The 57671-nt window shown below is 46.1% G+C and carries 55 protein-coding genes (2 of these 55 running past the window's edge); all 55 read left to right on the plus strand.

Annotated features, from left to right (window positions below):
* Positions 1-619, plus strand: partial view of a flagellar biosynthesis protein FlhA gene (flhA, locus tag AADZ70_RS04150; protein WP_016936108.1) — the 3' end only. The gene continues 1415 nt to the left of window position 1, outside the view; the window shows 619 of its 2034 coding nt (coding positions 1416-2034); its start codon lies off the left edge, out of view; the stop codon is at positions 617-619.
* The gene (locus AADZ70_RS04155; protein ID WP_342007761.1) at positions 619-1710 is read left to right on the plus strand and encodes a flagellar biosynthesis protein FlhF; all 1092 of its coding nucleotides are present in this window, start codon (positions 619-621) and stop codon (positions 1708-1710) included. The genes flhA and AADZ70_RS04155 overlap by 1 nt, the downstream gene beginning before the upstream one ends.
* Complete coding sequence (locus AADZ70_RS04160) at positions 1707-2600, plus strand: MinD/ParA family protein (protein ID WP_342007762.1); 894 nt, start codon at positions 1707-1709, stop codon at positions 2598-2600. The genes AADZ70_RS04155 and AADZ70_RS04160 overlap by 4 nt, the downstream gene beginning before the upstream one ends.
* Positions 2597-3664: a chemotaxis response regulator protein-glutamate methylesterase gene (locus AADZ70_RS04165; RefSeq protein WP_342007763.1), complete on the plus strand. Its 1068-nt coding sequence runs from the start codon at positions 2597-2599 to the stop codon at positions 3662-3664. The genes AADZ70_RS04160 and AADZ70_RS04165 overlap by 4 nt, the downstream gene beginning before the upstream one ends.
* A gap of 5 nt (positions 3665-3669) precedes the next feature.
* On the plus strand, positions 3670-5688 hold the full coding sequence (gene cheA / locus AADZ70_RS04170) for a chemotaxis protein CheA (RefSeq protein ID WP_342007764.1): 2019 nt from the start codon (positions 3670-3672) through the stop codon (positions 5686-5688).
* A 22-nt stretch (positions 5689-5710) separates the two neighbouring features.
* Positions 5711-6184: a chemotaxis protein CheW gene (cheW, locus tag AADZ70_RS04175; RefSeq protein ID WP_016936103.1), complete on the plus strand. Its 474-nt coding sequence runs from the start codon at positions 5711-5713 to the stop codon at positions 6182-6184.
* A 15-nt stretch (positions 6185-6199) separates the two neighbouring features.
* Positions 6200-6829, plus strand: a complete 630-nt coding sequence (gene cheC, locus AADZ70_RS04180) for a CheY-P phosphatase CheC (protein ID WP_342007765.1) — start codon at positions 6200-6202, stop codon at positions 6827-6829.
* Positions 6826-7326, plus strand: coding sequence for a chemoreceptor glutamine deamidase CheD (cheD, locus tag AADZ70_RS04185; protein ID WP_016936101.1), 501 nt, complete (start codon positions 6826-6828; stop codon positions 7324-7326). Before cheC ends, cheD begins: the two co-directional genes overlap by 4 nt.
* Before the next feature lie 26 nt (positions 7327-7352).
* Positions 7353-8117 (plus strand): RNA polymerase sigma-28 factor SigD, encoded by a 765-nt coding sequence (gene sigD / locus AADZ70_RS04190; protein WP_342007766.1) that lies wholly within the window; start codon positions 7353-7355, stop codon positions 8115-8117.
* A gap of 27 nt (positions 8118-8144) precedes the next feature.
* A complete protein-coding gene (locus AADZ70_RS04195; RefSeq protein WP_049628478.1) occupies positions 8145-8621 on the plus strand; it encodes a hypothetical protein in 477 nt (158 codons plus the stop codon).
* Between the two features lie 144 nt (positions 8622-8765).
* Positions 8766-9506 carry a 30S ribosomal protein S2 gene (gene rpsB / locus AADZ70_RS04200; protein ID WP_342007767.1) on the plus strand — a complete coding sequence of 247 codons (741 nt, stop codon included), beginning with the start codon at positions 8766-8768 and terminating at the stop codon, positions 9504-9506.
* A 99-nt stretch (positions 9507-9605) separates the two neighbouring features.
* On the plus strand, positions 9606-10487 hold the full coding sequence (gene tsf, locus AADZ70_RS04205; RefSeq protein ID WP_047474979.1) for a translation elongation factor Ts: 882 nt from the start codon (positions 9606-9608) through the stop codon (positions 10485-10487).
* A 145-nt stretch (positions 10488-10632) separates the two neighbouring features.
* Entirely contained in the window at positions 10633-11355 is a 723-nt protein-coding gene (pyrH, locus tag AADZ70_RS04210; protein WP_016936098.1) for a UMP kinase, read from the plus strand.
* Positions 11356-11357: 2 nt separating this feature from the next.
* A complete protein-coding gene (frr, locus tag AADZ70_RS04215) occupies positions 11358-11915 on the plus strand; it encodes a ribosome recycling factor (protein ID WP_016936097.1) in 558 nt (185 codons plus the stop codon).
* Positions 11916-12040: 125 nt separating this feature from the next.
* The gene (locus tag AADZ70_RS04220; RefSeq protein WP_016936096.1) at positions 12041-12823 is read left to right on the plus strand and encodes an isoprenyl transferase; all 783 of its coding nucleotides are present in this window, start codon (positions 12041-12043) and stop codon (positions 12821-12823) included.
* A 3-nt stretch (positions 12824-12826) separates the two neighbouring features.
* Positions 12827-13624 carry a phosphatidate cytidylyltransferase gene (locus AADZ70_RS04225; protein WP_016936095.1) on the plus strand — a complete coding sequence of 266 codons (798 nt, stop codon included), beginning with the start codon at positions 12827-12829 and terminating at the stop codon, positions 13622-13624.
* A gap of 55 nt (positions 13625-13679) precedes the next feature.
* Positions 13680-14831, plus strand: a complete 1152-nt coding sequence (gene dxr, locus AADZ70_RS04230) for a 1-deoxy-D-xylulose-5-phosphate reductoisomerase (RefSeq protein WP_049628479.1) — start codon at positions 13680-13682, stop codon at positions 14829-14831.
* A gap of 6 nt (positions 14832-14837) precedes the next feature.
* On the plus strand, positions 14838-16106 hold the full coding sequence (rseP, locus tag AADZ70_RS04235; RefSeq protein ID WP_342007768.1) for an RIP metalloprotease RseP: 1269 nt from the start codon (positions 14838-14840) through the stop codon (positions 16104-16106).
* 31 nt (positions 16107-16137) lie between these two features.
* On the plus strand, positions 16138-17832 hold the full coding sequence (gene proS, locus AADZ70_RS04240) for a proline--tRNA ligase (RefSeq protein WP_016936092.1): 1695 nt from the start codon (positions 16138-16140) through the stop codon (positions 17830-17832).
* A 111-nt stretch (positions 17833-17943) separates the two neighbouring features.
* Positions 17944-22257, plus strand: coding sequence for a PolC-type DNA polymerase III (locus AADZ70_RS04245; protein ID WP_342007769.1), 4314 nt, complete (start codon positions 17944-17946; stop codon positions 22255-22257).
* Positions 22258-22497: 240 nt separating this feature from the next.
* Positions 22498-22968 (plus strand): ribosome maturation factor RimP, encoded by a 471-nt coding sequence (rimP, locus tag AADZ70_RS04250; protein WP_016936090.1) that lies wholly within the window; start codon positions 22498-22500, stop codon positions 22966-22968.
* Between the two features lie 39 nt (positions 22969-23007).
* Positions 23008-24129: a transcription termination factor NusA gene (gene nusA / locus AADZ70_RS04255; protein WP_016936089.1), complete on the plus strand. Its 1122-nt coding sequence runs from the start codon at positions 23008-23010 to the stop codon at positions 24127-24129.
* A 13-nt stretch (positions 24130-24142) separates the two neighbouring features.
* Positions 24143-24418, plus strand: coding sequence for a glucose-induced regulator RulR (rulR, locus tag AADZ70_RS04260; RefSeq protein ID WP_003154193.1), 276 nt, complete (start codon positions 24143-24145; stop codon positions 24416-24418).
* Position 24419: 1 nt separating this feature from the next.
* Positions 24420-24722 carry a YlxQ family RNA-binding protein gene (locus tag AADZ70_RS04265; RefSeq protein WP_003154192.1) on the plus strand — a complete coding sequence of 101 codons (303 nt, stop codon included), beginning with the start codon at positions 24420-24422 and terminating at the stop codon, positions 24720-24722.
* A gap of 19 nt (positions 24723-24741) precedes the next feature.
* Positions 24742-26895 (plus strand): translation initiation factor IF-2, encoded by a 2154-nt coding sequence (gene infB, locus AADZ70_RS04270; RefSeq protein WP_064778918.1) that lies wholly within the window; start codon positions 24742-24744, stop codon positions 26893-26895.
* Positions 26892-27170 carry a DUF503 domain-containing protein gene (locus AADZ70_RS04275; protein WP_016936087.1) on the plus strand — a complete coding sequence of 93 codons (279 nt, stop codon included), beginning with the start codon at positions 26892-26894 and terminating at the stop codon, positions 27168-27170. The genes infB and AADZ70_RS04275 overlap by 4 nt, the downstream gene beginning before the upstream one ends.
* Positions 27171-27186: 16 nt before the next feature.
* Complete coding sequence (gene rbfA / locus AADZ70_RS04280; protein ID WP_003154185.1) at positions 27187-27540, plus strand: 30S ribosome-binding factor RbfA; 354 nt, start codon at positions 27187-27189, stop codon at positions 27538-27540.
* A gap of 83 nt (positions 27541-27623) precedes the next feature.
* Positions 27624-28553, plus strand: a complete 930-nt coding sequence (gene truB, locus AADZ70_RS04285; RefSeq protein WP_060962774.1) for a tRNA pseudouridine(55) synthase TruB — start codon at positions 27624-27626, stop codon at positions 28551-28553.
* A gap of 19 nt (positions 28554-28572) precedes the next feature.
* Positions 28573-29514 (plus strand): bifunctional riboflavin kinase/FAD synthetase, encoded by a 942-nt coding sequence (gene ribF, locus AADZ70_RS04290; RefSeq protein ID WP_016936085.1) that lies wholly within the window; start codon positions 28573-28575, stop codon positions 29512-29514.
* Positions 29515-29679: 165 nt separating this feature from the next.
* Complete coding sequence (gene rpsO, locus AADZ70_RS04295) at positions 29680-29949, plus strand: 30S ribosomal protein S15 (protein ID WP_003154182.1); 270 nt, start codon at positions 29680-29682, stop codon at positions 29947-29949.
* Between the two features lie 174 nt (positions 29950-30123).
* Positions 30124-32247, plus strand: a complete 2124-nt coding sequence (pnp, locus tag AADZ70_RS04300) for a polyribonucleotide nucleotidyltransferase (RefSeq protein ID WP_342007770.1) — start codon at positions 30124-30126, stop codon at positions 32245-32247.
* 111 nt (positions 32248-32358) lie between these two features.
* Positions 32359-33318, plus strand: a complete 960-nt coding sequence (locus AADZ70_RS04305; protein ID WP_016936083.1) for a polysaccharide deacetylase family protein — start codon at positions 32359-32361, stop codon at positions 33316-33318.
* Between the two features lie 40 nt (positions 33319-33358).
* Positions 33359-34594, plus strand: coding sequence for a pitrilysin family protein (locus AADZ70_RS04310; RefSeq protein ID WP_016936082.1), 1236 nt, complete (start codon positions 33359-33361; stop codon positions 34592-34594).
* A 74-nt stretch (positions 34595-34668) separates the two neighbouring features.
* Positions 34669-34926 carry a YlmC/YmxH family sporulation protein gene (locus AADZ70_RS04315; protein WP_003154176.1) on the plus strand — a complete coding sequence of 86 codons (258 nt, stop codon included), beginning with the start codon at positions 34669-34671 and terminating at the stop codon, positions 34924-34926.
* A 156-nt stretch (positions 34927-35082) separates the two neighbouring features.
* Entirely contained in the window at positions 35083-35973 is an 891-nt protein-coding gene (dpaA, locus tag AADZ70_RS04320) for a dipicolinic acid synthetase subunit A (protein WP_342007771.1), read from the plus strand.
* Between the two features lie 2 nt (positions 35974-35975).
* The gene (gene dpaB / locus AADZ70_RS04325; RefSeq protein WP_342007772.1) at positions 35976-36566 is read left to right on the plus strand and encodes a dipicolinate synthase subunit B; all 591 of its coding nucleotides are present in this window, start codon (positions 35976-35978) and stop codon (positions 36564-36566) included.
* A 133-nt stretch (positions 36567-36699) separates the two neighbouring features.
* Positions 36700-37740 (plus strand): aspartate-semialdehyde dehydrogenase, encoded by a 1041-nt coding sequence (gene asd / locus AADZ70_RS04330; protein WP_016936079.1) that lies wholly within the window; start codon positions 36700-36702, stop codon positions 37738-37740.
* A gap of 88 nt (positions 37741-37828) precedes the next feature.
* Entirely contained in the window at positions 37829-39043 is a 1215-nt protein-coding gene (dapG, locus tag AADZ70_RS04335; RefSeq protein WP_342007773.1) for an aspartate kinase, read from the plus strand.
* Between the two features lie 30 nt (positions 39044-39073).
* Positions 39074-39943 (plus strand): 4-hydroxy-tetrahydrodipicolinate synthase, encoded by an 870-nt coding sequence (gene dapA, locus AADZ70_RS04340; protein WP_003154166.1) that lies wholly within the window; start codon positions 39074-39076, stop codon positions 39941-39943.
* A gap of 178 nt (positions 39944-40121) precedes the next feature.
* Positions 40122-41789, plus strand: a complete 1668-nt coding sequence (gene rnjB, locus AADZ70_RS04345; RefSeq protein WP_016936077.1) for a ribonuclease J2 — start codon at positions 40122-40124, stop codon at positions 41787-41789.
* A 115-nt stretch (positions 41790-41904) separates the two neighbouring features.
* Positions 41905-42642 (plus strand): ClpP family protease, encoded by a 738-nt coding sequence (locus tag AADZ70_RS04350; protein WP_016936076.1) that lies wholly within the window; start codon positions 41905-41907, stop codon positions 42640-42642.
* The gene (locus AADZ70_RS04355) at positions 42639-42848 is read left to right on the plus strand and encodes a YlzJ-like family protein (RefSeq protein ID WP_016936075.1); all 210 of its coding nucleotides are present in this window, start codon (positions 42639-42641) and stop codon (positions 42846-42848) included. The genes AADZ70_RS04350 and AADZ70_RS04355 overlap by 4 nt, the downstream gene beginning before the upstream one ends.
* Before the next feature lie 134 nt (positions 42849-42982).
* Positions 42983-45346, plus strand: coding sequence for a DNA translocase FtsK (locus tag AADZ70_RS04360; protein WP_141228456.1), 2364 nt, complete (start codon positions 42983-42985; stop codon positions 45344-45346).
* Between the two features lie 124 nt (positions 45347-45470).
* Positions 45471-46196 carry a GntR family transcriptional regulator gene (locus AADZ70_RS04365; RefSeq protein WP_016936073.1) on the plus strand — a complete coding sequence of 242 codons (726 nt, stop codon included), beginning with the start codon at positions 45471-45473 and terminating at the stop codon, positions 46194-46196.
* 171 nt (positions 46197-46367) lie between these two features.
* Positions 46368-47540, plus strand: a complete 1173-nt coding sequence (locus AADZ70_RS04370; RefSeq protein WP_342008040.1) for an MFS transporter — start codon at positions 46368-46370, stop codon at positions 47538-47540.
* Between the two features lie 103 nt (positions 47541-47643).
* Positions 47644-48099, plus strand: coding sequence for a MarR family transcriptional regulator (locus AADZ70_RS04375; protein ID WP_342007774.1), 456 nt, complete (start codon positions 47644-47646; stop codon positions 48097-48099).
* On the plus strand, positions 48099-51218 hold the full coding sequence (locus AADZ70_RS04380; protein WP_342007775.1) for an MMPL family transporter: 3120 nt from the start codon (positions 48099-48101) through the stop codon (positions 51216-51218). Before AADZ70_RS04375 ends, AADZ70_RS04380 begins: the two co-directional genes overlap by 1 nt.
* Positions 51219-51369: 151 nt before the next feature.
* Entirely contained in the window at positions 51370-52650 is a 1281-nt protein-coding gene (locus AADZ70_RS04385; protein WP_047474934.1) for a pitrilysin family protein, read from the plus strand.
* Positions 52647-53933: a pitrilysin family protein gene (locus tag AADZ70_RS04390; protein WP_016936068.1), complete on the plus strand. Its 1287-nt coding sequence runs from the start codon at positions 52647-52649 to the stop codon at positions 53931-53933. The genes AADZ70_RS04385 and AADZ70_RS04390 overlap by 4 nt, the downstream gene beginning before the upstream one ends.
* 58 nt (positions 53934-53991) lie before the next feature.
* The gene (locus AADZ70_RS04395) at positions 53992-54720 is read left to right on the plus strand and encodes an SDR family oxidoreductase (protein ID WP_095240826.1); all 729 of its coding nucleotides are present in this window, start codon (positions 53992-53994) and stop codon (positions 54718-54720) included.
* 75 nt (positions 54721-54795) lie between these two features.
* Complete coding sequence (locus AADZ70_RS04400; protein ID WP_003154150.1) at positions 54796-55053, plus strand: DUF3243 domain-containing protein; 258 nt, start codon at positions 54796-54798, stop codon at positions 55051-55053.
* Between the two features lie 128 nt (positions 55054-55181).
* The gene (locus tag AADZ70_RS04405; RefSeq protein WP_007409819.1) at positions 55182-55973 is read left to right on the plus strand and encodes a YmfK family protein; all 792 of its coding nucleotides are present in this window, start codon (positions 55182-55184) and stop codon (positions 55971-55973) included.
* Between the two features lie 18 nt (positions 55974-55991).
* Entirely contained in the window at positions 55992-56879 is an 888-nt protein-coding gene (locus AADZ70_RS04410) for a RodZ domain-containing protein (protein ID WP_016936066.1), read from the plus strand.
* Positions 56880-56952: 73 nt separating this feature from the next.
* Positions 56953-57534: a CDP-diacylglycerol--glycerol-3-phosphate 3-phosphatidyltransferase gene (gene pgsA / locus AADZ70_RS04415; protein WP_016936065.1), complete on the plus strand. Its 582-nt coding sequence runs from the start codon at positions 56953-56955 to the stop codon at positions 57532-57534.
* A gap of 17 nt (positions 57535-57551) precedes the next feature.
* Positions 57552-57671, plus strand: the 5' end (the start) of a protein-coding gene (locus tag AADZ70_RS04420; RefSeq protein WP_342007776.1) for a competence/damage-inducible protein A. 1131 nt of this gene lie beyond the right edge of the window; only the first 120 of its 1251 coding nucleotides appear in the window; its start codon is at positions 57552-57554; the stop codon falls past the right edge of the window.

Consider the following 57671-nt stretch of genomic DNA (forward strand, 5'->3'; position numbering starts at 1 on the left):
TATTACGGAAAAAATTAAGCAGTATGCCCATGAACTGGTCGGCAGACAGGAAACAAAGCAGCTGATCGATCATCTGAAGGAAAATTATCCCGTGCTTGTTGAGGAAGTCACGCCAAATCCTCTTTCTGTCGGCGATATTCAAAAGGTGCTTGCTAAATTGCTGAGAGAAAAAGTTTCAATCAGAAACTTGGTGACCATTTTTGAAACACTTGCCGATTACGGAAGATTAACGACCGATTCAGATCTTTTGACGGAATACGCGAGACAGTCGCTTGCCAAACAAATCACGGCCCAATATGCGAGAGAGCATGAAACGCTGAAAGTCATCACATGCTCAGGCCGGGTCGAAAAAGCAATTGCAGACGGCGTGCAGCAGACTGAACAGGGCAATTACCTGTCGCTTGATCCTGAGGTTTCAGACAGTATCATCCGTTCTGTCGCTAAAGAGGCCGAGCAGCTTTCCATCCGGCAGGAGACGGCGATTCTTCTCTGTTCGCCTGCTGTCAGAATGTATGTAAAACAGCTGTTAGAACGCTATTTCCCTGATCTTCCGGTTCTTTCTTATAATGAGCTGGAAGCAAACGTTGAAGTACAGAGCATTGGAGTGGTGGATATTTAATGAAAATAAAAAAATTTACAGCCGCTTCAATGCAGGATGCCGCGAAGCAAATTAAAAAGGAACTCGGCAACGATGCCGTCATTTTACATTCCAAACAAGTAAAGAAGCGAAAATGGCTGGGGCTGCGGTCGCAGCCGGCTGTTGAAGTAGTCGCCGTTTTAGATCGTGACGTCAGGGAAACGAGAAAAACGCCGCCGGCTCCCGGTGAAGACATGAAAAAGACGGAAACGGTGAAAAAAGCCGAGCCTGTTCAGCCGCCGCGTCTTCCGGATCATGCTACATCTGGTGATCTGGCACGTTATAAAGAAGTGCTCCCCGAACCAATAAAAAAAGCCGAGAGACTATTGAAGCAAGCAGGTCTTCCGGATCATACGCAAAACGCCGTTTTGAGTGAATTGCTACGTTCTTCGATTGCCGCCGGTGATTTAACTGAAGACAATGTCAGCCTGAAACTGCAGGATTTGTTAGTGAAAAAACTCCCCTCAGCAGACAGGTGGCAGGAAGGGATTCAATCAAAATACGTCGTGCTTTTCGGTTCAACCGGGGCCGGCAAAACGACCACACTTGCAAAACTTGCAGCCGCATCAACGCTGACAGAGCACAAAAAAATTGCATTTATGACGACGGATACTTACCGGATTGCCGCAGTCGAACAGCTGAAGACATATGCGGAACTGCTTCAGGCTCCTCTTGAAGTATGTTATTCAAAGGAAGACTGTCTGAAAGCGCAGGAAAAATTCGCTGAATATGACCATGTTTTCATTGATACAGCCGGAAGAAACTTTAAAGAAGAGCAGTATATTACGGAATTGCAAGAGATGATTCCGTTTGAAGCAGGCTTACAATCCTTTCTCGTATTATCTTCATCTGCAAAATATGAAGATATGAAACAGGTGCTGAAACAATTTTCCGGTGTGCCGGTCAATCAATTCATTTTTACGAAAACGGATGAAACCGCCTCACTTGGCTCCGTGTTTCAAGTGCTGTCGGAATCAAGAATCGGCGCCGCCTATTTGACAAATGGACAGGATGTGCCTGAAGACATCCTATCGGCTTCACCAAAAGAGTTTGTAAGGATGCTTTTGGCATGAAACCCGATCAGGCAGAGTCATTAAGAAGGAAAATGAGACAGCGGCAAATGATCAAGCCGGAGCTTTATGAGAAAAAAGCGAAGACATTAGCCGTCATCAGCGGTAAAGGCGGCGTCGGAAAATCTAATTTAACATTAAACATGGCTGTTGCCCTGCAGGAAAAAGGAAAAAAAGCACTCATCATTGATCTTGACATCGGGATGGGCAACATTGATGTGCTGATCGGTGCGTCATCTCCCCGCACTATTATTGATGTGATGGAGAATCGGTACGCGTTGGCTCAATCACTGTCCTCTGGTCCGAAAGGCCTTCGGTACATATCCGGAGGAACGGGGCTTGAGGCGATCTATCAAGCTGACAGAGAGAAGTGGTCGGCTTTTATGAATGGTCTTTCCGCTGTATTAAGCGATTTTGATTACGTTCTGTTTGATATGGGAGCGGGACTTTCAAAAGAACAGCTGCCGTTTATTTTATCGGCTGAAGACATTCTCGCCGTGACAACGCCTGAGCCGACGGCAATTATGGATGCCTACAGCGCGATCAAACATCTCACCCTCGCGGATGAGCGGCTGACCATAAACATTGCCGTCAATCGCGCCCGGGCCCAAAAACAGGCGCTGGACACATACAGCCGCCTTTCTTACGCGATTCACACGTTTTTAGGCGCGGAGGTGCGTTTCGCCGGCTCCATCCCGGATGATCCGCTGGTAAGTCAAGCTGTCATTGACCAGGTGCCTTTTTTAATAAAAAGTCCTCAAGCAAAAGCCAGCAGGTCCGTCCGTCTTTTGACGGATGTCTTGTTTCAAACGGAAGAAAACAAACCAAGAGAAGAGAAACCGGCATTTATTGAGAGATTATCTTCTTTTTTAATGAGGAGGACTTTACAGTGATTCGTGTGCTTGTCGTTGATGACTCAGCTTTTATGAGAAAAATGATTACCGATTTTCTGGCTGCGGAAGTGCAGATAGAAGTCATCGGGACAGCCAGAAACGGAGAAGAGGCGCTGAAAAAAATAGAGCTTCTCAAGCCGGATGTTGTCACGCTTGATATTGAAATGCCGGTCATGAACGGAACGGATACATTGCGGAAAATCATCAGCATATATAAACTTCCCGTAATCATGGTATCAAGTCAGACGCAGCAAGGAAAAGACCGAACGATCAACTGCCTGGAAATGGGTGCCTTTGATTTTATCACCAAGCCTTCCGGGGCGATTTCACTTGATCTTTATAAAATTAAAGAACAGCTGATTGAAAGGGTGATTGCCGCGGGACTGTCCCTCGCAAAAGAAACTGAGCCGACGGTGAAAGAGCCCCTCACCCCGGAACGTCCGGCTGCTGTGGGATTTGAGAGGCCGAAAGCAAAATCTGCTAAGCAGGCCGTGTTCATTGCGACCTCTACAGGCGGACCGCGGGCTTTGCAAAAGGTGATTCCGAAGCTGCCGAAGGATTTACAGGCGCCTGTATTTGTCGTGCAGCACATGCCTGAAGGCTTTACCGCTTCACTTGCAGACAGACTCAACCATTTGTCAGATATTCAGGTCAAAGAAGCGGAAAACGGTGAAGAGGCGAAAGACGGATGGGTGTACATCGCGCCCGGCGGAAAAAATATGACGGTTGCCGAGGAAGGCGGAAGGCTCCGCATCATTCTTGACGTTCATGATACGGAAAGCCGGCATAAACCGTCGGCCGATTATTTGTTTCGTTCGGCAAGCCGATTGTCCGATTATGAAAAGGTAGCCGTTATTATGACCGGTATGGGCAGCGACGGAACCGAAGGCGTAAAAGAAATGCTCAGAACAGGCGGCGTTAAAACGATTGCGGAATCCGACGAATCCTGTGTTGTGTTCGGGATGCCGAAGTCAGCGATAAAAGCGGGCCTCATTCATGAAATTAAACATGTGGAAGAAATCGCGGCATCCATCACCGGATGTGTGAAAAAAGAGAGGGTGTGAATCAATTGGATATGAATCAATATTTAGATGTCTTTATTGATGAAAGTAAAGAGCACTTACAGACATGTAACGAAAAGCTGCTGCTGTTGGAAAAAGATCCGTCAGACCTTCAGATTGTGCATGACATCTTCAGAGCTGCCCATACGCTGAAAGGCATGAGCGCAACGATGGGATATACAGATCTGGCGCATTTAACTCACTTGATGGAAAATGTGCTGGACGCCATCCGCAACGGAGAGATGCCGGTCACATCAGATTGGCTGGATGTGCTGTTTGAAGCGCTGGATCATCTTGAAGAGATGGTACAGTCCATTATTGACGGAGGAGACGGCAAACGTGATATTTCTGAAGTGAGCGCAAAGCTCGATGTAAACGCGGTGCATGAGACTGCCGCTTCTGCTGAAACAGCAGAACCGCCGGCTTCAACGAAACAGGCTTCAGCTGAATGGAATTATGATGAGTTCGAACGGACTGTCATCGAAGAGGCAGAAGAGCAAGGATTCAGCCGCTATGAAATAACGGTTTCCCTGAATGAAAACTGCATGCTCAAAGCCGTTCGCGTGTACATGATATTTGAAAAGCTGAATGAAGCGGGTGAAGTCGCAAAAACGATACCAGCTGCGGAAGTGCTTGAGACGGAAGATTTCGGAACGGATTTTCAGGTGTGCTTCTTGACAAAGCAGTCTGCTGAGGAAATTAAAGACCTCATCAGCGGCATTTCAGAAGTGGAGAACGTCGAAGTTTCTGCCGGCGCGCCGTTAAAAACGGCCGAAAAACCGCAAGCAGCTGAACCGGTGAAGGACGTTCCGGTTAAAAAGGCTGAAAAGCAGCCGAACCCGCAAGCGAAAACGGAAGAACAGCCGAAGCATCACAGCGGCTCGAAAACGATTCGTGTCAACATTGAAAGACTGGATTCTTCAATGAACCTTTTTGAAGAGCTTGTCATTGACCGCGGACGTCTTGAGCAGATCGCCAAAGAGCTTGATCACAATGAATTGACTGAAACCGTTGAACGCCTGACCAGAATCTCAGGAGACCTTCAATCTATTATTCTGAATATGCGGATGGTTCCGGTAGAAACCGTCTTTAACCGTTTCCCAAGAATGATCCGCCAGCTTCAAAAGGAATTAAATAAGAAAATTGAATTGTCCATCATCGGCGCTGAAACAGAGCTTGACCGCACGGTGATTGATGAAATCGGCGATCCGCTTGTCCATTTAATCAGAAACAGCATCGATCACGGCATCGAAGCGCCTGAAGTGCGGGTGAATAAAGGAAAACCGGAATCTGGCCATGTCGTGCTTAAGGCATATCACAGCGGAAACCATGTCTTTATTGAGGTTGAAGATGACGGGGCCGGCCTGAACAGAAAGAAAATTCTCGAAAAAGCGCTCGAACGAAATGTCATCACCGAACGTGATGCTGAAACGCTTGAAGATAATGAGATTTACGAGCTTATTTTTGCTCCGGGCTTCTCGACTGCCGATCAAATTTCTGATATTTCGGGCCGGGGTGTCGGCCTGGACGTTGTGAAAAACAAACTTGAATCACTCGGCGGCTCGGTCAGTGTCAAATCCGCTGAAGGCCAGGGTTCTCTTTTCAGTATTCAGCTTCCGCTGACACTTTCAATTATCTCCGTCCTTCTCATTAAACTTGAAGAAGAGACATTTGCGATACCGATCTCTTCTATTATAGAGACGGCTGTGATCGAAAAGAAAGATATCCTGCAGACGCATGACAGAGAAGTGATTGATTTCAGAGGACAGATTGTTCCGATTGTCTACCTGAAAAAAGAATTCGGCATTACGGATTCAAAACAGGATGCGGATCAGTTCCATGTGATCGTCGTGAAAAAGGGCGATAAATCTACTGCTTTTGTCGTGGACTCTTTTATCGGCCAGCAGGAAGTCGTACTGAAATCACTCGGAGACTATTTAACGAACGTCTTTGCGATTTCCGGCGCTACGATTCTCGGAAACGGAGAAGTGGCGCTGATTATTGATTGCAATGCGCTGATCTACTAAAACGACACGAGGAGGTGCCCTTATGACTGCTGAAATCAAAACAGGTGAAAAAATGATTGTGTTTATGATAAACGGGAAAGAATACGCTATCTCAGTTTCCCAGGTGAAATCAATTGAAAAGTGGCAAAAACCGACGAGAGTCCCGGGTGTGGAACCTTATATCCGCGGTGTTATCAATCTGCGCGGGGTGATTACGCCGGTTCTTGATTTAAGAAAACGTCTGAACCAGCCTGAACAGGACATCACAGAAGAGACGCGGATTATCATTATTTCTTACCGCGACGCCGATGTCGGGTGGGTTGTGGATGAGGCTAATGACGTCATCACCGTGCATGAAAATGAAATTGAATCCGCGCCTGAAAGCCAGACAAAGGAAGCGGATGTGTGGATTAAACAGATCGTCAAGCAAGATAACAGGCTCCTCAATATTATCGATGCGCATGCGGTGCTGGATAAAGGTGCTTCTGCATCTGCATCCGGAGAGCCGAATGCTTAAAGGGGATAAGACAACATGAGTAAGTTTGAAGCGATCAAAGAAGAGCAGATGGATATTTTGCGGGAAGTCGGAAATATCGGGGCGGGTCACTCAGCCTCTGCCATGGCTCAGCTGCTGAACAGAAAGATAGACATGGAAGTGCCGTTTGCGACCTTATTGACATTTGATGAGCTCGCTGATTTTTTCGGAGGTGCCGAAACGCCGGTCGCCAGTATCTTTTTAAGAATGGAAGGCGACATGACCGGTTCTATCTTTCTCATCATGCCTTTTGATCAAGCGGAACAGTTTATCAGAGAGCTGATCGGAAATCCGGATTTTGATATTGACCAGTTGGGTGAAGATCATTTGAGTTCTTCTGCTTTACATGAGTTCGGCAATATTTTAGCAGGTTCCTATTTAACGGCATTGGCTGATTTGACGAAGCTCGAGATTTATCCGAGTGTGCCGGAAATCTCACTGGATATGTTCGGTGCGGTTATCAGTGAAGGACTGATGGAGCTCAGTCAAGTCGGGGAACATGCCATTGTCGTGGATACTTCTATTTTTGACCAAGGCAGCAGGCAGGAGCTCAAAGCCCATATGTTTATGCTTCCGGACTATGATTCTTTTGAACAGCTCTTCGTCTCATTGGGTGCGGCTTTATGAGCCGTGCGGAAGCCGCAGTTGTTAAAGTGGGGATTGCGGATGTTCAAATCGCGCGTTATCCGGATAAAATCCGGACTTCGGGACTCGGTTCATGCGTAGGACTGGTTTTATACGATAAAGACAAACAAACGGCGGGACTCGTTCACGTGATGCTGCCGGACTCCGGTTTATCGAAAACGGCGGAACTGAACCGCGCAAAATATGCAGACACCGCCGTAAAGACGACGATTGACATGCTTTTGAAAGCCGGATGCCGCAAGTTTGCCCTGAAGGCAAAGCTCGCAGGGGGAGCGGAGATGTTTAAGTTTAAAATGACAAACGATCTGATGAAAATCGGCCCAAGGAACGTAGCGGCCATTAAAGAACAGCTTTCATTGTATAACATTCCGGTCATCAGTGAAGATACCGGCGGCTCAAGCGGCCGGACGATTGAATTTGAGCCAAAGTCCTGCATGCTGCACATCCGAACTGTTAAACAAGGTGAAACAACGATTTAATTAAGGTATGAGGTAGGGGGATAACAATGCAATCCTTGAATTATGAAGATCAGGTGCTTTGGTCGCGCTGGAAAGAGTGGAAAGATCCTAAAGCCGGTGATGATTTAATGCGCCGTTACATGCCGCTGGTCACATATCATGTCGGCAGAATTTCCGTCGGACTGCCGAAGTCGGTGCATAAAGACGATCTAATGAGCCTTGGTATGCTTGGTTTATATGATGCCCTAGAAAAATTTGACCCCGGCCGGGATTTAAAATTTGATACCTATGCCTCGTTTAGAATTCGCGGTGCAATCATCGACGGGCTGCGTAAAGAAGATTGGCTGCCCAGAACTTCACGGGAGAAGACAAAAAAAGTCGAAGCGGCGATCGAAAAACTTGAACAGCGCTACCTTCGGAATGTGACGTCTTCAGAGATCGCAGAAGAACTGGGGATGACGGAGCAGGACGTAGTATCAACGATGAATGAAGGGTTTTTTGCCAATCTCTTATCAATTGATGAAAAGCTTCACGACCAGGATGACGGTGAGAATATTCAAGTCATGATCAGAGATGACAAAAATGTGCCGCCGGAAGAAAAAATCATGAAGGACGAGCTGATCGCTCAGCTTGCGGGCAAAATTCACGAGCTCTCTGAAAAAGAACAGCTTGTCGTCAGCTTATTTTATAAAGAAGAACTGACACTGACCGAAATCGGACAAGTCCTGAATCTTTCGACCTCCCGGATTTCGCAGATTCATTCAAAGGCGCTGTTTAAATTAAAGCACCTGCTTGAAAAAGTAATTCAATAATGAACTCATGGTTAGCGAGTGAAAAACATGTCAACACTATTATGGCTTTTAAGCTTTATGCTTCACGGCATACTGCTTTATGCCGTCATTATTCTGTACACGAGGTTTTCAGCCCTCAAGGAGACGGAGCGTCAGCAGAAGAAGATTCTTGAAGAGACGGAAAACACCCTTGCTGCGTTTCTGCTTGAGTTAAAAGAAGAAAATGAAAGACTCGAAGATGCCAAAAACCGGGCTGATCAAGCGCCGGACGCAGAAGACACGGAATCCCGGCCCGTCAAACCGCAAAAAGAGCCTGATATTCCGGATCACATGGAAAAACTCATCAGTGCAACGGAACAGGCCGAAAGTGAGGAAAACAGCGGCGCGCATTCGTTTGAAGAACGCGTTGCAGAATTATATGAACAGGGGCTCACTCCCGCGGAAATTGCCAAACGGATGAAGAGCGGTAAGACAGAAATCGAGCTGTTTTTAAAATTTCGCGGCAAAGCTGTAAAGGATTCTTGATTGTCGCATAAAGCTGTGTTATATTATGTCTTGGTGTTAAATACACACGCTTAACGATTTATGCAGAGGGTGCTGCAGGCGGCAGTTCTGTACAAAAATGACTTAAGCGGAGGAAAAAAAACCATTATATTAGGAGGAAATAACATGTCAGTCATTTCTATGAAGCAATTGCTTGAAGCTGGTGTTCACTTCGGTCACCAAACACGCCGTTGGAACCCAAAAATGAAGCGTTACATTTTCACGGAGCGTAACGGAATCTACATCATTGACCTTCAAAAAACAGTCAAAAAAGTAGAGGAAGCTTACAACTTCACGAAAAATCTTGCTGCTGAAGGCGGAAAAATCCTTTTCGTCGGAACAAAAAAACAAGCTCAAGATTCTGTTAAAGAAGAAGCTGTACGCTCTGGCATGTACTTTGTCAACCAACGCTGGTTGGGCGGTACATTAACAAACTTTGAAACAATCCAAAAACGTATTAAACGTCTTAAAGACATTGAAAAAATGCAAGAAAACGGTACGTTTGAAGTACTTCCGAAAAAAGAAGTTGTTCAATTGAAAAAAGAATTAGAGCGTCTTGAAAAATTCCTCGGCGGAATTAAAGACATGAAGGATCTTCCTGATGCATTATTCATCATCGATCCTCGCAAAGAGCGCATTGCTGTTGCGGAAGCTCGCAAATTGAACATTCCTATCATCGGAATCGTAGATACAAACTGTGATCCTGATGAAATTGATGTCGTAATCCCTGCAAACGATGACGCAATCCGCGCTGTCAAACTTCTTACTTCTAAAATGGCAGATGCAATCTTAGAAGCGAAGCAAGGCGAAGAAGAAGCGGAAGCTGCTGAAGAGTCTGCACCTGAAACAGAAACGACAACTGCGTAACCTAATCAAAAGGTGATAAGAGGGACTGCCTTTTATCACCTTTTTTCAAGAAAAATGTATCTATACATATCTTGTTTACACATATAAGGAGGAATTTAAATGGCTATTACTGCACAGCAGGTAAAAGAACTGCGTCAAAAAACAGGCGCTGGTATGATGGACTGTAAAAAAGCGTTGACTGAAACTGACGGAGATATGGACAAAGCAATCGACCTTCTGAGAGAAAAAGGAATTGCGAAAGCAGCTAAAAAAGCTGACCGTATCGCTGCTGAAGGTTCTACTCTTATTAAAACTGACGGCAACAAAGGCGTTATCTTAGAAGTAAACTCTGAAACTGACTTCGTTGCAAAAAACGAAGGCTTCAAAGAGCTTCTGGACACGCTTGCTGACCACCTTCTTACAAACGCTCCTGCTGATCTTGAAGAAGCAATGGGACAAAAGATGGAAAACGGTTCTACTGTTGAAGAATACATCACAAGCAACGTTGCTAAAATCGGAGAGAAAATCACTCTTCGCCGTTTTGCTGTTCTTACAAAAGAAGACAGCGAAGCGTTCGGTGCTTACCTTCACATGGGTGGCCGCATCGGCGTATTATCTGTTCTTAGCGGAACAACTGACGAAGATCTTGCAAAAGACATCGCAATGCATGTTGCGGCGGTAAATCCTCGTTACATTTCACGCGACCAAGTGTCTGAAGAAGAAGCAAACCACGAGCGTCAGATCCTGACTCAGCAAGCTCTTCAAGAAGGCAAACCGGAAAACATCGTAGCTAAAATGGTTGAAGGCCGTCTGAACAAATTCTTCGAAGAAATTTGCTTATTAGACCAAGCTTTCGTTAAAAACCCAGACGAAAAAGTGAAACAAGTTGTCGCTGCGAAAAACGCATCTGTTAAAACTTACGTCCGCTACGAAGTTGGAGAAGGTATTGAAAAACGCCAAGAAAACTTTGCTGAAGAAGTTATGAATCAAGTGAAAAAATAATGGCGGAAAGCCTCGGCGAATCTTTCGCGGCTTTTCAGGCAGTATAGGGGACACTACTTGTGTTCCCTATTTTTAAAACTATATTTACAAACTTTTTTTTCTCTTGCATAATAGGAAACGGCAATGTTTACACTTGGAGGTTATTATGGAAAAACCAAAATACAATCGTATCGTTTTAAAGCTTAGCGGAGAAGCGTTGGCAGGAGAACAGGGAAACGGGATTAATCCGACTGTCATCCAATCCATAGCTAAACAGGTAAAAGAAATCGCTGAGCTTGACGTCGAAGTGGCCGTAGTCGTAGGCGGCGGCAACTTATGGCGCGGAAAAACAGGCAGTGACTTAGGAATGGACCGTGCGACTGCCGATTATATGGGCATGCTTGCCACTGTCATGAACTCACTTGCCCTGCAGGACAGTCTTGAAACTCTCGGAATCCAGTCCAGAGTGCAGACATCAATTGAAATGCGTCAGGTCGCTGAGCCTTACATCAGAAGAAAAGCCATCCGCCACCTGGAGAAAAAACGCGTTGTGATTTTTGCCGCGGGAACAGGAAACCCTTATTTCTCTACGGACACAACCGCAGCGCTGCGTGCCGCTGAAATCGAAGCGGATGTGATCTTAATGGCGAAAAATAATGTCGACGGTGTGTATAATGCTGATCCGAGAAAAGATGAGTCAGCCGTTAAATACGAACAATTATCTTATCTCGATGTGTTAAAAGACGGGCTGGAAGTCATGGATTCTACGGCTTCTTCACTATGTATGGATAATGATATTCCGCTGATCGTCTTTTCTATTATGGAAGAAGGAAATATTAAGCGTGCCGTAATCGGCGAATCAATCGGAACGATCGTAAGGGGGAAATAACGTTGTCAAACGAAGTATTAACACAAACAAAAGAACGCATGGAAAAAGCGGTTGCCGCTTATTCACGGGAATTGGCGTCAGTCCGCGCAGGACGTGCCAACCCGTCTCTATTGGATAAAGTGACAGTAGAATACTACGGTGCCCAAACACCTTTAAACCAGCTGTCTTCCATCAATGTGCCTGAAGCGCGTATGCTTGTTGTCACACCGTATGACAAAACAGCAATCGGCGATATTGAAAAAGCGATCCTGAAAGCTGATCTTGGCGTAACTCCGACAAGTGACGGCACAATTATCCGCATCGCGATCCCGGCTCTGACGGAAGAAAGACGTAAAGAACTTGTCAAAGTCGTGAAAAAATATGCGGAAGAAGCGAAAGTAGCAGTCCGTAATGTCCGCCGTGACAGCAATGATGAACTCAAGAAGCTTGAGAAAAACGGAGACATTACAGAAGACGAGCTTCGTGCTTCCAGTGAAGATGTTCAAAAGCTGACAGATGAATATGTGTCAAAAATTGACAGCGTCACAAAGGACAAAGAAAAAGAAATCATGGAAGTTTAATGAAAAACTATGTACAATAGATAATGTGAAAAGACCCTCTCATGTTTACAGGGGGTTTTTTTGTTAATACTGTTGATTACATTGATCATCAGCAATGCAACCTTTTTGGGTGACGGAGGAATCTCATGCTCAACATACTCAAAAATTGGAAGAATCAGCAGAATGCGGCTTCCAACTTAGAACGGTATACAAAAGAAGACATACTGAAGGGTGAAATTCCCGCACACATCGCCATTATTATGGACGGAAACGGGCGCTGGGCGAAGAAACGCTCACTTCCGCGGATTGCCGGACATCATGAAGGAATGAAAGTGGTAAAAAGGGTGACAAAGCTCGCAAATCAGCTCGGCGTCAAAGTTTTGACGCTTTATGCGTTTTCCACGGAGAACTGGAAGCGCCCGAAGATGGAAGTCGACTTTTTAATGAAGCTTCCGGAAGAGTTCCTGAATACGTACCTTCCTGAATTAATAGAGGAAAATGTACAGGTGAAAATTATCGGAGATGAATCTGCGCTCCCTTCTCATACGTACAGGGCGATTGAGAAGGCTGTAAAAGATACAGAACAAAATGACGGGCTGATTCTCAATTTCGCTTTGAACTACGGCGGGCGCACGGAAATCGTCAATGCGGCAAAAGCATTGGCCGAACAGGTGAAAAGCGGCACGCTGAATATCGAAGACATTGATGAAGCGCTCTTTTCCGGGCATTTAATGACAGAATCACTTCAGGATCCGGAGCTCCTTATCAGAACGAGCGGAGAAATCAGACTGAGCAATTTTATGCTTTGGCAGGTGGCTTACAGTGAATTTGTTTTTACAGATGTCCTGTGGCCCGATTTTAAAGAAGATCACTTTCTGCAGGCAGTGGGAGAATTTCAGCAGCGGGGCCGGAGGTTTGGCGGAATTTAGAGGATGGTGGAAATGAAACAAAGATTGTTAACGGGTGTTCTGGCAGCGGCACTATTTTTATTTTTGGTTATTTTCGGAGGATTGCCGTTCACCGTATTTGTTTACGTGATGGGAAGTATAGCGCTTTTTGAGCTTTTGCGGATGAAAAAGCTCAGATTTTTTTCTTTTCCGGGGCTGATCAGCCTCTTGCTGTTATGGCTGTATATGATGCCGGATGAGTATCATTTTTTTGACGCGAAAATGGAAGTGACGATTTTCGCCGTACTGATACTTCTCAGCTATACGGTGCTTGTGAAAAACACCTTTACGTTTGACGAAGTCGGGTTCATCGTCCTCGCGACGGTATATATCGGACTGTGTTTTCATTATTTTATTGAAATCAGAAACATTGAAACAAACGGGCTTTTGTATATCTTTTATGCCTGCGTTGTCATATGGTCAACAGACTCGGGCGCATATTTCGTCGGAAAGTCGCTCGGGAAGCGGAAGCTGTGGCCTGAAATCAGTCCGAACAAAACGGTGGAAGGGTTTCTTGGCGGTATTGCGATCGCTCTTATTTTTACGGCTGTTTTCCAGCTGTTTGCGCACCTTCCGATTTCATACCCGATTCTTTTGGTCATCACACTTGTTCTGTCTGTTTTCGGACAGATCGGGGATTTGGTTGAATCAGCGCTTAAGCGGCACTATGATGTGAAGGATTCGGGAAAAATCCTTCCCGGGCACGGCGGCATTTTAGATCGATTTGACAGCTTTTTGTTTGTCATGCCGTTCTTATACTTTCTGCTTGCGCTTTTTTCATGAGAAAGGCTAATATGAAAACAAGACCGATCTGGACGCATAGAATGGGAGTGGCATTTTGAAGAATATTTGTCTTTTAGGAGCAACAGGATCAATAGGAGAGCAGACGTTAGACGTATTGCGCATGCATCAAGATCAATTCCGTCTCGTCTCGATGACTTTCGGTAAAAATGCCGAGAAAGCGATACCGTTGATCAGAACGTTTCAGCCGAAATATGTAGCAGTCGGCGACATGGATACATATCAAAAAGTGAAAGAGGTGTCTTTTTCTCATGAATGTCAAATCGGCATCGGAGAAGAAGGCCTGATTGAAGCGGCAGTCATGGATGAAGTGGATATCGTGGTCAATGCGCTGCTCGGAAGCGTCGGTTTAATTCCGACTTTGAAAGCGATTGAACAGAAAAAAACAATTGCGCTTGCAAATAAGGAAACTCTCGTCACTGCCGGGCATATAGTGAAAGGACACGCAAAACAATACGGCGTTCCTCTTCTTCCGGTCGACAGCGAACATTCCGCTATTTTTCAGGCGCTGCAAGGCGAACAGAGCAAAAATATCGAGCGTCTGATCATTACAGCATCCGGCGGCAGTTTCAGAGATAAAACGCGGCAGGAGCTTGAGTCTGTAACGATTGCCGACGCCCTTAATCACCCGAACTGGTCGATGGGCGCAAAGATTACGATTGACTCGGCTACAATGATGAATAAAGGGCTTGAAGTCATTGAAGCGCATTGGCTGTTTGACATTCCGTATGAACAGATTGACGTTGTTTTACATAAGGAGAGCATCATTCATTCGATGGTTGAATTTCACGACAGAAGCGTCATCGCCCAGCTCGGAAATCCGGACATGAGGGTGCCGATTCAATACGCGCTGACATATCCGGACCGGCTGCCTCTGCCTGAAACAAAAAGGCTTGAATTATGGGAGATCGGAAGCCTCCATTTTGCGAAAGCTGACTTTGAAAGGTTCCGCTGCTTACAATTTGCCTTTGAATCAGGTAAAATAGGGGGAACGATGCCGACGGTTTTAAATGCGGCTAATGAAGAAGCAGTTGCCGCTTTTCTTGGCGGACGGATTTCGTTCTTAACGATTGAAGATCTGATTGAAAAAGCATTGAACCGCCACAGCGTAATTCAGGATCCGAGTCTTGCGGATATCCAAGAAGTGGACAAAGACACCCGGGGATACGTTAATTCAATACTCACATAAGGTGGTATGTTCGTGAATACAGTTATCGCGTTTATTATTATTTTCGGAACGCTCGTTTTCTTCCATGAGCTGGGGCATTTACTGCTCGCCCAAAGAGCGGGAATCCTTTGCCGTGAGTTTGCGATCGGCTTTGGGCCCAAAATCTTCTCATTTAAAAAGAATGAAACCGTGTATACGATCAGGCTCCTTCCGGTCGGCGGGTTCGTCCGCATGGCCGGTGAAGATCCGGAGATGATTGAAGTCAAACCGGGTTATACCGTCGGTCTTCTTTTTAATAAAGACGACGAAGTGGAAAAAGTCATCATTAATCAAAAGGAAAAATACCCCGACGCTTTAATTATCGAGGTAGAGACGGCTGATCTTGAGCACGAAATGAAGATTACCGGGTACGAGCAGGGGAAAGAAGATGAGCTGGCGGCCTTTACTGTCAGCCAGACCTCTTTTTTCATCGTAGACGGAGAAGAAGTGCAGATTGCGCCTTACAACCGTCAATTCGGTTCAAAACCCGTATGGCAGCGGATTAAGGCGATTGCTGCCGGTCCGATTATGAACTTCATCTTAGCGTATGTCATTCTCGTCATGCTTGGATTTATTCAGGGTGTGCCTTCGAATCAGCCTGAGCTCGGGAAGCTGACAGACAATGGACGTGCTGCGGCTGCCGGTTTACAAGAAGGCGACTATATCCAGAGCATTAACGGTGAAAAAATGCGGTCATGGACTGACATCGTGACAGCGGTAAAAGACAATCCCGGGAAAAAAATCGATGTCGCCGTCAAACGGGACGGCAAATCGTTTCATATCTCGGTTACCCCTGAAGCCGTAAAAGATGAAAACAAAAAAACAATCGGCCGCTTCGGCTCTTATGCGCCGACTGAAAAAGGCGCGCTCGCAGCGATCGCTTACGGCGCGACATCTACTGTTGATGTCACAAAGGCGATCCTGACCAACTTAAGCAAAATCGTGACAGGCCAGTTTAAGCTTGATATGCTTTCGGGTCCTGTGGGGATTTATGATATGACGGATCAGGTTGCAAAAACCGGCATCATCAATCTATTCCAGTTTGCGGCATTTTTAAGCATCAACCTTGGAATCGTCAACCTGCTGCCGATCCCGGCGCTTGACGGCGGACGGCTGCTGTTTTTATTCATTGAAGCAATCCGCGGTAAGCCGATTAACCGTGACAAGGAAGCATTTGTCGTATTTATCGGCGTAGCTTTCTTAATGCTTCTTATGCTGGTTGTCACATGGAACGATATCCAGCGTTTATTCTTATAATTGACTAGTAAAAAATCAGAGGTGCGAAGACATGAGACAAAGTTTGACGCTTATTCCGACCCTGAGAGAAGTGCCGGCTGATGCTGAAGCAAAAAGCCATAAGCTTCTGCTGAGAGCGGGATTTATCAGACAAAATACGAGCGGGGTTTACAGCTACATGCCCCTTGCTTACAGGGTCATTCAAAACATTCAGAAGATCGTGCGTGAAGAAATGGAAAAAATCAACGCGGTGGAAATGCTGATGCCGGCCCTTCAGCAGGCTGAAACATGGCAGGAATCAGGCAGATGGTATACGTACGGGCCTGAATTGATGCGTCTGAAAGACCGTCACGGCCGCGAATTTGCTTTAGGCGCGACGCATGAAGAAGTCATTACTTCTCTCGTGCGCGATGAGGTGAAATCTTATAAGCGTCTGCCGCTCACTCTTTACCAGATCCAGTCTAAATTCAGAGATGAAAAACGCCCGCGTTTCGGGTTATTGCGGGGACGCGAATTCATCATGAAAGATGCGTATTCTTTCCATGCCTCTGAAGAAAGTCTGGAGGAAACATACCAAAACATGTACGGCGCATACAGCAGCATTTTCGCACGGTGCGAATTAAACGTCCGTCCCGTTATCGCTGACTCAGGCGCAATGGGCGGAAAAGACACGCATGAATTTATGGCTCTTTCCGAAATAGGGGAAGACACCATCGCTTATTCCGATGAATCCTCTTACGCAGCCAACACGGAAATGGCCGAAGTTGTCATGAAAAGCGAGCCTTCCAATGAAAAACCCGAGGCGCTGGAGAAAATTGATACGCCGAATGTTAAAAGCATTGAAGAGCTGGCTTCTTTCCTTCAGATTGAACCGAGCGCCTGCATCAAATCCATGCTGTTTAAAGCGGATGACCGGTTTGTTCTCGTGTTAGTAAGAGGCGATCATGAGGTCAATGACGTAAAAGTGAAAAACCTTCTAAACGCGGAAGTGGTTGAGCTTGCGTCTCATGAAGAGGTAGCGGAGAAGCTTGGCACGGAGCCGGGATTTGCGGGGCCGATCGGCGCTGCCGGCGACATTGAGATTTATGCCGACCAGGCTGTGAAAGTCATGGTAAACGCCGTAAGCGGCGCGAATGAAAAAGACCGCCATTACAGAAACGTAAACATCGAACGCGATGCGTCTGTAAAAGCATATGCCGATCTTCGAATCATTCAGGAAGGCGATCCGTCACCTGACGGAAAAGGCAAGATCCGCTTCGCTGAAGGAATTGAGGTCGGACAAGTCTTTAAGCTCGGTACGCGTTACTCTGAAGCGATGAATGCGACATACCTTGATGAAAACGGGCGTGCGCAGCCGATGCTGATGGGATGTTACGGAATCGGCGTATCAAGAACGCTTTCAGCAATCGCCGAACAGCACCACGACGAAAAAGGCCTGATCTGGCCGAAAAGCGTTGCTCCGTATGATCTTCATATTTTGGCGCTGAATATGAAAAACGAAGCGCAAAAAGAGCTTGCCGAGCAGCTATACGGTAAACTCCAAGCCGAAGGTTATGAGGTGTTATACGATGACCGCGCTGAACGCGCAGGCGTGAAATTTGCTGACTCTGACCTGATCGGCCTTCCGATCCGCATCACTGTCGGTAAACGTGCAGATGAAGGCATCGTAGAAGTAAAAATCCGCAAAACCGGTGAATCTGCCGAAGTTTCAGTGGATGAGCTTTCTGAATTTATCAAGACGAAGTAATCACCATAACGAATCGTACAAAATCATGTTAAAATAGAGAAAAAAGAAGGTACCTCATCACCTGCGGAGGTACCTTCACTTATGATGTTTTAAGGGAGGGATACTGTCTGAATGGAACAGTTATCAGTAAACAGAAGACAGTTTCAGATTCTTCTTCAGCAGCTTAATATGACAGATGATACCTTCATGACATACTTTGAAGACGGAGAGATTGATAAACTGACAATCCATAAAGCAGAAAAGGCCTGGCATTTTCAATTTCGCTTTAAGGCTCTTTTGCCGTATCAAATATATGACTCATTCATGATGAGATTAACACAATCGTTTGCTCACATTGCCCGGGTCACGTCGTCCATTCAAGTCATTGATCCTAGAGTCTCAGAGAAGCTTGTACAGGATTATTGGACACGCTGTATCGAAGAGCTTGAAGGAACCTCGCCGCCGATGGTGGCACTTTTGAATCAGCAGAAACCGAAGCTCAAGGGAAACAAGCTGATCGTGAAAACAAAAACAGATACAGAAGCATCGGCGCTCAAAAATAAATACAGCGCTCTGATTCAGCACAGCTATCGCCAATTCGGTTTTCCGGAACTGCAGCTGGATACCGAAACTTTCGTGTCTGACCAAGAAGTCCAGAAATTCCGCGAGCAAAAGCTTGCTGAAGATCAGGAGCGGGCGATGCAGGCGCTTATCGAAATGGAGAAGAAGGAAAAAGAGGGCGATGAGGATCAAGCGCCATCCGGCCCGCTTGTCATCGGCTATCAAATTAAAGAGAACGAAGAAATCCGGACGCTTGACAGCATCATGGATGAAGAAAGAAGAATTACGGTGCAGGGCTATGTGTTTGATGCTGAAACACGCGAGCTGAAAAGCGGACGCACGCTCTGCATTTTCAAAATCACGGACTATACAAACAGTATTTTAGTAAAAATGTTTGCAAGAGAAAAAGAAGACGCCGCTTTGATGAAAACACTGAAAAAGGGCATGTGGGTGAAAGCGCGGGGAAGCATCCAAAACGATACATTCGTCAGAGACCTCGTCATGATTGCAAATGACGTGAATGAAATTAAAGCGGAAACCCGTGAAGACACGGCTCCTGAAGGCGAAAAGCGGGTAGAGCTTCATCTGCATTCCCCGATGAGTCAAATGGACGCTGTAACGGGAATCGGAAAGCTTGTCGAACAGGCGAAAAAATGGGGGCATGAAGCGATTGCCTTAACTGATCATGCCGTCGTGCAGTCCTTCCCGGATGCCTATTCTGCCGCGAAAAAACACGGCATTAAAATGATTTACGGAATGGAAGCCAACATCGTAGATGACGGCGTTCCGATCGCATACAATCCAGCTCACCGTCTCCTGGAAGAAGACACATACGTCGTCTTTGACGTTGAAACGACAGGTCTGTCCGCAGTGTATGACACGATCATTGAGCTGGCCGCAGTCAAAATAAGAGGCGGAGAAATCATTGATAAATTTGAAGCGTTCGCCAATCCGCATCATCCGCTGTCAGCAACGACGATAGAGCTTACCGGGATTACGGATGACATGGTCCGCGACGCTCCCGATGTCGTTGACGTCGTCCGGGATTTTAAAGAATGGATTGGCGATGATGTGCTTGTGGCTCATAACGCCAGCTTTGATATGGGATTTTTAAATGTAGCGTACAAGCGCCTTCTGAAAACGGAAAAAGCGAAAAATCCGGTCATTGATACGCTGGAACTCGCGCGTTTCCTGTATCCTGAATTTAAAAATCACCGCTTAAATACGTTATGTAAAAAGTTTGATATTGAATTAACCCAGCATCACCGTGCGGTCTTTGACGCTGAAGCAACGGGATACCTGCTGTTGAAAATGCTCAAAGACGCGGCTGAAAAAGATATTTTTTATCATGATCAGCTGAATGAGAATATGGGACAATCCAATGCTTACCAAAGATCGAGACCTTATCACGCAACATTGCTTGCCGTAAATGAGACCGGCCTGAAAAATCTGTTTAAGCTCGTGTCGATTTCTCATATTCAATATTTCTACAGAGTGCCGCGCATTCCGAGGTCACAGCTTAATAAATACAGAGAAGGCCTGTTAATCGGCTCTGCCTGTGACAGGGGAGAGGTTTTTGAAGGCATGATGCAAAAATCACCTGAAGAGGTTGAAGATATCGCATCCTTCTATGACTACCTTGAAGTGCAGCCGCCGGAAGTATACAGACACCTGCTGCAGCTTGAGCTCGTCCGGGATGAAAAAGCGCTGAAAGAAATCATCGCCAACATTACGAAGCTCGGGGAAAAATTGAATAAGCCGGTCGTTGCTACGGGAAATGTCCACTATTTAAACGATGAGGATAAAATTTACCGAAAGATCTTAATTTCTTCCCAAGGCGGCGCCAACCCGTTAAACAGGCATGAACTGCCAAAAGTGCACTTCAGAACGACAGATGAAATGCTGGAGGCTTTCTCTTTTCTGGGTGCGGAAAAAGCGAAAGAAATCGTAGTTCATAATACGCAGAAAGTCGCTTCGATGATCGAAGAGATCAAGCCGATTAAAGACGATCTGTATACGCCGAAAATTGAGGGTGCTGATGAAGAAATCCGTGAAATGAGCTATCAGCGCGCGAGAAGCATTTACGGTGAGGAGCTTCCCGAAATTGTTGAAGCGAGAATAGAAAAAGAATTAAAAAGCATCATCGGCCACGGATTCGCCGTTATTTATCTCATTTCACATAAGCTTGTCAAACGGTCTTTGGATGACGGCTATCTCGTCGGCTCCCGTGGGTCCGTCGGTTCATCACTTGTGGCGACCTTAACGGAAATTACTGAAGTGAACCCGCTTGCTCCGCATTATGTGTGCCCGAGCTGCCGGTATTCCGAATTCTTTAATGACGGATCAGTCGGTTCCGGTTTTGACCTTCCGGATAAAAGCTGCCCGTCTTGCGGCACTCCTTTGAAAAAGGACGGACATGATATTCCGTTTGAAACGTTCTTAGGCTTTAAAGGTGATAAAGTACCCGATATCGACTTGAACTTCTCAGGTGAGTATCAGCCGCATGCCCATAACTACACGAAAGTGCTGTTCGGGGAAGATAATGTTTATCGCGCGGGAACGATCGGCACCGTTGCGGAAAAGACGGCTTACGGATATGTGAAAGGCTATGCGGGCGACCACAACCTTCATATGCGCGGCGCGGAGATCGACCGCCTTGTACAGGGCTGCACCGGCGTTAAGAGAACGACCGGCCAGCACCCGGGGGGCATTATCGTTGTGCCGGATTACATGGATATTTACGATTTTTCACCGATTCAATTCCCTGCTGATGCGACGGGGTCTGAATGGAAAACGACTCACTTTGACTTCCACTCCATTCATGACAACCTGCTGAAGCTTGATATATTGGGACACGATGATCCGACAGTCATCCGGATGCTTCAGGATTTAAGCGGAATTGATCCGAAGACGATTCCGACAGATGATCCGGAAGTCATGAAGATTTTCCAAGGCACAGAATCGCTCGGCGTCACTGAAGAACAGATCGGCTGTAAAACGGGGACGCTCGGCATTCCTGAATTCGGGACGCGATTTGTGCGGCAGATGCTTGAGGATACGAAGCCGACGACGTTCTCTGAGCTTGTCCAGATTTCCGGGCTTTCCCACGGAACGGACGTATGGCTCGGCAATGCGCAGGAACTGATACACAACAATACGTGTGAACTGAGCGAAGTGATCGGCTGCCGTGATGACATTATGGTTTACCTGATTTATCAGGGCCTTGAGCCTTCACTGGCCTTTAAGATCATGGAATTTGTCCGTAAAGGCAAAGGCCTGACGCCGGAATGGGAAGAAGAAATGAAAAAGAACAATGTGCCGAACTGGTATATTGATTCATGCAAAAAAATCAAATACATGTTCCCGAAAGCCCACGCCGCCGCATACGTATTAATGGCGGTGCGGATTGCATACTTTAAAGTGCATCACGCGCTTTTATATTATGCTGCGTATTTTACCGTGCGCGCAGATGACTTTGACATTGATACGATGATTAAGGGCTCGACTGCCATCAGAGCGGTTATGGATGATATCAGCTCTAAAGGGCTTGATGCTTCGCCGAAGGAAAAAAACCTCCTGACCGTGTTAGAGCTTGCGCTTGAAATGTGTGAACGCGGCTATTCTTTCCAGAAGGTCGATCTATACCGTTCCAGCGCTTCGGAATTTATCATTGACGGCAACAGTCTGATTCCGCCGTTCAACTCGATTCCGGGGCTTGGAACCAATGCCGCTCTCAATATTGTAAAAGCGCGGGAAGAAGGAGAGTTCCTTTCAAAAGAGGACCTTCAAAAACGCGGAAAAGTGTCAAAAACCATTTTAGAGTATTTAGACCGCCACGGCTGTCTGGAGTCGCTCCCGGATCAAAATCAGCTGTCTCTGTTTTAAGCTTTGAGGACAGCCGTCTGAGCGGAGTTTGATTTGCATTAAATATATGGTTATGGTATAGTTTTATTGGAAATGCTAACGATTACCGAGGCAAAGAGTGGGGAAACCCGCTCTTTTGTATTGAACAGGCAATTTTGCCTCGACATGTCCATCGTTTTCTCAAAGCCCCTGCTCTTTAGAAGCAGGGTTTTTATGCAGAGGAACGGCTGATATGATATCGACAGCACAAGGAGGAAAAACATGAGCAAAAAAGTGACTGATACCGTTCAAGGAATGGCTCAGCCCATACTGGATGACCTTCAGCTTGAACTCGTAGACATTGAATTTGTCAAAGAGGGTCAAAACTGGTTCCTTCGCGTGTTTATTGATTCCGATAACGGTGTTGATATTGAGGAGTGCGCCAAAGTCAGCGAAGCGTTAAGCGAAAAGCTGGATGAGGCCGATCCGATCACTCAGAACTACTTTCTTGAAGTATCTTCTCCTGGAGCCGAGCGTCCATTAAAGAAAAAAGCCGACTTCGAAAAATCACTGGGTAAAAATGTGTACATGAAAACGTACGAACCGATTGACGGTTTAAAAGTGTTTGAAGGCAAATTGGCTGAATTTGATGGACAAACTGCTACAATAGAGATGACAATTAAAACAAGAAAGAAACGGGTCAATATTCCGTATGAAAAAATAGCTAACGCAAGATTAGCTGTAACATTTTAATCAATGAAGTATTAGTGTTTAAGGGGGGAGACCGCTAACATGAGCAGTGAACTATTAGATGCCCTCACGATTCTTGAAAAAGAAAAAGGCATCAGTAAAGACATTATCATCGAAGCAATTGAAGCTGCCTTAATTTCTGCGTATAAGCGAAATTTTAACCAGGCGCAAAACGTACGGGTCGATCTGAACCGTGAAACGGGCACCATCCGCGTGTTCGCAAGAAAAGACGTCGTAGACGAGGTATACGATTCAAGGCTTGAAATCTCGCTTGACGACGCTCAGCACATCCATCCGAACTACCTTGTCGGAGATGTCGTTGAAATAGAAGTAACGCCGAAAGACTTCGGCCGCATTGCCGCGCAGACGGCGAAACAAGTTGTGACGCAGCGTGTCCGTGAGGCTGAGCGCGGCGTGATTTACTCGGAATTTATCGATCGTGAAGAAGACATCATGACGGGAATTGTACAGCGCTTAGACAGCAAGTTTATTTACGTGTCTCTCGGCAAGATTGAAGCGCTGCTGCCCGTTAATGAACAAATGCCGAATGAGAGCTATAAACCTCACGATCGGATTAAAGTATTTATCACAAAAGTCGAAAAAACGACAAAAGGGCCGCAGATCTACGTATCAAGAACGCATCCCGGTCTTTTGAAGCGTCTTTTTGAAATCGAAGTGCCGGAAATTTATGACGGAACGGTCGAGCTGAAATCCGTTGCCAGAGAAGCGGGCGACCGCTCCAAAATCTCTGTCCGCACTGATGATGCTGACGTTGATCCCGTCGGTTCATGCGTCGGGCCTAAAGGCCAGCGCGTGCAGGCGATCGTCAATGAACTGAAAGGCGAAAAAATTGATATCGTCAACTGGTCTGATGATCCGGTTGAATTTGTTGCCAATGCGCTCAGCCCATCTAAAGTGCTGGATGTCATCGTCAACGAAGAAGAAAAAGCCACGACTGTCGTTGTTCCTGATTACCAGCTTTCTCTGGCGATCGGAAAAAGAGGGCAAAACGCCCGCTTAGCTGCGAAACTGACAGGCTGGAAAATTGATATCAAAAGTGAAACGGATGCAAGAGAACTTGGCATCTTTCCGAGAGAGCATGAAGAAGATGACGATTTAGAGCCGCTCTTTATGGAGCCTGAAACAGCCGAATCGGATGAATAAGAGGTGACTTTAGGTGAATAAGCGAAAAAAAATTCCTCTGCGTAAATGTGTGGTAACGGGGGAAATGAAGCCTAAAAAGGAACTGATCCGAATTGTCCGTTCAAAAGAAGGAGAGATTTCAGTCGATCCGACAGGCAAGAAGAACGGGCGGGGTGCCTATATCACCCTGGAGAAAGAATGCATCTTAGCTGCGAAAAAGAAAAACACATTGCAAAATCAATTTCAATCACAAATCGATGACCAGATTTTCGAAGAATTGCTGGAACTGGCGGAAAAGGTGAAAAAATAACATGTCTGGAATGGAATGGTTTCCCTTGCTGGGTCTGGCCAATCGAGCTCGTAAGGTCGTGTCGGGCGAGGACTTGGTTATAAAAGAAATTAGAAATGCGCGTGCAAAACTTGTTCTGCTGACAGAAGATGCATCTGCGAATACTGCAAAAAAAGTATCCGATAAATGCAATTATTATAAAGTACCTTATAAAAAAGTCGAAAGCCGCGCGGATCTCGGCCGCTCTATCGGCAAGGAATCACGTGTCGTTGTCGCCGTCACTGACCAAGGTTTTGCGAATAAGCTGATCAGCTTGCTCGATTAATATTTTTGGGGGTGAACGAATGGCTAAAATGAGAGTATACGAATATGCAAAAGCCATCAATGTTTCAAGTAAGGAAATTTTGACTGCGCTGAAAAACATGGATATAGTAGTAAATAACCATATGGCAACGCTTGAAGAAAAGACCATTAAGCAGCTTGATGCGAAATTTAAAAAAGGCGGCGCCGGCGTTAAATCTCAAAAGCCTGCGGAAACGAACAAAAACAAGCAGCCGCAAGGGGTTAATCAGCAGCCTGCTGGGAATCAACCAAACAAAATTCGAGACGGAAAGAAGAATGACGTGCAGAATAATCAATTTAACAAAAACAAGAAGAATAACAACAACAACAAAAACAAAAACAAACGCAATCATAACAACAAAAATCAGCATCAGCAAAAACCGCTGAAGCCGAAAAAAGAGCTTCCTGAGAAAATTACGTTTTCCGGCTCTTTAACAGTCGGAGCTTTAGCCGAGGAACTGGGCAAAGAGCCGTCTGAACTCATTAAAAAACTGATGCTTCTGGGCGTAATGGCTACGATTAACCAGGAGCTTGACAAAGACACAATCGAACTGATCGCATCTGAATACGGTGTGGAAACAGAAGAAGTGATTGTGCTCGAAGAAACTGAGCTTGAAAAGTATGAAGAGGCTGACAAAGAAGAAGATCTTCAAATCCGTCCGCCTGTCGTGACAATCATGGGCCACGTTGACCACGGGAAAACGACCCTTCTTGACAGCATCAGAAAAACAAAGGTTGTTGAAGGAGAAGCGGGCGGAATCACCCAGCATATCGGGGCTTACCAGATCGAAGAAAACGGCAAAAAAATCACGTTCTTGGATACACCGGGACACGCGGCGTTCACAACGATGCGCGCGCGCGGAGCGGAAGTAACCGATATTACCATTTTAGTCGTAGCGGCCGATGACGGCGTTATGCCGCAAACGGTCGAAGCCATCAACCATGCGAAAGCGGCTGAGGTTCCGATTATCGTTGCCGTGAATAAAGTGGATAAAGAGAGCGCGAACCCTGACCGTGTCATGCAGGAGCTGACTGAATACGGACTCGTTCCTGAAGCATGGGGAGGAGAAACGATTTTCGTTCCTCTGTCCGCGCTTACAGGCAAGGGAATTGACGAGCTTGTCGAAATGATTCTGCTTGTCAGTGAAGTGGAAGAGCTGAAAGCCAATCCGAACCGTCAGGCAAAAGGAACGGTTATTGAAGCTGAGCTCGATAAAGGAAGAGGATCTGTCGCGACACTTCTCGTTCAAACGGGAACATTGCATGTCGGAGATCCGATCGTTGTCGGAAACACATTCGGCCGCGTGCGGGCCATGGTCAATGATCTCGGCCGCCGCGTGAAAACAGCCGGACCGTCCACACCTGTAGAGATCACGGGGTTAAACGACGTACCGCAGGCTGGCGATCAATTCCTCGTCTTTAAAGACGAAAAAACAGCCCGTTCTGTCGGTGAAGCGCGCGCTTCCAAACAATTGGACGAACAGCGCAGCGACAAGGCGAAGCTGAGCCTCGATGATCTGTTTGAACAAATTAAACAAGGTGATGTCAAAGACATCAACTTAATCGTAAAAGCGGACGTTCAAGGTTCTGCAGAAGCGTTAACGGCCGCTCTTCAAAAAATTGAAGTAGAAGGCGTAAAAGTGAAAATCATTCACACAGGCGTCGGTGCGATTACGGAATCAGACATCATTCTCGCATCTGCTTCAAATGCAATCGTTATCGGGTTTAATGTGCGCCCAGACGGAAATGCTAAGAGCACGGCTGAAGCAGAAAATGTAGATATCCGCCTTCACCGTATCATTTACAAAGTCATCGAAGAAATTGAAGCGGCGATGAAAGGAATGCTTGATCCTGAATACGAAGAAAAAGTCATCGGCCAGGTTGAAGTGCGCCAAACATTCAAAGTGTCGAAAATCGGCACGATTGCCGGCGGATATGTAACAGACGGCCACATTACACGTGACAGCGGACTCCGCTTGATCCGTGACGGCGTCGTTATCTTCGAAGGCGAAGTAGACGTTCTGAAACGCTTCAAAGATGATGTGAAAGAAGTTTCACAAGGATATGAATGTGGTATTACAATTAAGAAATACAATGACATTCGCGAAGGTGATATCCTTGAAGCGTATGTCATGCAGGAAATCGAAAGAAAGTGATCGGATTTGCGGAATGTGAATGCATCATTTACGATGCGGGATCATTAAAGGAGAAACGGGCCGTTCTGAAGCGGATTATAACGAGGGTCCGGAATAAGTTCAACGTGTCGGCCGCAGAAATCGGCTATCAGGACACTTGGCAGAGGACCAGCTTCGGAATCGCCGTCGTCTCCTCCTCTCACGTTCAGGCGGAAAAGGAGATTCAGCGCGTACTCGCGTTTATTGACTCCTTTCCCGAAATAGAACGGACGATCACTAGAACAGAGTGGTTTTAACTTAGAGGTGATTGAATTGAGTATGAGAGCAAACCGTGTCGGCGAACAGATGAAAAAAGAGCTCGGAGATATTATCAGCCGAAAGCTGAAAGATCCGAGAATCGGATTTCTGACTGTAACAGACGTACGTGTTTCAGGTGATTTGCAAATAGCGAAGGTGTATATCTCCGTTCTCGGCGGAGAGAAAAAGAAAGAGGAGGCGCTGAAAGGGCTTGAGAAAGCGAAGGGATTTATCCGTTCTGAAATCGGCAGCCGAATCAGACTCCGCAAAACGCCAGAGCTTGAATTTGAATTTGATGAATCAATTGAATACGGCAACCGTATTGAAACACTGATTCACGAACTGCATTCAGATAAACCGTCTGAATAACGGGAAAAGAGGATGGGCGTTGTCGTCTGTCCTCTTTTCTGCGTTTTACAGGGATACAATGATAACAAAGGAGCGAAAGACAGATGGTTAACGGAGTTCTCCTTTTACATAAACCGGTCGGCATGACTTCTCACGACTGTGTAATGAAAATAAGAAAACTGTTAAAAACAAAGAAAGTCGGGCATACGGGAACGCTTGATCCGGAAGTGTCAGGCGTACTGCCGATCTGTGTCGGACGGGCCACAAAGATTGTTGAGTACGTCACCGACAAATCAAAAACGTACGATGCTGAGATCACTCTCGGTTTCTCCACATCGACTGAAGACCAGACGGGGGAAACCGTCAGCGTAAAACCTGTCAAGGAGCCGATAAAAGAAGCGGATATCAAAGCCGTTTTAGACGAACTGAAGGGGCCGCAGGAACAAGTGCCGCCGATGTATTCCGCGGTCAAGATCAACGGGAAAAAGCTCTACGAATATGCCAGAGCCGGTATTGAAGTGGAACGGCCGAAGCGGAATATCACGATTGAGGATATCGCGCTTACTTCACCTGTCACTTATAAGGATGATACAGCGTCATTCCGTTTCACAGTCACGTGCTCAAAAGGCACTTACGTCAGAACATTGGCGGTGACAATCGGTGAAAAGCTTGGCTATCCCGCTCATATGTCCCACCTCATCCGCACCGCTTCCGGCGATTTCAGCCTGGATGAGTGTTTTACATTTGAAGAGCTTGAGCAGCAGGTTTCAGCCGGCACGGTTGCAGAGCATGCGGTGCCTATCGAAAGAGCGCTCAATCATTTGCCGAAATGGGTCATAAGTGATACATTAGCTAAGAAAGCTGAAAACGGGTCAGTGTTTGACATACCGGCGGAATTTTCTGCAATGACAGCTGACGCCCGTATAGCTGTCTGTACCGAAGCCGGAGAATGTGTGGCCATTTATATGCCGCACCCTTCAAAACATGGACTGCTGAAACCGGCTAAAGTGCTGATGCAAAAAAGCGAACAATAAGAAAAAAGGTGACCGTTCTGTGAAGACGATACATATTTCTCATCCGCATCATTTACAAAAAGAAGAGCAGCCGGCGTCTGTCATGGCCCTCGGCTACTTTGACGGCGTTCATTTGGGACACCGGAAAGTAATCGGAACAGCCAGACAAATTGCCGAAGAAAAAAACCTGTCGCTTGCCGTCATGACGTTTCATCCGCACCCCTCCCATGTTCTGGGCAGAGACAAAGAGCCAAAGGATCTGATTACGCCGCTTGAAGATAAAATCAGCCAGATCAGCCGTTTAGGCGCTGATGTGCTGTATATCGTAAAGTTTGATGAATCGTTTGCGGCTCTTTCTCCAAAACAGTTTGCCGAGGAGTATATTTTAGGATTGAACGCCCGGCACGCGGTGGGAGGCTTTGATTTTACGTACGGAAAATACGGAAAAGGCACGATGGCTACGCTGCCGGACGATTTAGACGGCAAGGCCGAATGCACGACTGTCGAAAAACAGACCGAGCAGGACAGAAAGATCAGCTCAACTTATATCCGGTCAGCGCTGCAGGATGGCGACGTGGAGCTGGCACACACGCTCCTCGGCCAGCCGTATTTTATCAGGGGCACTGTGATCCACGGAGACAAAAGAGGCCGCACCATCGGCTTTCCGACGGCGAATATCGGTCTGCACAACAGTTATATCGTGCCGCCGACAGGCGTGTATGCCGTGAAGGCCGAAATAAAAGGCAGGGTGTATGAAGGCGTCTGCAATATCGGCTACAAACCGACCTTTTATGAAAAGCGTCCCGATCAGCCGTCAATTGAAGTTCATTTATTTGATTTTCAACAGGATGTATACGGAGAAGACGTTAAAATCGAGTGGTATAAACGCATCCGGAGCGAACGGAAGTTTAACGGCATCGACGAACTGACGGCTCAGATTGAGAAAGACAAACAAGAAGCGATCCGTTTTTTCAGCAAATAACGGAAAAAACATCAAAAGTACACAAATTTTATTCTAAAAGATTTGCATATGGGCGCGATTTTTAGTATCATATGTTTCGTAGTCTTAAAACCATTGCTTGGCAATCCGAAGTCACCGACGGTTGCTAGGTAACTGGGGCTAATTATAATATGGAGGTGAAACAGGATGGCAATTACTCAAGAGCGTAAAAATCAACTCATCAGTGAGTTCAAAACACACGAATCTGATACTGGATCTCCAGAAGTTCAGATCGCTATCCTAACAGACTCAATTAACAACTTGAACGAGCATTTGCGTACTCATAAGAAAGATCACCACTCACGTCGCGGTCTTCTTAAAATGGTAGGTAAACGTCGTAATCTTCTTACGTATCTGCGTAATAAAGACGTAACTCGTTACCGTGAGTTAATTAACAAACTAGGCTTACGTCGATAATCGTAAAAAGCGGGAGGATTCCCGCTTTTTTATCGTATTAAAGCGAAAAAAATAATAATAAAAAAACAATGAAATCCTTTTACATACTACTTTGACATTGATATGTTCAATTCATTTCGTTCATAATAGGAGTAATTGATTATTTCACACATTAAGAGAGGAGCTCGTAATCGAATGGGACAAGAGAAACATGTCTTTACCATAGATTGGGCCGGCAGACAGCTTACAGTAGAAGCCGGCCAGCTTGCCAAACAGGCAAACGGCGCTGTTATGGTCCGCTACGGCGATACCGCAGTGCTCAGCACAGCAACCGCATCAAAAGAACCGAAACCGCTAGATTTTTTCCCGCTTACCGTTAATTATGAAGAAAGATTATACGCAGTCGGTAAAATTCCGGGCGGCTTTATTAAAAGAGAAGGCCGTCCGAGTGAAAAGGCCGTTTTAGCCAGCCGTCTGATTGACCGCCCGATCCGCCCGCTTTTCGCAGACGGATTCCGTAACGAAGTACAGGTCATCAGCATTGTCATGAGTGTCGATCAAAACTGCTCATCTGAAATGGCTGCAATGTTCGGTTCATCACTCGCTCTTTGCGTTTCCGATATTCCGTTTGAAGGCCCGATTGCGGGTGTGACGGTAGGCCGCATTGACGGGGAGTTCATCATCAATCCGACGGTTGACCAGCTTGAAAAAAGTGATATTAACCTTATCGTTGCAGGCACAAAAGACGCCATCAACATGGTGGAAGCGGGAGCGGATGAAGTTCCTGAGGAAATCATGCTTGAAGCGATTATGTTCGGCCACGAAGAAATTAAGCGCCTGATCGCTTTCCAAGAAGAAATTGTTGCGGCAGTCGGCAAAGAAAAAACGGAAATCGCACTGTATGAAATTGATGCAGAGCTCAGCGAGAAAGTGAAAAGTCTTGCGGAGCCGGATCTGCTCAGCGCCATTCAAGTTCATGAAAAGCATGCGCGCGAAGATGCGATCAGTAAAGTGAAAGATGCAGTCGTCGCGAAATTTGAAGAAGAAGAGCACGATGAAGATACGATCAAAAAAGTGAAACAGACACTGTCTAAACTTGTGAAAAACGAAGTGCGCCGTTTGATCACAGAAGAAAAAGTCCGTCCTGACGGCCGCGGCGTCGATCAAATCCGCCCGCTTTCTTCAGAAGTCGGCCTTCTGCCGAGAACGCATGGCTCAGGGCTGTTTACGAGAGGACAGACCCAGGCGCTCAGCGTATGTACATTAGGCGCTCTTGGCGACGTTCAGATTCTTGACGGTTTAGGCGTGGAAGAATCAAAACGGTTTATGCATCATTATAACTTCCCGCAATTCAGCGTAGGGGAGACAGGCCCGATGCGCGGACCGGGACGCCGTGAGATCGGTCACGGGGCTCTTGGAGAGCGTGCGCTTGAGCCGGTCATTCCGAATGAAAAAGACTTCCCGTATACGGTTCGCCTCGTATCCGAAGTGCTTGAATCAAACGGTTCCACTTCACAGGCCAGCATTTGCGCGAGCACGCTTGCCATGATGGACGCCGGTGTTCCGATTAAAGCGCCTGTTGCAGGTATCGCTATGGGACTTGTGAAATCAGGCGAGTACTACACAGTATTAACGGATATTCAAGGAATGGAAGATGCCCTCGGTGACATGGACTTTAAAGTAGCCGGCACGGAAAAAGGCGTAACAGCGCTGCAAATGGACATTAAAATCGAAGGCCTTTCAAGAGAAATCCTTGAAGAAGCGCTTCAGCAGGCGAAAAAAGGAAGAATGGAAATCCTGAACAGCATGCTCAGCACGCTTGGTGAATCAAGAAAAGAACTTTCTCAATATGCACCGAAAATTTTAACGATGACAATCAATCCGGATAAAATCCGTGACGTTATCGGGCCGAGCGGCAAACAAATCAACAAAATCATTGAAGATACCGGTGTTAAAATTGACATTGAACAAGACGGCACCATCTTTATTTCTTCTACTGATGAAAGCAGCAACCAAAAAGCGAAAAAAATCATCGAAGATCTTGTCAGAGAAGTCGAAGTCGGCCAGCTTTACCTCGGTAAAGTCAAACGGATTGAAAAATTCGGCGCTTTCGTTGAAATCTTCAGCGGAAAAGACGGTCTCGTTCACATCTCTGAACTTGCGCTCGAACGGGTAGGCAAGGTTGAGGATGTTGTGAAAATCGGTGACGAAATCCTTGTGAAGGTAACGGAAATTGACAAACAGGGACGTGTCAACCTGTCGCGTAAAGCAGTGCTGCGCGAAGAGAAAGAAAAAGAGCAGGAACAACAACAATCTTAAATGAAAACCTAACAAGGAGCCTGGGAGACCCGGCTTCTTTATTTTGAGAAAGACAACAGCGGGTTCTACCTTGTCCTCTTTATACATAATGTGTGATGAGGGGGGAAGGACATGTTGAAAAAATTCGTGCCGTTTGCCGTTTTTTTATTTCTTTTTTTTGTTTCGTTTGAAATGATAAAAAACCCGTATACAGTTGATTACATAGACGCAATGAAAAAAGACGCAGTGACTGTGTCAGCATCAAAAGATCCGCTTTATGAGGAATTGCTGCAAAAAGCGCCGGAGTATGAAGTGAAGCCGCAAGATGCGAGGATTGATAAAATATGGAAGAGTATACCGGGATATAACGGTTTAAAGGTCAATGTGGAAAAATCCTATAAACAAATGAAAAAGGACGGAGAATTTCATGAAGATGATCTTGTCTATGAGCAGGTAAAACCGAAAGTCCATCTCGATTCTCTTGCGCCCGAACCCATTTATAAAGGAAATCCCGATAAACCGATGGTCGCTTTCCTGATAAATGTCGCCTGGGGAAATGAATACGTGGAGCAAATGCTGCCTATTCTGAAACAGCATCAGGTCAAAGCAACTTTCTTTCTTGAAGGGAAATGGCTGAAAAACAATCAGGAACTTGGGAAAAAAATAGCGGCAGACGGACACGAAATCGGAAATCATTCATACAATCACCCTGATATGAGCAAACTGACTTCAGGAAGCATTTCCGAACAGCTTGACAAAACCAATGCACAAATCAGCGAGACGCTCGGCATGAAGCCGAAATGGTTTGCGCCGCCAAGCGGCAGCTTCAGAAAAGCTGTGGTCGACCTTGCGGCGGAAAAAGGAATGGGCACTATCATGTGGACCGTTGACACCATAGACTGGCAAAAACCGTCTCCGGCTGTTTTACAAACAAGGGTGTTGAGCAAAATACATAACGGAGCCATGATTTTAATGCATCCGACTGATCCGACTGCGAAAAGCCTGGAAACACTGATTACAAAAATCAAAGAAAAAGGCTATGCGCTCGGCTCGGTGTCTGACTTAATGGATGAAAACAGGCTGATGAAGTAGCAGGCGGCAGTTTGCCTGTCTTTGAATAGGAGGAACAAACTTGATAAAACGCTATACATGCCAAAACGGTGTAAGAGTTGTGCTTGAAAATAATCCAACGGTGCGGTCTGTGGCAATCGGCGTCTGGATCGGAACGGGATCACGCCATGAGACACCGGATACAAACGGTATTTCGCACTTTCTCGAGCATATGTTTTTTAAAGGAACAAATACCAGGTCAGCACGGGAAATCGCAGAATCCTTCGATCGGATAGGCGGCCAAGTGAATGCCTTCACTTCAAAAGAATATACGTGTTATTACGCAAAAGTGCTGGATGAGCATGCCAACTACGCACTTGATGTGCTGGCTGATATGTTCTTTCATTCTGCTTTTGACGAGGATGAACTCAAAAAAGAAAAGAACGTCGTATATGAAGAAATCAAAATGTACGAAGACGCGCCGGACGACATTGTCCACGATCTGCTAAGCAAAGCGACATACGGCAATCATTCGCTCGGCTACCCGATTCTCGGGACGGAGGAAACCCTTTCATCGTTTAACGGCGATTCTCTCAGACAGCATATGGATGACTTTTACACACCGGACCGCGTCGTCATTTCTGTCGCCGGAAATGTTACGGAACAATTCATTAAAGACGTGGAGAAATGGTTCGGTACATACGAAGCGAAGGGCAAAGCAAGCGGCATCAGCGAGCCTGAGTTTCATTATGAAAAGCTGACCAGAAAAAAAGACACGGAACAGGCGCACCTCTGCCTTGGTTTCAAAGGTCTGAAAGTCGGGGATCCGGATGTTTACGATTTAATCGTTTTAAACAACGTGCTGGGCGGAAGCATGAGCAGCCGTCTTTTCCAGGATGTGCGTGAAGATAAAGGACTGGCTTATTCTGTATACAGCTATCACAGTTCTTATGAAGACAGCGGTATGCTGACGATTTACGGAGGCACCGGCGCCAATCAGCTCGATCTTCTGTCTGAAACCATTCAAGAAACGTTATCGGTGTTAAAACGTGACGGCATTACCCCGAAAGAACTGGAAAACAGCAAAGAGCAAATGAAGGGAAGTTTAATGCTCAGCTTAGAAAGCACAAACAGCAAAATGAGCCGGAACGGGAAAAACGAACTTCTGCTCAGAAAGCATAAGACGATGGATGAAATTATCGCTGAATTAAATGCAGTCAGCCTGGAAAGCGTCAACGGTCTCAGCCGCCGATTATTTACGGATGATTACGCATTATCGCTCATCAGTCCGACCGGAAATATGCCGGCCTCATCTTAAACGGGAAGTCTGCCTCTCTAGGGGGCAGGCATTTTTTTTTGCCCGGAATCATATAGTACAAGGGGGTGGCTATCATGAGGCTCAGTGAACTGTCAGGTAAAGAAATTGTAGACATTAAACGGGCGGAGCGGCTCGGCGTGCTCGGCCAGACTGATTTGGAAATTAATGAACAGGACGGGCAAATTACCGCGCTGTTAATCCCGACGGTAAAATGGTTTGGATTGCGAAAACAAGGCCACGACATCCGTGTCCCCTGGAACCATATTCAAAAAATCGGGTCAGACATGATCATTTTAGACGTTCCCGGGGAGATCACTCCTCCTGAAGAGTAGACTGTATTCATTTTTCGCAAGCACCGGCTCAAAGAGCCGGTGCTTTTTTTATGAAAAAGACGCTGTACATTCACCGCCCTTTCTCTTTGCACATACGATGAAGAGGAGGATGACACTTAAAAGATCCAGTAACTGTAAAGAAGGTGAACGTTTCAAATGTTAACCGGATTGACAATTGCGATTATTGGCGGTGACGCAAGACAGCTTGAGATTATAAGGAAGCTGACAGAACAGCATGCCGATATTTATCTTGCAGGATTTGACCAATTGGATGACGGTTTTACAGGAACCGTCAAATGTAAAATTGATGAGATTCCATTTCCGAAAATAGACAGTATCATCCTGCCTGTATCGGCAACGACCGAAGAAGGCATTGTCTCAACGGTTTTTTCAAATGAAGAAGTGGTATTAAAGCAGAGCTATCTTGAGCAGACACCGGAGCATTGCGTGATTTATTCAGGCATCTCTAATGCATACCTTGAGGGCATCGCCAGCGAAGCCGGCCGCAAGCTTGTTAAATTATTTGAGCGGGATGACATCGCGATATTCAACTCGATTCCCACAGTTGAAGGGACAATCATGATGGCGATTCAGCATACGGATTATACCATTCACGGGTCAAATGTCGCCGTTCTCGGCATGGGGCGCACCGGTATGACGATCGCCCGGACGTTTGCAGCGTTGGGAGCGAAGGTAAAAGTGGGCGCACGGAGTTCGGCTCATTTGGCCCGTATATCGGAAATGGGGCTTTCCCCTTTTCAAATTGAAGAACTTACTGATCATGTAAATGATATTGATATTTGTATTAACACCGTACCGAGTCTGATTCTGAATCAAAGCGTTTTATCGCGCATGACGCCGAAGACCTTGATTTTGGATTTAGCATCCCGTCCGGGCGGAACGGATTTCAAATATGCTGAAAAACAGGGCATTAAAGCGCTGCTTGCTCCGGGTCTTCCGGGAATTGTGGCTCCGAAAACAGCCGGACAGATTATTGCGAACGTATTGAGCAAGCTTTTGGCAGACTTAAAGAAAGAGGGGAATTAGCCATGTCTCTGAATGGGAAAAGAATCGGATTCGGATTAACCGGCTCACATTGCACATATGAGGAGGTTTTTCCGCAAATAGAAGCACTTGTCAGACAAGGGGCTGAAGTCCGGCCGATTGTGACGTCGACCGTCCAATCGACCGATACGCGCTTTGGAGGGGGGGGAGATTGGGTCAGAAAAATTGAAGAAACAACAGGTTTTGAGGTAATTGATTCCATCGTAAAAGCGGAGCCTCTCGGGCCGAAACTTCCGCTCGACTGCATGGTCATCGCCCCCTTAACCGGAAACTCAATGAGCAAACTCGCAAATGCGATGACTGACAGCCCCGTCCTTATGGCTGCGAAAGCCACGATCCGCAACAGCCGCCCGGTCGTGCTCGGCATTTCGACAAATGACGGCCTCGGTTTAAACGGAACGAATTTAATGAGGCTGATGTCCGCAAAAAACATATTTTTCATCCCGTTCGGCCAGGATGACCACGTGAGAAAACCGACATCTCTTGTCGCCAGAATGGATCTCCTTCCGATTACGGTAGAAAAAGCGCTTTTGCATCAGCAGGTTCAGCCTGTGCTTGTACAGCATCAGTCATAAAAAATCAAGACACATAAAATCATTCCGGAATAAAAAAATTCGGTCAATCCGTGACTATTCTATGGTAAAATAAAACGTAAAATGCAAAGTCAATTCAACAAATGATGCTTAATTGGCGGAAGGAGTTTTACAGATGGGAAGAGGATTACACGTAGCAGTTGTCGGAGCGACGGGAGCCGTAGGGCAGCAAATGCTGAAAACATTGGAAGACAGAAACTTTGAAATCGAAACACTCACACTACTATCCTCAAAGCGTTCTGCTGGTACGAAAGTAACGTTTAAAGGCGAAGAGTATACAGTGCAGGAAGCTGTTCCGGAAAGCTTTGAAGGCGTTCATATCGCGCTATTCAGCGCCGGCGGAAGCGTATCACAAAGCCTGGCGCCTGAGGCTGTAAAACGGGGAGCCATCGTAATTGACAATACCAGCGCATTCCGCATGGATGAAAATACACCGCTTGTAGTGCCTGAGGTGAACGAAGGTGATCTGCATAAACATAACGGCATTATCGCCAACCCTAACTGTTCAACGATTCAGATGGTGGCGGCGCTTGAACCGATCCGCAAAGCATACGGCTTGCAAAAAGTCATTGTATCTACTTACCAAGCTGTGTCCGGAGCCGGCAATGAAGCGGCGAAAGAACTGTACAGCCAGACGAAGGCGATTTTAAACAATGAGCCTGCAGAACCGTCCATTATGCCGGTTAAAGGGGACAAAAAGCATTATCAAATCGCTTTTAACGCCATTCCGCAAATTGATAAATTCCAAGATAACGGCTACACGTTTGAGGAAATGAAAATGATTAATGAAACGAAAAAAATCATGCATATGCCGAAGCTGGAAGTGGCTGCGACATGTGTCAGACTGCCGATTGAAACAGGCCACTCAGAATCTGTTTACATTGAGCTTGACCGTGATGACGCAACCGTGGAAGACATTAAACAGCTTTTAAAAGAGGCTCCGGGTGTTACGCTTCAGGATGATCCTGCGGAGCAGCTTTACCCGATGCCTGCTGATTGCGTCGGCAAACGGGATGTATTTGTAGGAAGAATCCGTAAAGATTTGGATAGAGCAAACGGTTTTCATTTGTGGGTTGTTTCTGATAACCTGTTAAAAGGCGCCGCTTGGAACTCAGTTCAAATTGCGGAAAGCCTGCAAAAACTGAACCTCGTATAAAACAAACGTATTTTCTATAGGCGAACAGAAGAGAGTAAGGCTCTGCCTGCTCTCTTCTGTTACGTCAGACTAATTTGGAGTGAAAATAGTGAAAATCATTGTTCAAAAATTCGGCGGAACATCCGTAAAAGATGACAAAGGCCGCAAGCTTGCGTTAGAACACATTAAAGATGCCATCAGTGAAGGATATAAAGTTGTCGTTGTCGTATCGGCGATGGGAAGAAAAGGAGACCCGTACGCGACGGATTCTTTGATCGGGCTTCTTTACGGCAGCCAGTCCGACATTTCTCCGAGAGAGCAGGATATGCTTCTGTCTTGCGGAGAAACGATTTCGTCTGTTGTTTTTACCAGCATGCTGAAGGAAAACGGCATAAAAGCCGCAGCTTTAACAGGAGCCCAGGCCGGCTTTTTAACCAATGCCCAGCATACTGACGCTAAAATTTTAGAAATGAAAACAGAGCGGCTGTTCGCGACACTCGCCAGCCATGATGCCGTCGTTGTGGCAGGATTTCAGGGAGCGACTGAAAAAGGCGACACGACGACGATCGGCAGAGGAGGAAGCGATACATCAGCAGCGGCGCTCGGCGCGGCGGTTGATGCTGAGTTTATCGACATTTTTACGGACGTGGAAGGCGTCATGACAGCTGATCCGAGAATCGTGGAAAATGCTAAGCCGCTTCCGAATGTCACATATACGGAAATCTGCAACCTTGCCTATCAGGGCGCGAAAGTCATTCATCCGCGCGCGGTGGAAATCGCCATGCAGGCAAAGGTGCCGATCCGCGTGCGCTCGACTTATTCAAAAGAAAAAGGAACTCTGGTGACGTCCCATCATTCGTCTAACGTCGGCAGCGATGTGTTCGAACGGCTGATCACGGGGATTGCTCATGTAAAAGACGTAACGCAATTTAAAGTTCCCGCCAAAATGGGGCAATACAATGTACAGACAGAAGTCTTTAAAGCAATGGCGAACGCCGGCATCAGCGTAGATTTCTTTAACATTACGCCGAGTGAAATCGTTTATACCGTAGCCGGCAGTAAAACGGAAGCCGCGCGCAGCATTTTGGCCGAATTAGGCTATGAACCGACAGTGACGGAAAGCTGTGCGAAAGTGTCAGCGGTCGGTGCCGGAATAATGGGTGTGCCGGGTGTTACGTCAAAAATCGTCTCCGCACTTTCAGATAAAGGTATTCCGATTCTGCAATCCGCCGACAGCCATACGACGATCTGGGTGCTCGTTCATGAAAAAGATATGGTAACGGCCGTAAATGCGCTGCATGAAGTGTTTGAACTTTCAAAGTAAATGTGATTGAATCATGATGAGGTGAAAAAAATGAATGTCGGAAATATTTCTACAGCGATGATTACCCCTTTTGACAGTAAAGGGAATGTAGACTTTCAAAAACTGTCTACATTAATCGACTATTTGTTGAAAAACGGCACGGATTCTTTAGTCGTCGCAGGGACGACCGGCGAATCTCCGACACTTTCAACGGAAGAAAAAATTGCACTCTTTGAATTTACAGTCAAAGAAGTGAACGGACGCGTGCCTGTTATTGCGGGTACGGGAAGCAACAATACGAAAGACTCCATCAAACTGACAAAAAAAGCTGAAGAAGCCGGCGTCGATTGCGTTATGCTTGTCACGCCTTATTATAATAAGCCTTCCCAAGAGGGCATGTACCGTCATTTTAAAGCTATAGCTGAAGAAACATCTCTTCCTGTTATGCTTTACAACGTGCCGGGCAGAACGGTCGCTTCGCTTGCGCCGGAAACGGCCATCAGACTTGCGGAGATTCCGAATATCTCTGCGATTAAAGAAGCGAGCGGTGATCTTGACGCGATTACGAAAATCATCGCCGAAACACCGGAAGATTTTTACGTCTATTCAGGTGATGACGGGTTAACTCTTCCTATTCTCGCAGTCGGCGGAAGAGGAGTCGTGTCAGTGGCCAGCCATATTGTAGGTTCTGACATGCAGCAAATGATTAAAAACTATACAAACGGGCAGACGGCAACCGCGGCACTGATTCATCAGAAACTTCTCCCGATCATGAAGGAGCTCTTTAAAGCGCCTAATCCGGCTCCGGTTAAAACGGCGCTTCAGCTGAAAGGCCTTGATGTCGGATCTGTGCGTCTTCCTCTTATTCCGCTGAATGAAGATGAACGCCTGAGCCTGAGCAGCGTCATCAGCGAACTGTAAGAAAAAATTTATACAGTTAAAATACGCGGTCATTCTCATTTTTATCGTGAGTTTGACCGTTTTGTCTACATATTGGTTTTCCCTAAACCTTCCGCTTCTTCTTGTTTTCTAAAATTGATATCAGTTATAATAGGAACAAGTGATGATGGACGGGTATGAGACTAGGAGGATACAGATTTTGAAAAAGAAAAATACAGAAAACGTCAGAATTATCGCCCTTGGCGGTGTCGGAGAAATTGGGAAGAACCTATATGTCATTGAAATTGACTCGGACATATTTGTAGTAGATGCGGGGCTCATGCACCCTGAAAATGAAATGCTCGGTATTGATGTCGTGATTCCGGATATTTCTTACTTGGTAGAACGGGCTGACCGCGTGAAGGCCATTTTTCTGACACACGGACACGATGAAAACATCGGAGGCGTCTTTTATTTATTGAACAAGCTGTCGGTGCCGGTATACGGAACGAAGCTAACGCTTGCTTTGCTGAGAGAAAAACTCAAGCAGTACGGGCATAATCGAAAAGCTGATTTACGTGAAGTTCACTCCAAATCAGTCATTACATTTGAATCAACAAAAGTATCGTTCTTTAAAACGATCCACAGCATCCCGGATTCAGTGGGAGTCAGCTTTAAAACATCACTTGGCTCTATTGTATGCACGGGAGACTTCAAATTTGACCAGACGCCTGCTTATCACCAATCATGTGATATCGGCGAAATCGCCAAAATTGGAAACGGCGGTGTGCTTGCCCTGCTTTCTGACAGCGCCAATGCGGAGCGCCCGGGATATACTCCGTCAGAAGCACATGTAAGCGGTGAAATTTCCGATGCGATGTACAATTCAGACAACCGCGTCATCGTTGCCGTATTCGCGTCTAATATCAACCGGATTCAGCAAGTGATTCAAGCTGCCGCCCAGAACGGCCGCAAACTTGCAATCGCCGGAAAAAACCTGCAGAACGTGCTTCAGCTTGCGCGCAAGCTCGGCTATATTGAAGCAGAAGATGAATTGTTCATTCCGGTGCAGGATGTGAAAAAATATCCGAAACGGGAAGTGGCAATTGTTACAGCCGGAAGCCATGGTGAGCCGTTAGCCGCTCTTACGCGGATGGCCAAGCAGGCGCACAAGCAGCTTAACATTGAAGAAGGAGATACCGTTGTCATTGCATCAACACCGATTCCGGGACATGAATTGGTATATTCCAAAACCGTCAACCAGCTTGTCCGCGCCGGGGCTCAAGTCATTTTCGCCCAAAAACGCGTGCATGTGTCCGGTCACGGTTCGCAGGAAGAATTAAAACTCATGCTTAATTTGTTAAAACCGAAATATTTAATTCCGGTTAACGGTGAATTCAGAATGCAAAAAGCGCATTCCAAAATCGCTGAAGAAATCGGCATGAAACGCAGCGACATTTTCTTAATTGAAAAAGGCGACGTCGTTGAATTCCGCGGCCAGAATGTGAAAATCGGGGATAAAGTCACGTACGGAAACGTTCTGATTGACGGCCTAGGTGTCGGCGACATCGGCAACATCGTGCTGCGAGACCGCCGCTTATTGTCACAAGACGGCATTCTCATTGTCGTGATTACGCTTGATAAGCAGAAAAAGAACCTCGTATCGGGTCCTGAAATCATTACGCGCGGTTTCGTATATGTCAGAGAATCAGAAGGCTTAATTGTACAAGCTACTGAGCTCGTCCGCTCAATCGTGACAGAAGCGACGGAAACATCAGCCGTAGAATGGTCCACGCTGAAACAAGCCATGCGCGATGCGCTGAACCAATTCCTTTATGAAAAAACAAAACGCAAGCCGATGATCATTCCGATCATTATGGAAGTATAATGTACACAAAAGCCGGAGCGCATGATGCTCCGGCTTTGTTTTTGTTCATCTCCCGGATGGAAACCCGCTTCTTTGTTCATAATACAAAGAGACATTCGGAAAGGGTGAAGATAAAATGGATCATCGTATGGAAAACACCGAAGAACAGCAGCCCGAAAAATCAGATGCGAAAGACAGCATTATGAGCAAAATTCAGCAGCTGGGAGAGACATCTCTGCCGCAAATGTCTCAAGATACCAATATTCACTGTCTGACAATCATCGGCCAAATTGAGGGGCATGTCCAGCTGCCGCCGCAAAATAAAACAACCAAATATGAACACGTCATTCCGCAAATCGTCGCCATTGAGCAAAATCCGAAAATTGAAGGACTTCTGATTATCTTAAACACCGTCGGCGGTGATGTGGAAGCGGGGCTTGCGATTGCAGAGATGCTCGCATCTTTGTCAAAACCGACCGTTTCAATCGTACTCGGCGGGGGACACTCGATAGGTGTGCCGATCGCCGTGTCATGTGATCATAGTTTTATCGCGGAAACAGCGACTATGACCATTCACCCCGTTCGGCTTACAGGTCTGGTTATCGGGGTTCCGCAAACATTTGAATACTTGGACAAAATGCAGGAGCGGGTCGTCAACTTTGTGACCCATCATTCAAATATTTCCGAAGAAAAATTCAAAGAACTGATGTTTTCAAAGGGAAACCTGACCAGGGACATCGGAACGAACGTAGTCGGAAAAGATGCGGCTGATTACGGATTAATTGATGCCGTCGGCGGCGTCGGACAGGCGATAAAAAAGCTGAATCAGCTGATTGAAGAACGAAAGGGCAAGGAAGGAATGATGATTCAATGATCCTTTATACCGTCATGCCTCAAGAAGTCGTTTACGGTCAGGAAAGAGAGCAAAGCGCGCATGAACAGGTAGACTATGCCGGTGTGCCGCTGTTAGTCGAAATGAAGGGAAATGAAGCTGAAGTCGTACAGATTTTAAGTACGAACCCGATGGATTTTCTGAATCCGGACATCGCTCCGGGGCAAAAAATCAAGTTGAAAATCTAACCGGCATTCAGTCCGTTTCTCGGGGGCAAAATATGCTATAATAGGGGAATCCTACAGAAAAACGCAGCCGGTAAAAGGCTGCTTTTCTTCATGATGTATGATTTTACATTTTTTAACGCAGTAAGGTGATGAGTGTGGCAAAGAAAAAACGGAAATCTAAAAAGAAACAAGAGAGTAAGCTCAATCTAAAATACGAACTAAGCGGACTGCTCTGCGTTGCAATCTCGATTATTGCTGTTTTGCAGCTCGGCGTTGTGGGACAGACATTTGTGTACTTGTTCCGTTTTTTTGCCGGAGAGTGGTTTATTTTATGCTTAATTGCGCTCTTCCTTCTGGGAATTTCGCTGTTTTGGAAAAAGAAGAGTCCAAGTCTTTTAACGAGAAGGAAAGCCGGATTGTACTGTATTATCGCCAGTATTTTGCTGCTGTCTCACGTACAGCTCTTTAAAAATCTGTCTCATCACGGGTCGATTCGGTCCGCAAGTGTCATCGGCAACACGTGGGAGCTGTTTATGATGGATATGAAACAGCAGGCCGCCTCGCCTGATTTGGGCGGCGGTATGATCGGCGCGGTACTGTTTGCAGCTTCCCACTTTTTATTTGCATCAACGGGTTCACAGATCATGGCGATCGTGCTGATCTTAATGGGGCTGATTCTTGTAACGGGGCGTTCACTGCAGGAAACGCTCAAAAAATGGACGAGCCCCGTCGGCCGGTTTATCCGCGGTCAATGGCAGGCGTTTCTTGAGGATATGAAAACGGTCAGAACGAATATGTCTTCGCCGAAAACAAAAACCAAATCGGGCAAAAAACAAAAACGGGTTCAAAAGAAAAAAGAAGTGCCTGAGCAAGAAGAAGAGGATGAGGAAATCATTACGCCGCTCATCCATTCAGAGCCGATTATTTCAAGCTTCTCAGACCGTCAGGAGAAGCGTGACGAACCGGTGATTTCTGAAGAGACGCAGGAGACGGCTCAAATGGTAAAAGAAGAGCCCTCCGGCGGCGCTCAGGACAGCGACGAACCGGCGGCTGCGGCTCCGCCCATGACGTTTACAGAGCTTGAAAATAAGGATTACCAAATGCCTTCATTGGACATTCTGGCTGACCCGAAACATACAGGCCAGCAGACCGATAAGAAAAACATTTACGAGAATGCAAGAAAACTCGAACGGACTTTTCAAAGCTTCGGCGTAAAGGCGAAAGTGACGCAGGTTCATCTCGGTCCGGCGGTCACAAAATATGAGGTCTATCCGGACGTTGGGGTCAAAGTCAGTAAAATCGTGAATCTGAGTGATGACCTCGCACTCGCGCTTGCCGCGAAGGATATCCGGATAGAAGCGCCGATTCCGGGGAAATCAGCAATCGGCATCGAGGTGCCGAACGCTGAAGTTGCGATGGTTTCGTTAAAAGAAGTGCTTGAATCCAAGCTCAACGACAAGCCGGATGCGAAACTTCTGATCGGGTTGGGGCGAAACATTTCCGGAGAGGCAGTGCTTGCCGAACTGAACAAAATGCCCCATCTGCTCGTTGCTGGGGCCACGGGAAGCGGGAAAAGCGTCTGTGTCAACGGTATTATTACGAGTATCCTGATGCGAGCCAAACCGCATGAAGTGAAAATGATGATGATTGACCCGAAAATGGTTGAGCTGAATGTGTATAACGGCATTCCTCATCTGCTTGCGCCGGTCGTGACAGATCCGAAAAAGGCCTCACAGGCTTTGAAAAAGGTCGTCAATGAGATGGAGCGCCGCTATGAACTGTTCTCCCATACGGGCACGAGAAATATAGAAGGCTATAACGACCATATCAAGCGGTCAAATGCCGAAGAAGAAGTAAAGCAGCCCGAACTGCCGTACATCGTCGTCATCGTTGACGAGCTTGCCGATCTGATGATGGTCGCTTCTTCCGACGTGGAAGATTCGATTACGAGACTTTCACAGATGGCTCGGGCGGCAGGCATTCATTTGATTATCGCGACACAGCGGCCTTCAGTCGATGTCATTACCGGAGTGATTAAAGCCAACATCCCGTCGAGAATTGCCTTCAGCGTCTCATCTCAGACCGATTCACGGACGATTTTAGATATGGGCGGCGCTGAAAAGCTTCTCGGCCGCGGAGATATGCTGTTTTTGCCTGTAGGCGCGAATAAGCCGGTGCGGGTCCAAGGAGCATTTTTATCGGATGAAGAGGTTGAGCATGTCGTAGATCATGTCATCACACAGCAAAAAGCGCAGTACCAAGAAGAAATGATTCCGGAAGAAACCGCGGAAACACACAGTGAAGTGACGGATGATCTGTATGACGAAGCGGTCGATTTGATTATCGGCATGCAGACGGCATCTGTCTCCATGCTTCAAAGACGGTTCAGGATCGGATACACGAGGGCCGCGCGTCTGATCGACGCAATGGAGGAACGGGGCGTCGTCGGCCCGTATGAAGGAAGCAAACCGAGGGAAGTACTATTATCAAAAGAACAATATGATGAGCTCTCTTCTTAAAAAGGAGAGAGCTTTCGCTTAAAATGATACCGCCAAAATCATTCCTATTTATTTTTTTATCAAAACATGATATAGTTGTCCCAATTGTTCAATAATTTATGAAAGTGGTTTACGGAGGGGAAACATGTCTACAAAAGCTGACAATCGTCACTTGTATTTAAAAGTGATTGAGCGAATCAAAGAGGATATACAAAACGGAATTTACACCGAAAAGGAAAAGCTTCCTTCTGAATTTGAGCTTTCAAAATCGATGGGTGTCAGCCGGGCAACTCTGCGTGAAGCTTTACGTATCCTTGAAGAGGAGCATGTGATTATCAGAAGGCACGGGGTGGGCACTTTCGTCCATACAAAACCGCTGTTTCTTTCAGGTATTGAACAGCTCAACAGTGTGACGAAAATGATTCAGCAAGCGAACATGGTGCCGGGTACGATTTTTTTGTCGTCTCAGGTTATTACACCGTCTGATGAAGATATCGCAAGATTCCGGCTTGAGCCTGAGCAGGAGCTTTTTTATTTGGAGCGCGTGAGAACGGCAAGCGGCACTCCGGTCGTTTACTGTCTGGATACGATTCCGATGGATATTCTGCCGAATTCTTTCTGTCATGAACAGGAATCCATTTTTGATCTCTTGGAAAAAAACTCCGAATCTGTGATCAGCTATGCCGTTGCTGATATTGAACCGATCGGATACCACGATACGATTTCACCGGTTTTGGAGTGCGAACCGGAGACGGCGCTTTTATTGCTGAAACAAACCCACTATAATCAGCATGATGAGCCTGTGCTGTATTCATTAAATTATTTCCGGGCTGATAAGTTCAGCTTTCATGTTGTCAGAAAACGTTTTTAAGACAGACGCGTCATGTGTCTGTTTTTTTATTTGCGCCGTTCGTACATACTTTGTTTGCCGCAAGACACAATAAAACAGGAAACAACCAAGTATAGTGAATGGGTGAATAAGTTGAGTAAGAAGAAAAATGGAACGAAAAATATCATTGCTTTGGCTTCTGTACCGCTCGTCATGACACTCGGGAATTCGATGCTGATTCCCGTCCTTCAGATGATTGAAAAGAAGCTGTCCATATCGTCTTTTCAAGTATCGTTAATTATAACGGTATATTCGATTGTGGCGATTATTTGTATTCCGATTGCCGGATATCTGTCCGATAAATTCGGAAGAAAAAAGGTCCTTCTGCCTTGTCTTCTCATAGCCGGTGCGGGCGGCGCGATTGCCGCGATAGCTTCGACCGCGTTCAAGCATCCATATCCCATTATCTTGGCGGGACGGGTGCTTCAGGGAATCGGTTCGGCAGGGGCGGCTCCTGTTGTGATGCCGTTTATCGGTGATTTGTTCAAGGGTGATGATGAGCGGATTACCGCGGGGCTCGGCGACATTGAAACGTCAAACACAGCCGGGAAAGTACTAAGTCCGATTCTCGGATCGCTCTTGGCTGCTTGGTTCTGGTTTATGCCGTTTTGGTTCATTCCGTTTTTTTCGCTCATCAGTTTTTTTCTCGTTTTGTTTATGGTGGATAAGCCGGAAAAAAAGCAAAAAGAAGTGCCTTCTATTTCCGAATTCGTGAAAAATGTGGGTCACATATTTAAGCGTGACGGCCGCTGGCTCTTTACGGTATTTATCATCGGCTGCGTGATTATGTTTTTGCTGTTCGGGGTTCTGTTTTATTTATCAGACTCGCTGGAGAAGAAGTACGGAATTGACGGTGTGGCGAAAGGAGCGCTTTTGGCAATCCCGCTTTTATTTTTATCCGTCAGTTCGTATATAGCAGGCAGAAAAATCGGGAAAGACCAAGGCAAAATGAAGTTTTGCATCGTTTTCGGAATGAGTGCCGTGACACTGTCATTTATCGGCCTGTGGTGGAATCACAGTTTTTATTTATTATTTATCTTCTTGTGTGTCAGCGGTATCGGTATCGGAATGGCATTGCCGGCTTTAGACGCTGTCATCACAGAAGGCGTAGACAACGAGGAATCGGGAACCATCACCTCATTTTATAACAGCATGCGGTTTATCGGAGTAGCGGCGGGACCGCCGATATTTGCCGCACTGATGTCAAATGCGGGCTGGCTGATTTTCATTTTATCTGCTTTTTGCGGCATTGTATCAGTATTTTTAGCGCTGTTAAATATCTCTTCACAAGCAAAAGAAAAAAAGGAATCATTAAAGACGGTGTAATCTGCACTGTCTTTTTTTATTTGATTCTGAATATTGACATGATACCGTCAGCTCGTTATTCTTTAATAGTTAAACATATTAACTATTAAAGGAGGGGGAAAAGGTGCATGAAGAAAAAGTAAAACAGCTCATTCAGCGTTATGCCGATGTATACCTGCACGTCTTAAAAAAAATTGACAGCATTATCGCCGAAAAAGTGAACAAAGAGCTGACATTGGATCAATATTACATACTCCGCTATATTATGCTCAATCCCGATTGCAAATCAATTGAACTGGCAGCGGTATGCCACGTCAATAAAAGCGCCATTACATCCATGACGAACCGCCTGTATGAAAAAGGATACATCAAAAGAGAACGGAGCCAAAGCGACCGCCGGAGCATTCTGTTAAACGTTACGGAAAAGGGGACGGAAGTATTTCACCGGGTGGAGCGGCGGATTGAGGATCTCGTCCGTTCATACATTATGCATTTTGATGAAGACGAGGCGGAAATGTTCGTTAATACATACGAAAAATTATATCGACTGATGATGACAGAGGAGGATCGGCAGACATAATGAAAAAGATTATCCAAGCCCGCTGGATCATCGCCGCGGCATGGATCGCCGCAACGGTGATATTTATGCTTACAGCGCCTGATATGGCTGAATTGACACGGGAGAAAGGCCAGATTTCCGTACCGGACGGATATTCCTCTTCTTACGCCCATAAACTGCTTGATGAAATGTCTGATTCAGACGCACCGTCTTCTTCAGCCGTCATCGTATTTCACGAGAAAGGCTTAATGACAGACAAAAAAGCTCGTTTGCAGGAGGCTGTGGACACCTTATCTGAACATAAAAAAGCGCTTCATATTAAAACGGTGACCTCATATTTCGGGGAAAAAAATGAAGACGTCAAAAAACAGCTTCTGTCAAAAGACAGACAAACGATGCTCGTTCAGCTGCAGCTTGATACATCGAAAAATGACATCCTCAAAATAAAAAACAAAATTGATAAAGAACTGAAACCGTACGGTGTATCATACGGCATCACAGGCCAGTCGCTGATTGACGAAGATGTGTTGAAAAGCTCGCAGGACGGCTTAAAAAAGACTGAATATATAACGGTTGCTTTTATCCTGATCGTGCTGATTCTTGTATTCCGGTCAGTGGTTGCTCCGTTTGTGCCGCTTTTATCTGTATTAATTTCTTATTTAGTCAGCCAGTCCATTGTCGCATTTTTAGTCGATCAGCTGGATTTCCCGCTCTCAACCTTTACGCAGATTTTTATGGTTGCGATTATGTTCGGAATCGGCACAGACTATTGCATCCTGCTTCTCAGCCGCTTTAAAGAAGAACTGTCTCACGGCGCTGATATAAAAGAAGCGATCGTCGTGACCTATAAAACGGCCGGAAAGACGGTTTTATATAGCGGCGGAGCGGTATTGATCGGATTTGCCTGCATCGGATTTGCGACATTTAAACTGTATCAGTCGGCAGCCGCCGTTGCGGTCGGCGTCGCAGTGCTGCTGCTTGCACTCATGACGATCGTGCCGTTTTTTATGGCTGTTTTAGGAAAAAGACTGTTTTGGCCTGTTAAGGGCGATATTTCCCATCCGCAAAGCAAAGCATGGGAAACGGCAGGGCGGTTTTCATTTAAAAGGCCGCTTATCAGTCTTGCAATCGTGGCGGTATTCACCGTCCCGCCTATCCTTCTTTACAAAGGCGCTCTATCTTACAACAGCCTTGACGAAATCGGGGATAAATATGAATCCGTCCGCGCCTTTAATACGATTTCAGACGCATTCGGCCCCGGAGAACTTCTTCCGGCGACAGTTGTCATCAAAAATGACGACAAATTAAATACCGAAAAACACCTGATTGATATCGAAAAAATCAGCAGAGAACTTGAAAAGACAGAAGGTGTGAAAACGGTCAGAAGCGCCACGCGCCCTGCGGGAAACGGATTGAATCAATTATTTGTCACAAATCAGGCAAAACAGCTTCAAGAAGGGCTTGATAAAGGCAATACAGGACTTGAAAAAATAACGGACGGTTTAGGGCATGCCGCAAAGTCGTTAGCTGATTCACAGCCGCAGATTGAAGAGTCGGGAAAAAGCGTCAATCAGCTTATTGACGGAACACTGTCTCTGAAATCCGGGCTTTCTGATATAGGAGAAAACCTGAATAAACTGCAGGCGGGCGTCAATAAGAATAAAGCCGGCGTCGCTCAAATGAGAAAGCAGATTGAAGAACAGAAACAAATGCTCTCTATGCAGCTCAGCCAAAACAGCGGTCTCGCTTCAGAAACGCAAAACGCTTTAAAGCTGGTCAAAACCGTTCTGCCGATGAAAAATGAAGCGAGCAGGCAGCTTGCTGATTTGAACAAACAGCTTAACCGGCTGCCGTTTGCAAAACTGGAAGCATCGATACCGGCAGTGAAAGCTGATCCGTCCTATCAAGTGATCAAATCTGCTTTTACAGATGTACAGTCAGCCGTTTCCAAAGCAAATAGAGACGCCGAAGCGTTTTCTAAAGAGGTTGACAGTCAAAAGGATCATCTGCAGCAAGCGGAAAAACAATTTTCCCTACTGTCAGCCGCCCAGAAAAAGATTGACACCCAAATTAACGCAATGATTAACGGTCTGACCCAAATTGAAAACGGCCTTCAGCAAGTGTCAGACGGCCAGGGGGCTCTCGCCGGACAAATGCCGCGCCTTGAATCGGCGGCAGATCAGCTCGCGGAGGGGCAGAAAAAAATGCAGAGCGGTCTCGGTGATTTTTCTTCCCAGCTCAGCGATCTTTCTTCCGGCCTTAACGATAGTGTAAAAGGGCTTAAGAAAGTGTCAAGCGGCATGATGGGGGCGAATGATTATCTGGGTGAACTTCATAAGGCGTCAGACAAAGAAATGGCCGGCTGGTTTGTGCCGAAAGACGCCTTGGAAAATAGCGATTTCACAAGCGTGTTTAATACGTACATGTCAGATGACAGAAAAACGACAGAATTAACAGTTGTTCTTGATAACAACCCTTATTCAAATACGGCTATTCAAGATATTGAAGCGATCAAAGCGAGCGTTAAAAGGATCATTCCGAACACGGATCTGAAAAATGCCTCTTTCGGCGTCTCCGGGGTTTCCAGCATGAATGCCGATTTAAAAGAAGTATCGGATTCAGATTTCAAACGGACGGCAATGTTTATGCTGGCGGGCATTTTTCTGATTCTCATCGTGATGCTGCGCTCCCTTATTATGCCGGTTTATTTAGTGGCTTCGCTCGTCCTGACGTATTTCGCATCCATCGGGGTGACGGAATACATCTTTACACACTTCTTCGGGTATCCGGGCGTAAACTGGGCCGTGCCGTTTTTCGGCTTTGTCATTCTGATGGCTCTTGGTGTGGATTATTCCATCTTTTTAATGGACCGCTTTAATGAGCTGAAAAAAGAAGGAACGGAAGCCGCGATGATCAGCAGTATGAAAAATATGGGCTCGGTCATCATTTCGGCGGCAATTATTTTAGCGGGAACCTTTGCGGCCATGCTGCCGTCAGGCGTTCTTTCCCTTTTGGAAATTGCAACCGTGGTATTAACCGGCCTCCTCATGTATGCAATTGTTGTCCTTCCGTTTTTTGTACCGGTTATGGTGAAAATATTCGGAAGAGCCAACTGGTGGCCTTTCAATTTGAAAAAATAACGTACAATGCCTCTGCCTGTTTTTGGGCAGAGGTTTTTTGTTTCCTTATAAATCCTCCAGTTGATATAATTACATCTGCGCACTCTTTTTTGCGAATGCTGAATTTTGGTCATAATACATACTATTAAAGAATGAACGAAGGAGGTTTCACATGACTTACGTAAATGAAATGAAGTCAAAGCACGGCGGAATCACCGCCCACATCGTAAAGACTGAGAAATTTAAAACCGTTTCACTGACGTTTAAAATGCTGGCTCCTTTAACGAAAGAGCTCGTAACAAAAAGGGCGCTGTTTCCTCATGTGCTTCTCCGCGGTACAGAAAGCCGGCCGAAAACCGCTGATTTGCGTTCTTATTTCGATGAGCTGTACGGGACATCCGTTTCCGCTGATCTGACAAAAAAGGGAGAACGTCATGTTATTACGTTCCGGCTTGAGATTCCCAATGAAAAATATCTGAAGGACCGCACACCATTATTGGAAAAAGGGCTTCAGCTTTTATCAGAGCTTGTCTTTTCGCCTGCTTTGGAAAACGGCGCCTTCCTGCCCCTTTATGTCACGCAGGAAAAACGGACGCTGAAACAGCGGATTCAAGCCGTATATGACGATAAAATGAGATATTCTAATCTCCGTCTCGTTCAGGAAATGTGCAAAAGCGAACCGTATGCCCTTCACGTCAACGGCGAGATCGATGATGTCGAACACATTACGCCGCAAGATCTGTATGAAGCCTATCAAAAAGCCATACGCGAAGATCAGCTGGACTTGTATGTCATCGGTGATGTTGACACAGATCAAGTGAAAACGGCTGTTGATACGTATTTTAAAACGGACGAACGGGCGCAGCAGCCTTTAGAAAGAAGCACGGCGAATGAACAGCCTGACCCGAAGGAAGTCATTGATGAAGAGGACGTCAAACAAGGCAAACTGAATATCGGATTCCGGACCAATACGACATACACAGACCCGGACTATCCGGCATTGCAAGTGTTTAACGGGCTGTTCGGAGGTTTTTCTCATTCAAAGCTGTTTATAAATGTCCGTGAAAAAGCGAGTCTCGCCTATTATGCAGCCTCAAGGGTGGAAAGCTTCAAAGGGCTCCTGATGGTCATGTCAGGCATTGAAGTGAAAAATTATAAGCAGGCCGTCACCATTATTGAAGAACAATTTCAGGCTATGCAAAACGGTGATTTTTCAGAGGACGATATCGCCCAAACGAAAGCCGTTATTAAAAACCAAGTGTTAGAAACGATTGATACGGCATACGGCTTAGCGGAATTTCTGTATCAGCAGGCTTCAGCCCAAGTGGAGATACCGATCGAAACTTTCCTTGACAATATCGAGAAAGTGACGAAAGAGGACATTATCAATGTCGGAAAGAACATCAAGCTGGATACGACTTATTTCTTAAAAGGGACGGGGGGAGCATCTTGACTAAACCGATAAACTACGAACAGCTGCAAGAAACGCTGTATCATGAAAAAATGGCAAACGGCCTTGATGTCTATGTGCTGCCGAAACAGGGCTTTAATAAAACATACGCCGTGTTTACGACAAAGTACGGTTCCATTGACAATCAGTTCGTTCCTTTAAATAAGGAAGAAATGGTTCACGTCCCTGACGGAATCGCGCATTTTCTTGAGCATAAACTGTTTGAAAAAGCGGACGGCGACGTGTTTCAGGACTTCAGTAAGCAGGGGGCGTCGGCAAATGCCTTTACTTCATTTACACGAACCGCTTATCTGTTCTCCAGCACTTCAAATGTAGAGAAAAACCTGGAAACACTCGTGGATTTTGTTCAGGATCCGTATTTCACGGAAAAATCAGTGGAAAAAGAAAAAGGCATCATCGGCCAAGAAATTAACATGTATGATGATAATCCGGATTGGCGGCTGTTTTTCGGTCTTATCGAAAATATGTATAAAGACCACCCTGTGAAAATTGACATTGCCGGAACGGTAGAAAGCATTTCACACATTACGAAAGATCTGCTGTATGAGTGCTATGAAACATTTTATCACCCGAGCAATATGCTGCTCTTTATCGTCGGGCCCGTTGATCCTGAAGCGATCATCAGCCAGGTGCGGAAAAACCAGGAGAAAAAGCCGTTTACAGATCAGCCTGAAATCAAACGTGAAGAAGTTCAGGAGCAGGAAGCGGTTTTCCGCCGGGAGCAGGAATTAAAAATGAACGTCCAAGGCTCAAAATGTCTTGTCGGCTTAAAGGCGAAAAACCCTTATAAAACGGGGCGGGAGCTGTTGAAGCACGAGCTCAGCATGAACCTCATGCTTGAATGTCTCTTCGGAAAAAGCTCACCGCATTACGGCGACTTGTACGACAAAGGCTACATTGATGAAACCTTCAGCTTTGATTATACGGCTGAATACGGATTCGGTTTTGCCTCTGTCGGAGGAGATACACCGGAGCCGGATAAGCTTGCTGACGAATTAAAACAGATGCTGCTTGATGCGGGATCAGCCGTGACTGCGGAAAAACTTGACCTGGCGAGAAAAAAGAAAATCGGGTCATTTTTAAAAGCGCTCAATTCGCCTGAATATATCGCCAACCAATTCACGCGCTACGCCTTTTTAGATATGAGTCTGTTTGATGTCGTAACCGTACTGGAGCAGATCACCCTGGAAGACGTAGAGCGGGTCATTAAAGAAGAAGTGTCAGAAGACAGGCTGACAGTCTGCAAAGTCGTGCCAAAATCATAAAAAAACATCCCTCACGCCCTGAGGGATGTTTTTCTGGGGAAAGAAGGAATGTTGATTGATGAAACAGACAGCGCTCGTCACCGGAGCAAGCGGCGGAATCGGACAAAGTATAAGTGAAGTCCTCGCAAAAAACGGATATGACGTGCTTTTGCATTATCATTCTAATAAAGAAGCCGCACACAGGCTTGCGGAAAGATTGAGCGCATCATTCGGTGTAAAAGCTTCCGTTATTCAGGCGGATCTGTCCTCACCGGAAGGCGCGGAGACACTCAGCCGCTCCGTTAAACAGCCTGTGGACGCTCTGATATTAAACAGCGGCAAAAGTCATTTCGGCCTGATTACGGACGTGACGGATGACACGGCGCGGGAGATGGTGCAGCTGCATGTGACGAGCCCGTTTTTGTTGGCGCGTAATCTGGTGCCCGGCATGATCCGGAAAAAAAGCGGAGGCATCGTCGCGATCGGTTCCGTATGGGGAGAAACAGGCGCATCGTGCGAAGTGTTATACAGCATGGTCAAAGGAGCGCAGCATTCGTTCGTCAAAGCGCTTGCCAAAGAGCTCGCTCCGAGCGGCGTCCGCGTGAACGCAGTCTCACCGGGCGCCGTTGATACGAATATGCTTGATCAGTTTACGTCTGATGAAAAAGAAGCATTGGCAGAGGAAATACCCGCGGGCCGGCTGGCAAATCCCGAGGAAATCGCCGAAGCGGCAGCGTTTTTATTATCGGAGAAGGCTTCCTATATTACCGGACATATATTATCGGTAAACGGCGGCTGGCACTGCTGAAAAAAATGTGTGTATAGTTTGCATCTGCACGGACAAAATAATTTTGTAACAACAGATGAAATGGAGGAAGCCAACATGTCAGTATTAGAAAACTGGGATAATTGGAAGAATTTCCTTGGTGACAGATTGAACTATGCACAGGAAAAAGGGATGAGTGATGAAACGATCACTGACCTCGCTACAGAAATCGGCGGTTACCTTGCGAACGAAGTCGACTCGAAAAACCATCAGGAAAAAGTGCTTGCTGATCTTTGGAGCGTTGCTTCTGAAGATGAACAGCGCGCCATTGCAAATATGATGGTGAAGCTTGTTGAAAATAACAGCACTCATTAAGAGGGGAGGATTTCTCCTCTCTTTTTTTATGTTTTCCTCTATAGAGCAACATTCTTCTTTCTAATTAGAGAAAAATGTTTTATGATAAAGGAAGGTAAAAATTTGCCACAATGGAGGGGGTATATCATTTGGCAAAGCTCGAATGGTATTTTGAATATGAAATTCAAGTGAACCGCCCCGGCCTGCTCGGGGATATTTCATCTCTTCTCGGGATGCTGTCAATTAATATTGTCACAATTAACGGTGTCGACCTTTCCAGAAGGGGAATGCTGCTCAGATGCCGGCATATAGATCAAATTAAACGATTGGAATCAATTTTAAAAACAATGGAGACCATTAAAGTAACGAAGCTGAGAGAACCGAGGCTTCGCGACCGTCTCGCAGTCCGTCACGGAAGATACATTCAGCGTGATGCCGATGATAAAAAAACCTTCCGTTTTGAAAGGGACGAGCTTGGCCTTTTGGTTGACTTTATGGCTGAGCTGTTTAAAAAAGAAGGACACAAACTGATCGGAATCCGGGGAATGCCGCGGGTCGGAAAAACGGAGTCCATCGTTGCCTCAAGCGTCTGCGCCAGCAAAAGGTGGCTTTTCGTATCTTCAACGCTGTTAAAACAAACGATCCGCAGCCAGCTGGTTGCCGATGAATACAGCACGGAAAACGTGTTTATCCTTGATGGCATCGTTTCGACAAGACGGGGCTCTGAGCGCCATCTTCAGCTCGTCAGTGAAATTATGAGGCTCCCGGCGACAAAGGTCGTGGAGCACCCGGATATTTTTGTTCAAAATTCGGAGTATACGCTCGATGATTTCGATTATATTATCGAACTCAGAAATGATCCTGACGAAGTCATTACATATGAACATGCAGAAGAACCGCAAATATTTGATCAGACCGGTTTTTCAAGCTTTGATTTTTAATATTGGAAGGTGTTTGTTGTGACAGAATTAGCAATCCGGCTTAAAGAAGCCAGAGAGGAAAAAGGGATGTCATTGGATGAACTCCAGGCGGCGACGAAAATTCAGAAAAGATACTTAACCGCTCTGGAAGAAGGCTCCTATGATGTCATTCCCGGCAATTTTTATGTGCGGGCGTTTATCAAGCAATACGCAGAAGCTGTCGGGCTTGATTCAGACCAATTATTTGAAGAATATAAAAAAGACATCCCGAACACGTATCATGACGATGTGTCGGAGAAAATCTCCGGTCTCGCCATGCAAAGGGAGCTGCCTAAGTCTTCAAAGGCGGCGGAATGGCTTCCGACCGTTCTTATTGTCATCGGTGTGATTATCGTCATTGCGATCGTGTATGCGATTATTCAGTTTGGAATAAGCAAGTCCGGGCAGACTGACAGCAATAAGGCCGTCACCCAAAGTGAGAGCAAGTATGAGATTCCTAAGGATTCTGCGCTGAAAAACGACGGCAATACAAATGACGGAGCGCAGACTGACAGCAAAAAAGACAAAAAAGCGCCAGAGCAGAAAAAGAAAGAAAAGAGCAGTGAAAAGACAGAGATCAAAGCGGCCGGAACAGAAGGCTCCGCTTCTTCATACAACGTTTCCGGAGCTGATAAGTACAAGCTTGAACTGATTGCTTCCGACAACGCTTGGATCCGCGTCCGTGATGACAGCGGCGGTTCATTAAAAGAAGGGACGCTGCAAAAAGGCGAAACCTACAAAAAAGACATCACAGATCAAAAGCAGATTGAAATACGCACGGGCTATGCCCCTAACCTGAAAATTAAAATCAACGGAGAGGTTCTGTCCTATGAACTCAATCCGCATGATGTGATGGCGCAGACCATAACAATCAAGATGAAAAAATAAAAGGGGAAAAGTCATCTGAACGATTAAGATGACTTTTTCTTCACGTCCGAGTACATATTATTGGAGGGGCTTTATGTTTAACTTACCGAATAAAATCACACTGGCAAGAATCGCTTTAATTCCTGTATTTATGATTATCATGCTTGTTCCTTTTCAGTGGGGCAGCCTTCATATAGGGGATGAATCGATTCCGGTCGCACATCTTACGGGAGCTGTTTTATTCATTATCGCATCAACGACTGACTGGGTGGATGGCTACTATGCCAGAAAGCTGAACCTCGTGACAAACTTCGGGAAATTTTTAGATCCGCTGGCTGACAAGCTGCTTGTGTCTGCGGCATTAATTACGCTTGTACAGTTTGACCTTGCGCCGGCGTGGATGGTCATCGTCATCATCAGCCGCGAATTTGCCGTAACGGGACTAAGACTTGTGCTGGCGGGAACGGGGGAAGTCGTAGCCGCCAATATGCTGGGAAAAATTAAAACATGGGCTCAGATCATCGCTGTTGCAGCGCTTTTACTTCATAATCTCCCGTTTGAGCTCGTTTCTTTCCCGTTCGGCGATATCGCTTTATGGGTGGCTGTGCTCTTCACAGTCATTTCCGGCTGGGATTATTTTGCGAAGAACTGGGATGCGTTAAAAACATCTAACTAAGAAAGAAGGACTTGAACATGGAAATAGCAAAAAAAGCGGAAATCATTGCAGTCGGCTCAGAGCTTCTGCTCGGACAGATCGCCAATACGAACGCTCAGTTTATCAGTAAAGAGCTGGCGGAAATCGGCGTAAACGTG

The organism is Bacillus sp. YBsi01, assembly GCF_038406745.1.
GTDB lineage: Bacteria > Bacillota > Bacilli > Bacillales > Bacillaceae > Bacillus > Bacillus siamensis.

What these genes read in the sequence shown, in the direction of transcription:
- AADZ70_RS04155 (WP_342007761.1), top strand. Translation starts at nt 619, where the DNA reads ATGAAAATAAAAAAATTTACAGCCGCTTCAATGCAGGATGCCGCGAAG.
- AADZ70_RS04160 (WP_342007762.1), top strand. Translation starts at nt 1,707, where the DNA reads ATGAAACCCGATCAGGCAGAGTCATTAAGAAGGAAAATGAGACAGCGG.
- cheW (WP_016936103.1), top strand. Translation starts at nt 5,711, where the DNA reads ATGACTGCTGAAATCAAAACAGGTGAAAAAATGATTGTGTTTATGATA.
- cheC (WP_342007765.1), top strand. Translation starts at nt 6,200, where the DNA reads ATGAGTAAGTTTGAAGCGATCAAAGAAGAGCAGATGGATATTTTGCGG.
- cheD (WP_016936101.1), top strand. Translation starts at nt 6,826, where the DNA reads ATGAGCCGTGCGGAAGCCGCAGTTGTTAAAGTGGGGATTGCGGATGTT.
- sigD (WP_342007766.1), top strand. Translation starts at nt 7,353, where the DNA reads ATGCAATCCTTGAATTATGAAGATCAGGTGCTTTGGTCGCGCTGGAAA.
- AADZ70_RS04195 (WP_049628478.1), top strand. Translation starts at nt 8,145, where the DNA reads ATGTCAACACTATTATGGCTTTTAAGCTTTATGCTTCACGGCATACTG.
- rpsB (WP_342007767.1), top strand. Translation starts at nt 8,766, where the DNA reads ATGTCAGTCATTTCTATGAAGCAATTGCTTGAAGCTGGTGTTCACTTC.
- tsf (WP_047474979.1), top strand. Translation starts at nt 9,606, where the DNA reads ATGGCTATTACTGCACAGCAGGTAAAAGAACTGCGTCAAAAAACAGGC.
- pyrH (WP_016936098.1), top strand. Translation starts at nt 10,633, where the DNA reads ATGGAAAAACCAAAATACAATCGTATCGTTTTAAAGCTTAGCGGAGAA.
- AADZ70_RS04220 (WP_016936096.1), top strand. Translation starts at nt 12,041, where the DNA reads ATGCTCAACATACTCAAAAATTGGAAGAATCAGCAGAATGCGGCTTCC.
- AADZ70_RS04225 (WP_016936095.1), top strand. Translation starts at nt 12,827, where the DNA reads ATGGTGGAAATGAAACAAAGATTGTTAACGGGTGTTCTGGCAGCGGCA.
- rseP (WP_342007768.1), top strand. Translation starts at nt 14,838, where the DNA reads ATGTTCGTGAATACAGTTATCGCGTTTATTATTATTTTCGGAACGCTC.
- proS (WP_016936092.1), top strand. Translation starts at nt 16,138, where the DNA reads ATGAGACAAAGTTTGACGCTTATTCCGACCCTGAGAGAAGTGCCGGCT.
- AADZ70_RS04245 (WP_342007769.1), top strand. Translation starts at nt 17,944, where the DNA reads ATGGAACAGTTATCAGTAAACAGAAGACAGTTTCAGATTCTTCTTCAG.
- rimP (WP_016936090.1), top strand. Translation starts at nt 22,498, where the DNA reads ATGAGCAAAAAAGTGACTGATACCGTTCAAGGAATGGCTCAGCCCATA.
- nusA (WP_016936089.1), top strand. Translation starts at nt 23,008, where the DNA reads ATGAGCAGTGAACTATTAGATGCCCTCACGATTCTTGAAAAAGAAAAA.
- AADZ70_RS04265 (WP_003154192.1), top strand. Translation starts at nt 24,420, where the DNA reads ATGTCTGGAATGGAATGGTTTCCCTTGCTGGGTCTGGCCAATCGAGCT.
- infB (WP_064778918.1), top strand. Translation starts at nt 24,742, where the DNA reads ATGGCTAAAATGAGAGTATACGAATATGCAAAAGCCATCAATGTTTCA.
- truB (WP_060962774.1), top strand. Translation starts at nt 27,624, where the DNA reads ATGGTTAACGGAGTTCTCCTTTTACATAAACCGGTCGGCATGACTTCT.
- rpsO (WP_003154182.1), top strand. Translation starts at nt 29,680, where the DNA reads ATGGCAATTACTCAAGAGCGTAAAAATCAACTCATCAGTGAGTTCAAA.
- pnp (WP_342007770.1), top strand. Translation starts at nt 30,124, where the DNA reads ATGGGACAAGAGAAACATGTCTTTACCATAGATTGGGCCGGCAGACAG.
- AADZ70_RS04305 (WP_016936083.1), top strand. Translation starts at nt 32,359, where the DNA reads ATGTTGAAAAAATTCGTGCCGTTTGCCGTTTTTTTATTTCTTTTTTTT.
- AADZ70_RS04315 (WP_003154176.1), top strand. Translation starts at nt 34,669, where the DNA reads ATGAGGCTCAGTGAACTGTCAGGTAAAGAAATTGTAGACATTAAACGG.
- dpaA (WP_342007771.1), top strand. Translation starts at nt 35,083, where the DNA reads ATGTTAACCGGATTGACAATTGCGATTATTGGCGGTGACGCAAGACAG.
- dpaB (WP_342007772.1), top strand. Translation starts at nt 35,976, where the DNA reads ATGTCTCTGAATGGGAAAAGAATCGGATTCGGATTAACCGGCTCACAT.
- asd (WP_016936079.1), top strand. Translation starts at nt 36,700, where the DNA reads ATGGGAAGAGGATTACACGTAGCAGTTGTCGGAGCGACGGGAGCCGTA.
- dapA (WP_003154166.1), top strand. Translation starts at nt 39,074, where the DNA reads ATGAATGTCGGAAATATTTCTACAGCGATGATTACCCCTTTTGACAGT.
- AADZ70_RS04350 (WP_016936076.1), top strand. Translation starts at nt 41,905, where the DNA reads ATGGATCATCGTATGGAAAACACCGAAGAACAGCAGCCCGAAAAATCA.
- AADZ70_RS04355 (WP_016936075.1), top strand. Translation starts at nt 42,639, where the DNA reads ATGATCCTTTATACCGTCATGCCTCAAGAAGTCGTTTACGGTCAGGAA.
- AADZ70_RS04365 (WP_016936073.1), top strand. Translation starts at nt 45,471, where the DNA reads ATGTCTACAAAAGCTGACAATCGTCACTTGTATTTAAAAGTGATTGAG.
- AADZ70_RS04370 (WP_342008040.1), top strand. Translation starts at nt 46,368, where the DNA reads ATGACACTCGGGAATTCGATGCTGATTCCCGTCCTTCAGATGATTGAA.
- AADZ70_RS04380 (WP_342007775.1), top strand. Translation starts at nt 48,099, where the DNA reads ATGAAAAAGATTATCCAAGCCCGCTGGATCATCGCCGCGGCATGGATC.
- AADZ70_RS04385 (WP_047474934.1), top strand. Translation starts at nt 51,370, where the DNA reads ATGACTTACGTAAATGAAATGAAGTCAAAGCACGGCGGAATCACCGCC.
- AADZ70_RS04395 (WP_095240826.1), top strand. Translation starts at nt 53,992, where the DNA reads ATGAAACAGACAGCGCTCGTCACCGGAGCAAGCGGCGGAATCGGACAA.
- AADZ70_RS04400 (WP_003154150.1), top strand. Translation starts at nt 54,796, where the DNA reads ATGTCAGTATTAGAAAACTGGGATAATTGGAAGAATTTCCTTGGTGAC.
- pgsA (WP_016936065.1), top strand. Translation starts at nt 56,953, where the DNA reads ATGTTTAACTTACCGAATAAAATCACACTGGCAAGAATCGCTTTAATT.